Here is a 57,441-nt window from a genome sequence, read left to right as displayed (position 1 = left end):
TCCAGCTCCTGATACTGAAAAGGCGGACTGGAGAAGTGCGCGCTGATCTCCGAACCGCCGGCAATAAGCGCCGACGTGGCGTCCGGGTGCGGCAGGCTGACGGAGATGTTGTCGAACTTCTTGAAATTCTCGTTCCCGAACAGCTTGGCGGTTTCGATCTGCAACGTACGCGACTGGAAACCCACGCCCGCCGCCGGCACCGCGATGCGGTCCTTGTCGGTGAAGTCGTTGAGGGTTTTCACGTTCGGGTTGTTGCTGAGCAGGTAGTTGGGCATCGAGCCCAGCGAGGCGATTGCCTTGACGTTCTGCTTGCCCCTGGTGCGGTCCCAGATGGTCAGCATCGGCGGCACGCCCGCGGACACCACGTCCAGCGCGCCAGCCAAGAGGGCTTCATTCATCGCGGTGGCGCCGGAGATGCTGTTCCAGTCGACCTTGATGTCCAGGTCCTGCTCCTTGCCGTGCTTCTCGATCAGCTTCTGCTGCTGAACGACGTCCAGAATCAGATAACCGATGCCGAACTGCTGGGCGATGCTGATCTTGCCTTCAGCGTGGGCGCCGCTGCTCAGCAACGCGCCAGCCAGTCCCAGGGCGGCGGCGAGCGTGGTCAGTGTCGGGCGCTTGGACGGTGCAGCTGTCTTTAAAAAATCCATACAGTTCTCACGATGAGGGCGAAAGGGAGTAACGACCTCATTGCCCATCCAGCGGCCGCGAGGCGGAGCGTTCGTTTGAAAAAAACAGATCAGCGCTGCATGCCCCACCGCTTCACGGTCAGGCGCTCGACGTTGCTGAACAGCAGGTTTTCCACCAGCAGACCGATGATGATCACCGCCGCCAGGCCCGCGAACACCTTGTCGGTGTACAGCTCGTTGCGATTCTGGAAGATGTACCAGCCCAGACCGCCCTTGCCCGAAGACGCGCCGAACACCAGTTCAGCGGCGATGAGGGTTCGCCAGGCAAAGGCCCAGCCGATTTTCAGGCCCGCGAGAATCGACGGCAGCGCCGCAGGGATCAGGATGTACCAGACGAACCGCAGGCCCTTGAGGCCGTAATTGCGCCCGGCCATGCGCTGGGTTTCAGAGACGCCGAGGAATCCCGCGTAGGTATTCAAGGCCAGCGCCCAGAGCACGGAATGCACCAGTACGAAGATCAGGCTGTTTTCACCCAGGCCGAACCACAACAGCGATAGCGGCAGCAGCGCGATGGCCGGCAACGGGTTGAACATCGCCGTCAGCGTGCCCAGCAGGTCGCGACCCAGCTGGGTCGATACCGCCAGCGTCGTCAGCCCGAACGCCAGGACGATGCCGATCAGGTAGCCCTTGACCAGCACCGTCAGAGAAATCCAGACCTTGGTCAGCAATTCGCCGCTGACGATGCCGTCGATAAACGCCGAAGCGGTTTGCAGAAAGCTCGGCAGCAGCAGGTCGTTGCCCTGAATGCGCGCGGCGATTTCCCAGATGATCGCCAGGGCCACCAGGATGACGGCTTTACGCACCCAGCTGACCTGCCAGATACGTTGCGCGAGGGGAATGTCGCGGGCCAGGTCTTCCTGAGTGAAAGGCTCCAGCACGACTTCGTATTCTTCCCGCAGTGGGGGTGAAAGGCTCATGGGTATGTCTCTCAAAGCGCTGTTAATAGGCAATACGAACATCCTGAAACCGCAGATCCGGCTCGACCGCAGGCGCTTCGCCTTCGTCGAACAGCAGCCGGTGAACGCGCTGCGCAGACGCCTGAAACTCAACGCCGCCGAGGCTTTTCAGGGTGTACTGATGGCTGTTGATCTCGGCGCGCACGCGGCCCGGATGGGGCGACAGCAGCAGAATCCGGTTGCCCACCACCAGTGCTTCCTCGATGGAGTGGGTCACGAACAGCAGCGTGAAGCGCACCTCTTCCCACAACTCCAGCAGCTCTTCCTGCATCTTGCGGCGGGTGAGCGCATCAAGCGCGGCGAAGGGCTCGTCCATCAGCAGGATTTTCGGCTGCATCGCCAGCGCACGGGCAATTGCCACGCGCGCCTTCATGCCGCCGGACAACGTGTGCGGATAGGCATCGGCGAAGGCGCTCAGGCCGACCTTTTCCAGGTAATACCGCGCACGCTCCTCGGCTTCACGACGCTTGAGGGTGCGCGAGGCCAGCAGCGGAAACATGACGTTCTGGATCACCGTCTTCCACGGCGGCAACTGGTCGAACTCCTGAAACACCACAATTCGGTCCGGCCCCGGTTCCGTGACCTGCTGACCGGCCAGTCGAATCTGCCCTTCGCTGGGCTGAATGAACCCGGCCACGGCCTTGAGCAGCGTTGACTTGCCGCAGCCCGACGGGCCGAGCAGGACAAAGCGGTCGCCAGGATCGATTTCAAAACTGACTTGATGGGTGGCCCGCACCACGCGCTCCGGCGTGCGGTATTCAAGGCTGACGCCCTGTACTTGCAGCAGCGCTTCAGCAGTGGGCTGACTGGCCTGTTGCGCGTTCAAGCGATCGCTAGCCGTGTGGCTTTGCAGAGCGGCATTCATGGAGCTCTCCTGATCAGAACGGCGCATCGCCCTGAATGGTGGTGCGGTGCAGGCGACGGCGCAGGTGATCGGGCGTGCCGCCGGCCAGATGAATCAGCGAACGGTTGTCCCAGAACACCATGTCGTTCTCCTGCCACTTGTGGCGGTAAACGCCTTCCGGGCGAACGCTGTGGGCGTACAGCTCGGTCAGAATCGCCTGACTCTCGTCGTCCGGCAGGCCAAGGATATGGGTCGTGAAGCCTTCGCTGACGAACAGCGCCTTGCGCCCGTTTTCCGGGTGGGTACGCACAATCGGGTGGCTGACCACCGCGACCTGGGCCAACTGTTCAGCACTGAGGGTCGGCCGCCAGTTATCGGCGTTATGCCCATGGCTGTAGCGCGAGGTGTAACTGTGCGCGGCGGTGCGCCCTTCGACAGCTTTGCGCAGGTGCTCGGGCAGCGTGTCCCAGGCCAGGTGCATGTCAGCGAACAGGGTGTCGCCGCCTTCGCTTGGCAGCTCCTGGGCATAGAGCATCGAGCCCAGGCTCGGCAGCTCTTTGTAAGAAAGGTCCGAGTGCCAGTATTTGCCGGCATCGCCCAGCCCGACCGGCTGACCGTTCTCGACGATATTGGAGACGATCAAAATTTCGGGGTGATTGGCGAGCAGGAACTGCTTGAGCACGTGAATCTGCAGGACGCCAAAACGGCGGCTGAAATCGATCTGCTGCTGCGGGGTGATGTGCTGATCGCGGAAAACCACCACGTGGTAATCGAGATGCGCTTGATGCACGCGGGCAAAATCGGCGTCGTTTAGCGGGCGGGACAGATCCAGACCGACGATTTCCGCGCCCACCTTTTCGGCGAATGGACGCACATCGAACGGCTGACCGGGCGCTTGCGCGGAAGAAGCGTGGGAGGCTGCTGGCATGAGAACTCCGACTCCAAAAGGTGTGGCTAAGGAGGGAAGACTTTAAAGCTATAAGAACGGAATTTTAAATATCGTTAGAGCATATGCATAGCGCTGAACGACCTAGCGACGGTCTCCGGCAGTTACTGCCATACGCGGGGCGCCGGCTTGCGGACTTATGCACAGGCGCCGCGCTTTAAACGCAAAAACGCGCTTGCCTGTCGCCACCCCCAACCCTCGATGACTGTGCGTCAGCGGAGTAGGAGCGGCGGCGGGCAAGCGCGTTTTGTAAAAATGAACGCGCTGCAATGGCGCGCTCAGGCCTTCATCAGAACGCCGGCAGTACCGCGCCGTCGTACTTCTTGTTGATGAAGTCTTTGACTTGCTGGCTGGTCAGCGCTTTGGACAGCTTCTCGATCGCGTCGGTGTGAGCGTTGTCGGTACGGGTCACCAGGTAGTTCACGTACGGCGAGTCGGCACCTTCCAGAATCAGCGCATCCTTTTTAGGGCTGAGCTTGGCTTCCAGCGCGTAGTTGGTGTTGATCAGATCCAGGTCAACCTGATCCAGCGCGCGCGGCAGCAGCGCCGATTCCAGCTCGCGGAACTTCAGGTGCTTCGGGTTGGTGGCGATGTCTTTCGGCGTCGCCAGGGCGTCGGTCGGGTCTTTCAGGGTGATCAGGCCGTTCTTCTGCAACAACAGCAGAGCGCGACCAGCGTTGCTGCCTTCGTTAGGGATGGCAACGGTTGCGCCGTCAGGCAGCTCGGCGATCGACTTCCACTTCTTCGAGTAACCACCGAACGGTTCGACGTGTACGCCGACGCCGGTCACCAGGGTGGCGCCCTTGCCCTTGTTGAAGCCATCCAGATAAGGCTTGGTCTGGAAGTAGTTGGCGTCCAGACGCTTCTCGTTCAGTTGCACGTTGGGCTGCACGTAATCAGTGAAGACCTTGATCTGCAGGTCCACGCCTTCTTTGGCCAGTTCAGGCTTGATCAGCTCAAGGATCTCGGCGTGCGGAACAGCGGTGGCGCCCACGACGAGCTTCTCGGCAGCTTGTGCAGCGCTGATGCCCAGGGAGAGAGCAGCCGCCAGTGCGGTGAACAGAAACGTCTTCTTCATGCGATGTCCTTAATAGAAATCGGGTCGCCTCGTGGGCGACTTGTCTTCGGTCTGCCGCGGGATCGACCCTCGGCAGGGTGGCGGCTGGTGCCGACAGTACCGAGATTTTTTATTCCGAGACAATACTTTTTAGTCAGGCGGTTATGCTTTTTGGTTCTCAACGGGCATCTTGCCACCCAGCCGCCTGGCGCTGGGCCTAGAGAGCCATCACCGAATCGGCAGATTCAGATGCTCGGGCAGGATTTCCGCGCCGCTGCTGACCAGCAGCGCGAAGTGAATGACGTTCTCCAGCTCCCGCGTGTTGCCCGGCCAGTAATGGGCTTCGAGCACGCGCTGCGCGTCCTCGCTGATCAGCGGCATCTCGAACCCGAAGCGCTGGCTGTAAATCCCCAGGAAGTACTCGGCCAACGGCAGGATATTGCCGGGCTGCTCGCGCAACGCCGGCAGGTCGAGACGCCCTTCGTTCAGGTAGCGATAAAGCCGCTCGTGGAATTTGCCAGCGGCGACCGACAGGCGCAGGTCGATGCTGGTCGCGGCGACCAGCCTGACGTCGACCTGGCTGGGCTGCGTGGCGCCAACGCGGGTGACTTCGTGGTTTTCCAGCGCCGCCAGCAACTTGATTTGAATCGCCATCGGCAGGTCGGCGATCTCATCCAGATATAGGGTGCCGCCCGTTGCCGAGCCGAACCAGCCTGCCCGACTGCTGACAGAGACGCTGTGGGCGCCGGCGGCGTAGCCGAACAGCTCGGCGTCGGCGTAGGTCGAGCTGATGGCGCCACAGTTGACGGATACGAACAACCCGGCCCGGTCGCTGCCACGATGGATATGACGCGCCAGCAATTCCTTGCCGGTGCCGGATTCGCCGCGGATCAGCACCGGCAGGTCCAGTGGCGCCAGCAGCTCCATCTCTTCGCGCAACTGCCGCGATCGTGGATCGATGAACACCAAGGCCTTGGCGCGGATGCTCAGCGGGCTTTTTTCAGCGTCAGGAAAAGTCAACAACGGGTGGCTCGAAATGTCGGAAAGGCTCATGGCAGGCTCCCGCCCGACCATTCATGGACCCGGGCGTTTAAAAAAAAGCCGCAGTGCCTGTCGGTTCACTGCGGCGAAAGTGATGCTGAGAAAAGTTGGCTCGTGCGTACCGACGGTGACGTGTGCTGATGTCATGCGCGGCGGCGGGTAAGTTGCTCGATACGCCCTTGCAGCCGGTACAGGTAAGCGAAACCCTGCTCCCACCGCTGATGGCCGGACTTCACGTTGATATGGCCAGCGCCGCTGAGGATGCCGATTTCGGCGCCCCAGTTGCGGGCCATTTCCATCGCGCGCAATGCGCTGACGGCTGAATCGTTGTCCGAACTGACCACTTGGGTCGGGAACGGCAGCAGGTGTTCGGGGATCGGCGCGAAATTGCGAATCGCTGGTGGGCAATTGGGCCGCTCGACGTCGGCGGGAGCCACCAGCAAGGCTCCGCGCACTTGACGCAAACTCGCCAATGGCGCCAGCTGCGCCCAATGGGCGACGGTGACGCAACCCAGGCTGTGGGCAATGAGAATCACCGGTGTGCTGTCCGAGGCGATAGCGCGTTGCAGTTCACCTACCCAATCTTCGCGGCGCGGTTTGAGCCAGTCGGCCTGCTCCACGCGCACGCTATTGGGCAGGCTGTTCTGCCAGTGAGTTTGCCAATGGTCGTCGGCAGATCCTTGCCAGCCTGGCACGATCAAGTAACGGATCGATTCGTTATGCATGGCCTTCGCCTCCTGCACGGTGCGTTCATGGGGGCGAGTATAGGGATCGGGCATATATTCGAAAAAGAATAAGAAGCTATTTATTAATAGCTCGAAAATATATGCCGCAACTTCGGGGGATAGCGCAAAAAAAGAGGGCCACCCCCTGCCTTAAAGGGGTGACCCTGATAATCACGCTGTCTGCCCCCAGCTCGCCGGGGATGAGAAGAGATTAAGGGGCGGTTGTTACAGAAATCTTTATCCAGAAAAATTTCTGAAGGCCGGCATCACTGGCGCAACAGGCAGGCATCAACCGCGCGCAGGCTTGAGCACCGTGTCGTTTTCAGCAGTGCGCTCAAACCGGTTGGCCCGTCCGAAGGTGCCGAAATCATTGAAGCGCACCCCCATCTCGGCCATCACCTTGTGCGCAACGGGCGCCGTCATCTGGCGTATGTAAAACGGCTCCTTCACCACGAAGTGATGGATCCCGTGGGTGCTGCCGAAGTTGAAGCAGAACGCCTGCAGCGGCCACATCCACCACGGATTGAGCACTTGGGTCTGTTGCATGACATTCCCCAGTTCGACGTCGCCGTAGTAATGCATGTTCGAACTGACGAAGTGCAGGCAAAAGGTACGCAGCACGTTCGGACCGACCAGCACCACGACAGCGACGTCGATGACGTGCATGACCGCCAGCGTATTCGCCGACCATTCAATCGGGCTGCCCATAAGACCGGCAATGCCGTTGGCGCCGTGGAAGCCGAGAAACACGTACCACGCGCCCCAATTGAGCAGCGCCAGCGGCGCATAAACGCGAAGGGTGCGTTTGAGAATGCTGAATTTATGCGCCCGGGTTTTCGCCCGCAGCATGCGGATCAGCGACGACATGACGTTATCGCCCACCATCAGCAACCGCGCCACGCCCCATGGTTCGCCATTGGTGATGGCGCGCTCCTCCATATCGGCCTCGGTGCCGGAGACCTTGTGGTGATTGAGGTGCAAGTGTCGGCGAATCCAGGGATTGATTGTGCTCGGCCGCGCCAGCCAGACCAGCGCCAGCATCAGGTTATGGGGCACGCGCTGCTTGCGGAAGTACATGCTGTGGATCAGGTCGTGTTCAAGCTCGTGGGTCAGCGAGGCGAAGAACGCATTCAGCAGCAGGCACGCCCACCAGGCCAGATAACCCCCGAGATAGAGCGCCGCGCTGCCGATCATGCCGGCCAGTGCGAAGAACAGGATGCCGGCGCCAATGGCGTCTTGATGCCGCAACAGCGGATGGCGCTCACGCAACGCAGCGCCGTGGGCGGAAACCACCGCACGAATATGCGCTGATCGTTGTTGTGCATTCAGTCCGGCAGCACTTGCAGAAGTGTCGTGCATGATTCCATTCTCCGGTTTCAGGATGAAAAAACATGGCACCACTGTGCCGCTTCAGGAGGAAAGCTGCCTGACCGTGAACGCCAATCTGTAGACCGGAGGCGCCAACCTGTATGTCTGAGCCGAGCATCCTCGCCAGCTGGACCCGCGCCCTGCGCAAGCAACTCGATGCCCTCGGCCTCGACAGCCTCGCACTGAGCCAGGCTGCGGGCCTGGATCCGCAACTGATGGATGATCCCAACGCTCGATACCCGGTGACGGTGACCACCCGTTTCTGGGAGCTGGCGGTGCAGGCGAGTGGCGATCCGGCGCTGGGCTTGCGGGTGTCGCGCTTCGTCAGCCCGACGACCTTTCATGCGCTGGGTTACGCCTTGGTCGCCAGCGGTTCGTTGCGTGAGGTGTTCGAGCGCATCGTGCGTTATCACCCGGTGGTGAGCGACGCGCTGGTCATGAGCTTTGAACGTGTGGACGAGTGTTACGAGTTTCGCTTCCGCGTGCCCGACGGTAGTCCGGTGCCAGCCAATGAGGCGATGGACGCCTTCGCCGCAATCTATGTGCGCACGTGCCGCAACCGCCTGGGCCGTCATTACGCGCCGCTGGCCGTGCACCTGATGCGGCCGCCACCGGCAGACCCGCAGCCGTGGCATGACGTCTTCCGTGCGCCGCTGTTCTTCGGCGCGGCGGAGAATCTGCTGAGTTTTGCCAGCGAGGATTTCGACAGGCACCTGGACGACGGTAATCCGGAGCTGGCCGTGCACAACGAGGCGGTGCTCAACCGAACCCTCGAGCAACTCAGTGCACTGACCTGGGAGCGCAAGGTGCGGGGCGCCATCGAGACCCATTTGCCGGAGGGCGAGCCGTCCGCTGAGCACATTGCCCACACGCTGCACCTGAGCCTGCGCAGCCTTCAACGCCATCTGGCCGACGAGGGTTGCCGCTACGACTTGCTGCTCAATCAGTGCCGGCAGAATCTGGCCCTGCAGCACATGCGCGACCCGGCTAGCTCGCTCAGTGAAGTCGCCTACCTGCTCGGTTTCGCCGACACCAGCAGTTTCAGCCGCGCGTTCAAGCGCTGGACCGGCATGACGCCCAGTCAGTATCGCGAAGGTTTAAACCGCTGAGCGGCGACGCCCTTCATCGCTTGCGCCGGTCAGGCGGTGAAGGGCCGCCTCGCGCAGCCATTCTATGTCCTCCACGCCGATAAGATCGTGATCGCGACGCACGATCTGCCGTTCGGCGAACTCCCCTACTACCCGCTCGACCACCTCGGCGCTCAGCCCCAGGCAACGATTCGAGGCCATGTCGGCAAGGGGCACGCTGCGCACGGAGCGATCCATCTCGCCGTAGGCTTCGGCGAGCATCAGCAGCCGAAACGCCACGCGTTCTTCAGTGGGCATCAGCGTGATGTCTTCAATGGCAGGCACGGCAAGACCGAGCTTGCGCCCCAGCAACTCACGAAAATGCCGCCACAAGGCCGGGTGTTCGGCCAGCAGTTGTTTGAGTGGCGCATGGGGCATGTGCAGGAGAATGACCGCGTCCTGGGCGAACACATCGTGGGTCGCGGGCAGGTCGTCGAACAACGAGACTTCGCCGAACCAGAAGGGCCGATAGCCTTCTGCCGGGGGCATGTCCGTTTGCTGCGGCTTGAGGGGATTGATGCGCAACGAGCCCGTGAGCAAGGCGTACAAGCCAGGCGCAGAATCGCCGCGCTGGAAGATCGATTTACCGGGCGTCACCCGACGCTGACGCATGCCGGTCAGCAAGCTATCCTGCAGCAGCGCAGGCAGATCGCGGAACCATCGGTCGTTGATAAACCATGAGCGCCATTGGGTTCCATTCGTCATGTGAATCTCCTTTTGATAGCCGGCGTTTTGTTGCAGGCTGAGCCGTCCAGCGGGCCTGGCCGAAAAAATCAGCGGCATGATCCACGTATCCATAGAGGAATAACAATGAAAAACCTCGTCGATCACCTCAGCCAGTACGCGGCCTACCACCGCGACACCCGCAATATCGTCACCCACTTCGTCGGCATTCCCCTGATCGTGATCGCGGTGGCCGTGCTGTTGTCACGCCCCGGCTGGACCAGCTGGTCCCTCGGCGGGATTTGGGTGTCGCCGGCCTTGCTGGTGAGTCTGGCCTCGACGTTTTTCTACCTGCGGCTGGATGCCTTCTTTGGCGTGTTGATGGGCGTCCTGCTTGCGCTGTGTCTGTGGGTCGGCGCCAACCTGGCGCAACAGACCACCATGGTCTGGCTCAGCGCCGGCGTCGGGTTGTTTGTGCTCGGTTGGGTGATTCAGTTTGTGGGCCATTATTACGAAGGCCGCAAGCCGGCGTTTGTCGACGACCTCACAGGCCTGATCATCGGGCCGTTGTTTGTCGTCGCCGAAGCGGCTTTTTTGCTGGGAATGAGAAAGAAGTTGCAGCACGCCATCGAGGCGCGAGTGGGCAAGACGCACCGGCGGGATTTGAAAAAAGCGACGGTCTAGAACTCGCATTACTGTAGGAGCGACCGGGGTGGCGCTCCACCTTGCTCGCGAATGCATGGGTCAGCCGACGTGGATGTCGCTGACCCAGCGCCTTCGCGACCGTCGTAACCTCCGATTGCTCCTACAGTGGATTTGCGTCCGGCCCGGATTGTGAGTATCCGCACGAACCTGCAGGAGCGTGGCTTGTCCCGCGATCGGCGACGCAGTCGCCGCAAACTGGATAATGCGGTGCATCAGGCAGAACGCATTATCAGGATTGCTGCCGGTCCCCGGCAGATCGCGGGACAAGCCACGCTCCTACAGGGGTACGCTTAGAGGTTGTCGACTTTCTGCCAGACCTTCGGCTTGAAGAACAACGTCTCGCCCCGCGCCAGTCCGGTCAGGCTGTCATGGTCTTTCACCACTTCCGCTTCGATCAGCTCCGGTTGCCCTTCGACTTTCAGGGTCACGCGCGTCGTGGCTCCCAACGGGCGGATGTCCCGCACTTCTGCCGCGTGGTGCCCTTCCACTTCATGCCGTGACAATGACACTTCGTGCGGGCGGAACAGCACGTGGTTGTCATCGCCCAGGTGCAGGCGGTTCGAGTCACCCAGAAAGTGGTAGACGAAATCGCTGGCCGGGTTCTCATAGACGTCGCCCGGCGAGCCGATCTGCTCGATCACACCCTTGTTCATCACCACGATGCGGTCCGCGACTTCCATCGCCTCTTCCTGATCGTGGGTCACGAAGACCGAGGTCAGGTTGATGTCTTCGTGCAGCCGCGCCAGCCAGCGACGCAGTTCCTTGCGCACCTTGGCATCCAGCGCGCCGAACGGCTCGTCCAGCAGCAACACTTTGGGCTCCACCGCCAAGGCCCGGGCCAGGGCAATCCGCTGACGCTGACCGCCCGACAGTTGCTCCGGATAGCGATCCGACAGCCAGTCCAGCTGCACCATGTTCAGCAGTTCATGCACTTTGACAGCGATCTGGCTCTCGTTCGGGCGCTGGTTCTTCGGCTTCATGCGCAGGCCGAAAGCGACGTTGTCGAACACGGTCATGTGGCGAAACAGCGCGTAGTGCTGGAAGACGAACCCTACGTTGCGATCGCGCACGTCGTGGCCGGAGACATCCTCTCCGTGGAACACAATGCTGCCTTTATCCGGCGTTTCCAGCCCGGCGATGATGCGCAGCAGCGTGGTCTTGCCACAACCGGACGGGCCCAACAGCGCCACGAGCTCGCCACTCTGGATATCCAGACTGATCCCGTCGAGGGCCTTGAAGGCGTTGAAATTCTTGCTGACGTTACGGACTTCGATCGACATGAATTATTCCTCCGCCGCGTTTTTGCGCAGACGGCTAATGCGCGCTTCGCTCCACTGCTTGAGCAGCAGGATGAACAGCGCAAGGATCAATAACAGGCTCGCCACGGCAAATGCAGCCACGTGGTTGTACTCGTTGTAGAGAATCTCGACATGCAGCGGCAGGGTGTTGGTCACGCCGCGAATGTGCCCGGACACCACCGACACCGCGCCGAACTCACCCATGGCCCGCGCGGTACACAGCACCACGCCGTAGATCAGGCCCCACTTAATGTTGGGGACGGTCACGTGCCAGAACATCTGCCAGCCATTGGCACCGAGCAAGCGCGCGGCTTCTTCTTCCTGCGTGCCCTGCTCCTGCATCAGCGGGATCAACTCGCGGGCCACAAACGGCACCGTCACGAAGATGGTCGCCAGTACGATGCCCGGCAGGGCAAAGACGATCTGGATGTCGTGGTCCTGCAGCCAGGGGCCGAACACGCCACGGGCGCCGAACATCAGCACGTAAATCAGACCGGCGATGACCGGCGAGACCGAGAACGGCAGGTCGATCAGCGTGACCAGAATCGCCTTGCCACGGAACGAGTATTTGCTCACGCACCAGGCTGCCGCGACGCCGAAGACCACGTTGAGCGGCACCGAAATCAGCACCGCGAACACGGTGAGCTTGAGGGCTGACAGCGCGTCAGGCTCCAGGATGGCCGCGAAGAATCCGCCGAGGCCGTTGCTCAAGCCCTGGCCGATCACCACCACCAACGGCAGCAACAGGAAGAACGCAAAGACCAGCCAGCCAAGGCCGATCAGAATGCGCCGCGACACCGCGCTGCCACGACGGGCAGCATTGGCGGAGGACGCAGCAATGAGCGATGAATCAGACATGGGTGCGCCTCCTCAGTTAGGGGTTTCGATGCGTCGCTGCAACAGATTGATCAGCAGCAACAGCACGAACGACACCAGCAGCATCATCACGCCAATTGCCGTAGCGCCGGTGTAGTCGTACTGGTCGAGCTTGACCATGATCAGCAACGGCAGGATTTCGGTTTTCATCGGCATGTTGCCGGCGATGAAAATGACCGAGCCGTACTCACCCACGCCTCGGGCGAAGGCCAGCGCAAAGCCGGTCAGCCAGGCAGGCAACAAGGCAGGCGCGAGGATGTAACGGAACACTTGCAGCGGTTTGGCGCCAAGGCATGCCGCCGCTTCTTCGACTTCCCGGGGGATGTCCGCCAGCACCGGCTGAACCGTGCGCACCACAAAGGGCAAGGTGACGAAGGTCAGTGCCAGGGTGATGCCGAAGGGGGTGTAGGCGATCTTGATGCCCAGGTCGGCGGCAAACTGGCCGATGAAACCGTTCGGCGCGTACAGCGCGGTCAGCGCGATACCGGCAACGGCGGTGGGCAGTGCGAAGGGCAGATCGATCATCGCGTCGATGATCTTGCGACCGGGAAAGGTGTAACGCACCAGCACCCAGGCCAGCAGCGTGCCGATGATGCCGTTGATGATCGCCGCGCAAAACGCAGTGCCGAAGCTCAGCTTGAGTGCTGCGAGCACGCGAGGGGCCGTAACGATGTTCCAGAACTGAACGGCGCTCAGCTGGGAGGCGTGGATGAACATGACCGCAAGCGGTATCAGCACAATCAGGCTGAGGTACACCAATGTGTAACCCAGCGTCAGCCCGAAGCCGGGTATGACGGGGGATATGCGTCGCGACATAAAAGTCCTTGGTTTACACACGTTACCCGGAACGAGTCCGGGTCCATTTATTCCGCTGGCGCTGCGCGGAAATATCTATCAGAAATCGCACCCGATGCCAGTGATCCACCTGTAGGAGCGCGCTTGCCCGCGATAGCCATCTGCCTGTGCCAAATGCATTAACTGACACGACGCTTTCGCGGGCAAGCGCGCTCCTACACCGTTCAGCGACTACTGCGGGATGTAGATCTGATCGAACACACCGCCATCATCGAAGAACTTGGGCTGAGCCGATTTCCAGCCGCCGAAGTCTTTGTCGATGGTCAGCAAATTCAGTTTGGGAAACTGCTTCTCGTACTTGGCCGCCACTTCCGTGTCCCGAGGACGATAGAAGTTTTTCGCCGCGATTTCCTGACCTTCCTTGCTGTACAGGTGCTTGAGGTATTCGGTGGCGATTTCGGCGGTACCGTGCTTCTCGGCGTTCTTCTCAACGACAGCCACGGGAGGCTCGGCCAGGATCGACAGCGAAGGTACGACGATGTCGAACTTGTCCGCCCCGCCGTTTTCTTTCAGCGCCAGGAACGCTTCGTTTTCCCACGCCAGCAACACATCACCCTGACCGTTGTTGACGAAAGTAATGGTCGAACCCCGTGCACCGGTGTCCAGCACAGGCACATGCTTGAACAGTTTGCCGATGTATTCCTTGGCCTTGGCTTCATCGCCGCCATTGGATTTGAGACCGTAGCCGTAAGCCGCCAGGAAATTCCAGCGCGCGCCGCCCGAGGTTTTCGGGTTCGGCGTGATCACCGACACGCCGTCCTTGATCAGGTCGGCCCAGTCATGGATGCCTTTCGGGTTGCCCTTGCGCACCAGGAACACAATGGTCGAGGTGTACGGGGTGCTGGCGTCCGGCAGCTTGGTCTGCCAATCCGCAGGAATGGTCTTGCCCAGTTTGGCGATTTCGTCGATGTCGCCGGCGAGCGCCAGGGTCACCACGTCGGCAGGCGAGCCGTCGATCACCGAGCGGCCCTGCTTGCCCGAGCCACCGTGGGACTGGTTGATTTTCACGGTGTCGCCCGGGTGGGACTTTTTCCAGTAATTGATGAATTCGGCGTTGTAGTCCTGGTACAGCTCGCGCGTAGGGTCATACGACACGTTCAGCAGGGTGAAGTCCTTGGCGACAGCAGAACCGGCAAACACCGCACTGGCGAGAGCGGCCAGCGCATAACGACGAATGGACATGAATCAGGCTCCTGGACACATTTTGTGCTGTTGGCTTTTTCTAGTTTTAGGTCATGCAGCGTTAGTGATGCGGGAGCGTGGCTCAGCCCTGCTTGTTGCTCGGGTTCTGCAGACGGAATTTTTCCTTGCGCTCGATCTGGACCACCTGCGCGTTGTGCACGGTGATTTCAACCGCACCAAAGCGCAGGTCACGCAGCGCGCTTTGAATTTCACGCAAAATGCTTGCTTCGTCCTGGCCGTCAACGCTACGTAGAGATGCGCTCATGTTCCTGCTCCTTGAAAGATGTGCCGCAGCGTGGGGGGCGGCCGCTGCTTGTGGCGTGAGCGGGATAGTAGAGACGCAGAGATATTCTTAAAAATACTATTTAAGAATGCAGATATAACCAAAAGGCATTTGGGAAGTGAGTACGCAGGCGGTCGGTGTTCAGCCGGGATTTGAGGATCTAACGCCGATCCAATGTAGGAGCCCGCTTGCCCGCGATGCAGACGACGAGGTTCATCAGACTCACCGCGTCATCGTTTATCGCGGGCAAGCGCGCTCCTACAACAGCGTCACGTGTAGGCCGCCGTATCACGCAGAGACAAACACCGGCGCATGCTGCCAGTTGATCTGCTCCGCCGGCATAGGCCGGGCGAACCAGTAGCCCTGGCCCAGTTCGCAGTTGTGCTTCAGCAGAAAACTGGCCTGATTGGCCTGCTCGATGCCTTCTGCCAGCACGCGCATGCCCATGGCCCGTGCCAGGGCGATGATGGCGTTGACGATCGCGATGTCGTCATCGTCGTCCGGCAAGCCGGCGACAAACCCCTGATCGATTTTCAGTTTTTGCACCGGCATACGCTTGAGCCGCAGGAGCGACGAATACCCGGTGCCGAAATCGTCGATGGACAGTTTCAAACCCAGATCCCGCAGCCGGTGCATCTGTTCGATAGCTTGATCGGGGTCGTCCATGATCGCGCTTTCGGTGACCTCAAGCTCCAGAAACTGCGGGGCCAGTCCGGTTTCGTTCAGCACCTTGGCCACCCGCCGATCAAGATCGCCGCGGCCGAACAACCGGCTGGACACGTTGACTGCGACGAACGATACATTCACACCGTCCTCCAGCCACTCACCCATCTGCCGGCAGGCTTCGGTCAGCACCCAGTTGTCGATGTCGGCGATCAGCCCGCTTTGCTCGGCAATCGGGATGAATTCACCCGGCGAAACCATGCCCCGCGACGGATGCTGCCAGCGCACCAGCGCCTCGACGCCTTCGATGCCGCGGCTGTGAAGGTTGTGAATCGGCTGATAAAACACCCTTAGTTCGTTCTCCTCGACAGCCTGTCGCAGCTCGGCCGCCAACTCGACACGGCGCTGGGCGTGGGCAGTCAATTCGGCGGTGTACATCGCGTAGCTCTCACGGCCTTGGTGTTTGGCCTGTGAAAGCGCGGCATCGGCGTTACGCAGCAACTGCTCGGCGGTCAGCGCATCGTGGGGGAAGATGCTGATGCCGACGCTGGCCGTCAGAAACAGCGATTGCCCGCTGACCAGAAAAGGCTCCCGCAGCCCTTCCAGAATGCTCTGCGCCAGTTCGGCGGACTGCGCGACCTGCTGGGAGTTTTCGAGCAGAATCGCGAATTCGTCGCCACCCAGCCGCGCCAGTGTGACGCCCTTCTCCAGATGGGTTTCGAGGCGCTCGGCGGCAGCCTTCAGCACCTCGTCCCCGGCGTTGTGGCCGAGGCTTTCGTTGATGTGCTTGAAGTGGTCCAGGTCGACGAGCAACAACGCCAGGCTGCGTTTGTTGCGACGGGCGTGGGTGTGCGCCTGTTCGGCGCGGTCAGTGAACAGCAGGCGATTGGGCAGACCGGTCAGCGGGTCGTAATGGGCCAGATGCGCCAGCTCGCGCTCGGAATGCTTGATCGAAGAGATGTCGGAAAACACCGCGACGAACTGGGTAATTTCACCGCGCTCGTCTCTGATCGGACGAATGCTTTGCCACTGCGGGTAAATTTCGCCGCTTTTGCGACGGTTCCAGATTTCGCCGCTCCATTGCCCGGCGCTGACAATGGTCTTGAACATGCGCTCGTAGAACTCGGGGCCATGGCGCCCTGATTTGAATTTGCTCGGCCGCAGACCCAGCACTTCATCCTGCTGATACCCGGTGATCTCGCTGAAGGCGCGGTTCACATGCACGATCACGCCCGTGGCATCGGTGACCAGCACGCCTTCCAGGGTGGTGTCGAACACGGCTGCTGCCAGCCGCAGACGCTGCATGTCCTCATCACGGCGCGCCAGCTCGGTGACGCCCATGAATCGGAGCAGTCGCGAGCGAGCCAGATAGATCATCACCGCGCTGAAGGCCAGCCAGAGATAACCGCCGGCCTGTTGCGCCCGCGCCAACACAGTCGCGTTGTCGATCAGCCGCGGCAGCAAATGGTCCATGACCGCCGACCACCCAATCGATACAACCCCGTACAACGTTGCGGTGCTTAGCGCATCCCGGGTAGTGCTCGACATAGATAGAAACAACCTTGCGAAAGTCCGAAATTATAGAACAAGAAACATCTTGCGACGCTTATCTGAAAGAGCGGGTGGTTTTATCTGTGAGCTAAGTGATAATGCGCCCTTCTGTCTCAGGGTCTGCTCAGGCGGATCCGTACATTGCACGCGTTACAACCGAGGGCAACTCAGCCTATGTGGAACAACGGTCTGCTCGACCTTTCCGTCTGGCAATTGGTCGCAGTCACACTGGCGATGACACACGTCACCATCGTCGGCGTCACGGTCTATCTCCATCGCTATTCAGCGCATCGCTCCCTGGAACTCAACGCAGGGCTCAAGCACTTCTTCCGTTTCTGGCTGTGGCTCACCACGGCGCAGAATACCCGCGAGTGGACCGCTATCCACCGCAAGCACCATGCCAAATGCGAAACCGTCGATGACCCGCACAGCCCGGTCATCAAGGGTCTGTCGACCGTGCTGCGCAAAGGCGCCGAGCTGTACCGCGCCGAAGCGGAGAACCCCGAGACCCTGCGCATCTACGGCAAAAACTGCCCCGAGGACTGGATCGAGCGCAACCTGTATTCGCGCTATCCCCTGCTGGGCATCGCGATCATGGGCGTGATCGATCTGGCGCTGTTCGGCGTCATCGGCATCACCGTCTGGGCGATCCAGATGATGTGGATTCCGGTGTGGGCGGCGGGCGTGGTCAATGGCCTGGGCCATGCGGTCGGCTATCGCAACTTCGAATGCCGCGACGCCGCCACCAATCTGGTGCCCTGGGGCATTTTGATCGGCGGCGAAGAGCTGCATAACAACCACCACACCTACCCCAACTCGGCCAAGCTGTCGGTCAAGCGCTGGGAGTTCGACATGGGCTGGGCGTGGATCAAGGTATTCAGCTGGCTGCGCCTGGCGAAGGTGCAACGGGTCGCGCCGATCGCGCACCGTGTTGAAGGCAAGGGTCATCTGGACATGGACACGGCGATGGCCATCCTCAACAACCGTTTCCAGATCATGGCTCAGTACCGCAAGCTGGTCATCGCGCCGTTGGTGACACAGGAACTGGCGAAAGCCGATGCCTCCGTACGTCACCAGTTCCGCCGCGCCAAACGCCTGCTTTCTCGCGAGCCCAGCCTGCTGGAAGACAAGCATCAAGCGCGCATCCAGACCATGCTGGAGCACAGCCAGGCACTGAAAGTGATTTACGAAAAACGCCTGGCGCTGCAGCAGATCTGGGCGAAGACCAGCAGCAATGGTCACGACATGCTGGCAGCCATCAAGGACTGGGTCCACGAGGCGGAAGCCAGCGGCATTCAATCGCTGCGTGACTTCGCTGATCAGCTGAAAACCTACTCACTGCGGCCTCAACACGCTTGATGCCGTTGATCGGTGACCATTCGTCCGGGTGGCACCGATCGGAACTTAGTGCCATTACTCCTATCTCACTAACACCTTCGCACTATGCTGTGTGACATGTTGTGGCATGCGCCGCACCTTATTCTGAGATGCAGTGCTCATGGACAATCAGACTCCCCACGTTGAGACACCCGCCGCAGCAGAAACCCTTCTGGCGCTGATGCATGCCCAGGCGGAAGTGGCCCGCCTCAGCGAGCGCGAGCAGCTGTTCAGTTCTCTGCTGGTCAGCGTCAACGCCGTGTTGTGGGCGTTCGACTGGCAGACGCAACGCATGATCTATGTCAGCCCCGCTTACGAGCGCATTTTCGGCCGTTCCGCCGGTTTGTTGCTCGCGGACTACAGCGAGTGGCGCGACAGCATTTACCCCGATGACCTGGACTACGCCGAGCGCAGCCTGAGCGAAGTGCTCGAAAAGGGCTCCATCGAAGACCGCGAGTACCGCATCATTCGTGCTGACGGCCAGGTCCGCTGGCTGAGCGATAAATGCTTTGTCAGTCATCAGGCCGAGCACAGCCAGCGCCTGATCGTGGTCGGCATCGCCGAAGACATCACCGAGAAGAAGCACCTCGAAGACGAGTTGCAGCGTCTTGCCACCACCGACGTGCTCACCCAGAGCAGCAACCGCCGGCACTTCTTCGAATGCGCTCAACGGGAGTTCGAGCAAGCGCGTCTGCAGGGCACGCCGATGGCGTTCCTGTTGTTGGACGTGGATGATTTCAAGCTGGTCAACGACACCTACGGCCATCAGGAAGGCGATCTGGTGCTGCAACGCATTGCCGAGTGCGGGCGCAAGACGCTGCGTCGTGGTGATCTGTTCGGGCGGATTGGCGGGGAAGAGTTCGCCGCCGTATTCCCGGGCTGTGCGCCGGAAATGGCCCAGCAGATTGCCGAACGGTTGCAGCGTGAGATTCAGCGCCTGAGCTTTCAGTGCAACGACAAAACCTTCGGCATCACCGCCAGCCAGGGACTGACCAACCTCGGCGACCAAGACCAGAGCCTCGAAGCGCTGTACGCACGCTCTGACGCTGCGATGTACCAGGCCAAGCGTCAGGGCAAGAATCAGATCGTGTTGGTGTAAGCCGGCTGTTCTGAAATCTACATCCGGCTACGCCACCGCCTTGCTGCGCACCCTTTCCAGATCTGACTCGCTGACCTTCAGCAGCCGCGCCGATTTGCTCTTCGCCAGCGCCTCCAGCGGGTCTTCAAGCCCGAGCGAGCCCATCTGTCCCGCCACATTCATCGCCAGGATTTCGCGAGTAAAAACCCCGGTGTTGTATTGATACACCGCTGCGATCAATTCACGCAGTTCCAGGGGCAGGCGCCAACGCGTGCGTAATGCCGAGCCGAACGAGGCCGAATACTGCGCCAACGCACGGCGAATGGTTGCCTCATCCAGGGAGCCGCCGGCGATCAGCCAGTCCTGCATACAGCGCAACACGGTCAGTTCACCAAGGCCCCTGAGCAAGCCGGCGCAGTAACAGCGCTCGTGATCGAGATCCAGCTTGCGCGCCAGCGTCCGCGCACATTCGGCGGTGCGTTGCGAGACCTCCCAGATTTCCGTGGCGTGCAGCAACAACGTTGCATCCGTCAGCACCGCCCCGCGCTTGAGGGCCAGACCTTGCACCAGATTGACGCTCTGAGTGGCGCCCAACATGGCGAGCGCCTGCCTCAGCGTCTGCACGGGCTTGCCCTGATGATTCGACGCGCTGTTAGCGGCGGCAATCAACAGTGCGGTGACATGGGGGTCATGGATCAGCGCCTGTTCCAGCAACGTCAGCTCAACACCCGACGCCCCGCGACTGCTGGCCACCGCCGCCCTTACGTCAACGAACAGCGGCCCGCCGTCGGCCACTTCGCGACGATTTTCCAGAAACGCATTCAGCCCGACACCCGGCGCCAACGCGGGCACCGCACAGGCGACCTGCGCGCCGTCCTGCAACAGCAGCGCTTCCAGCCGATGGCGCAGGCCTTCCATGTTCAGGGGTTTGGTGAGGTAGGCGGTGGGCGCCAGTTGCACAGCCTCGCGGACACTGACGCTGTCGCTGCGACTGCTCAGCAGAATGAAACGAACCGGTGGCTGGCGACGCAACTGGCGCAGCCCGCGCAGCAGGCTCAGGCCATCGACGCCGGGCAACTCGCGGGAAGCGATCACCAGGTCGGGGATATACCCGCTCATCCGCTCGGTCGCCTCTCGGCCGTTGGAACAGATGTCCAGCTGCGCGTCGCAACGCACGTCGAGAACCAATTCGTTGAGCATCTCGCGGGCCCAGGGGTCCGATTCAGCGATCAACACGCGGGGAACGGCTAGCGCCTCTACAACGGTCATCATGACTCTCCGGCATCAGTCTCCTTACCTTAGTCAAAGACTGGGCAAGGAGACAGACCGGAGGAAAATTTTCCGACGTCCATAAACGAAAAAACCTGCCGAGGCAGGTTTTTTCTGATGAAGCGATCACGCTCTTATCAAACGTGGCTGCGGCTCATCGGCGTGAAGTCAGGCGATTTCAGCGAAGCATTCTTCGATGATCTTCAGGCCTTTGTCCAACTGCTCGTCCGGCGAGGTCAGCGGGACCAGCACGCGCAACACGTTGCCGTAGGTACCGCAGGACAGCAGGATCAACCCCTTGTCACGGGCCTTGGCGACCACTTGGGCCACGGCAGCCGCGTTCGGCTTGTGGGTGTCGCCATTCTCGAAGCACTCGACGGCGATCATGGCGCCCAGCGCGCGGACTTCACCGATGACCGGGTACTTGGCCTGGATGGCGCGCAGGCCAGTGACCAGACGCTCGCCAACGGCTTTGCAACGATCCAGCAGGTGCTCTTCTTCGAACACTTCCATGACTGCCAGCGCAGCAGCACACGCGATCGGGCTACCGGCGTACGTGCCGCCCAGACCACCCGGCGCGATGGCGTCCATGTATTCGGCCTTGCCGCACACGCCCGCCAGCGGGAAACCACCGGCGATGGATTTGGCGAAGGTGGTCAGGTCGGCGCTCACGCCCATCTGTTCCATGGCGAAGAAGGTGCCAGTACGGCCAGCGCCGGTCTGCACTTCGTCAGCGATCAGCAGAATGCCGTGCTTGTCGCACAGTTCGCGCAGACGCGCCATGAACGCTTTAGGCGCGACGTAGAAACCGCCCTCGCCCTGCACGGGCTCGATGATGATCGCGGCGATGTCTTTAGGCTCGGCGTCGTTCTTGAAGATGCGCTCGATGCTGGCGATGGAATCGTCAATGCTGACGCCGTGCAACTCGTTCGGGTAGATGGCGCGGAAGATACCGCCCGGCATCAGGCCCATGCCGGCCGAGTACGGCACAACTTTGCCGGTCAGGCCCAGGGTCATCATGGTGCGGCCGTGGTAAGCGCCGGTGAAGGCGATGACGCCCGCACGGCCTGTTGCGGCACGGGCGATCTTGACGGCGTTTTCGACCGCTTCGGAACCAGTGGTCACCAACAGGGTTTTCTTGGCGAAATCGCCCGGCACCTTGGCGTTGACCTTCTCGCACAGCTCAACGTAGGGCTCGTACGCCAGCACCTGGAAGCAGGTGTGGGTCAGCTTGGTCAGTTGCTCTTGCACGGCCGCGATGATTTTCGGGTGCAAGTGACCGGTGTTCAGTACCGCAATACCGCCGGCGAAGTCGATGAACTCGTTGCCTTCGACGTCGGTGACAGTGGCGTTCTTCGCGGACTCAGCGAAGATCGGGTGAATTTGACCAACGCCGCGTGGGACAGCAGCTTCGCGGCGTTTCATCAGGGATGCGTTAGTTTTGCTCATCATTTCCTCATTCGCCGCTCATCGGGCGGCGCGGTTCAAGGATCAAGCAGCAAGGGTCAACAGCGACAGCATACGATGATCGACTGTCGCGGCCTCCCGGCCACCAATAGGTTGGTGCCACTGAAACCTGCGACACGGCGCTCTCGCGTCCCGCAGGTTGTCGAACAGTTACTTCACTCTGCCACTCAGCGGGTTCAGATGCTGAGGCAGAGGTATTTGATTTCCAGATAATCTTCGATACCGTACTTGGAGCCTTCACGGCCAAGACCGGATGCCTTGACGCCGCCGAACGGCGCGACTTCATTGGAGATCAGGCCGGTGTTGATGCCCACCATGCCGTACTCCAGGGCTTCAGCCACACGGAACACACGGCTCAGGTTCTGCGCGTAGAAATACGACGCCAGCCCGAACTCGGTGTCGTTGGCCATGGCAATCACTTCGGCTTCGTCTTTGAAGCGGAACAGCGGGGCCAGCGGACCGAAGGTTTCTTCCTTGGCCACAGCTGCGTTTTTCGGCACGTTGACGAGGATAGTCGGTTCGAAGAAGTTGCCTTCCAGGCTGTTGCCGCCGCTCAGCACTTTCGCGCCTTTGCTCAAAGCATCAGCGATGTGTTCCTTGACCTTGGCCACGGCTTTTTCGTCGATCAGCGGACCGGTTGTCACGCCTTCAGCCAGGCCATCGCCGACTTTCAGCTTGGCGACGGCAACCTGCAGCTTCTCGGCGAAGGCGTCGTAGACCGCGTCCTGCACGTAGATGCGGTTAGCGCAGACGCACGTCTGGCCGTTGTTGCGGTACTTGGAAATGATCGCGCCTTCAACGGCCTTATCCAGGTCAGCGTCGTCGAACACGATGAACGGCGCGTTGCCACCCAGCTCCAGCGAGACCTTCTTGATGTCGTGGGCGCACTCAGCCATCAACTGGCGACCGATCTCGGTCGAGCCGGTGAACGACAGCTTGCGCACGATCGGGTTGCTGGTCAGCTCGCTGCCGATATCGCCTGCACTGCCGGTTACCACGCTGAACACGCCAGCCGGGATGCCCGCGCGCTCAGCCAGTTCAGCCAGCGCCAGTGCGGAATATGGGGTTTGCGAAGCAGGCTTGAGCACCATGGTGCAGCCTGCCGCCAGCGCAGGGCCGGCCTTGCGGGTGATCATTGCGGCCGGGAAGTTCCACGGCGTGATCGCCGCGGTGACGCCGATCGGCTGCTTGAGGACGATCAGGCGCTTGTCCGGCTGATGGCCCGGAATCACGTCGCCATAGACGCGCTTGGCTTCTTCAGAGAACCATTCGATAAAGGAGGCGGCGTAAGTGATTTCGCCTTTGGCCTCGGCCAGCGGCTTGCCCTGCTCCAGGGTCATCAGGCGACCGAGGTCGTCCTGGTTTTCAATCATCAGTTCGAACCAGCGACGCAGCTTGGCGCCACGCTCTTTGGCGGTCAGCGCACGCCAGGCCGGCAGCGCCTTGTCAGCGGCCTCGATGGCGCGACGGGTTTCAGCAGCGCCCATCTTCGGCACGGTACCGAGAATCTCGTTGGTCGACGGGTTGTTCACCTTGATGGTCTGGCCACCGTCGGCATCAGCCCAGGCGCCATTGATGTACGCCTGCTGGCGGAACAACTTCGAGTCTTTGAGCTGCATTGCGGCCTCCTGAACAGCACCGCGCGCGGCGGAGCGAATGGTTGTGTGCGGGCGCCTCGACCGAGGCCGCCGCCGGATAAGACTGTCGCCGGCCCTGATTGGAGAATAGAAGAAAGGCCGGGCGGGGCGTTTGAAATCTCAAACGAATCCTAGGGACAACAGGGGTAAAGGACAATAGTGCGTTCGAAAAAAAGAACGGCTGGGCTTGGGGTGAGGATGAATTCGGATCAGCGTAGCTGGGAGCATGCGGATGTGGTTGTCATGTGGGGGTGCCGATACGGCTTGGCTTGGTCTCACTAAATTGTTAACGGCGGGTCATCGGCATGGACGCGTGCAGGCCAGATGAGTATTATGGCGCCCGCGTTGCACCTGTAGCTCAGCTGGATAGAGTACTGCCCTCCGAAGGCAGGGGTCATGGGTTCGAATCCCGTCAGGTGCACCACCAAATTCAAGGCTTCCAGCATTTCTTACCCTTCCGCTGAAACGTCCGTGACAGCAGGGTGACAGCACCATGATATATCCCCTCCGGATCGGATCCGTTGGGGCGTATGGCTGCAGCAACCTACAAACAAAGCAAAAATGTGGCAGGCAAGGCCTTAGGCAAGTCGATCCTCAGTGTCGCTTGGCTGTCTGATCGAGCGATTCACGTGCTTTATCTAGAAAAGGAGTTTCAGGATGCACAGCATAGTCTCAGCTCTGATTGCCGAGCTGGATACCGTTGTCGACGCTATGACCGCCAGCATTCCAAGCGACATCGCCCTAAGTGTCGCTCATGCCAACTGGAGCTACCCGGGTGTAACAAAATTCGACCTGGCGTCAGTTGTGGCTGAAATCCAAGCCGTCCTTCGAGACGAGATTCCTGAAGAGCTAGGGCAGCATGAGGCCGCATTGCAAGATTTCATCCCCCGGATAACCTTTCTCCGCGGTCATACCATCCCTCAAATTTGGGGAAACGCTTCGCAAGCTGTCCCAGCGTTTATACATACGCTGGAAGCATTGAATCGGGTCATCCGTCCGCTGCGGCGGTTGAACGATGGCGAAACACTCGTAAAATCGGTACGCATTAGCGCCCAGAATGTACGGTCTGTTGAGGCTCGTGTGCGAGACTTCAACCACCGCACTCAAGACCTCGACGTAGTAATACAACGCATTAAAGACGTCAACGATGCAGCCTTTCAGTTACCAGAGGATTTAGAGTCGCTGCGGGAAGCTCGTCTTAGAATCAATGAATTGATGAGCGAGTCCGAAAAGGACCGTTTGCATATATTCTCAACAAAAGAAGCAATGGATTCGGTGCAAGAGCAACTCCGCCAGGCTGCACTCGATACTGCCGAGGTAGTCAAAAAAGCAGACGCTGCGTACTCAGCCGCTACAAGCCAAGGCTTGGCTGCCGCCTTCGCAGAGCGATCTAAAGAACTTGGGAATTCTATGCATATATGGGTGGGAGCTCTCTTAGCCTCACTCGTCTGCGCGAGTTTTTTCGGATCGACACAACTGGCGAAACTGGCCGAACTGATCAAAACTCCGGGCGCTTCAGATACCGCAATCGCCGTCAACCTTCTCCTATCTATCCTCTCAGTTGGCGCACCGGTCTGGTTCGCTTGGCTCTCAACTAAACAGGTGGGGCAACGATTCCGCCTTTCTGAGGACTATGCCTTCAAAGCGTCGGTATCCAAAGCGTATGAAGGCTACCGCCGTGAGGCCGCGGCAATAGATCCCGAACTTCAGGTACAGCTGCTAAAGTCAGCATTGGCGCGCCTTGATGAACAGCCTCTTCGCTTTGTTGAGCCCGAAACCCACGGCAGCCCATGGCAGGAAGCGCTTTCCTCCGATCTGATGAAAGAGGCAGCTAAGTCGATACCGAACTTCAGCACTCATTTGACCACATTCGTTAGCGGTCTGCTGACACGCGAAAAAACCAAGCCTGATTAAGCCGGGCGAGGGAGCTGAGGCTATTTTTTCCTCTATGGTGTGATAAAGACGCAGGGCGCAGTTCGAACCCCTCTCCTCGCCATTGACGCCGACCGTAAAACTACGAAGGGAGATGTTGAAATGGGACGTTCGGCAGACTATACAATACAGGGATTCCTTTATCAGTTTAATCAGACGCTTTCCGAAATATTAAAAGCTTCTGACGATGCGATCATCACCATTGAAGGAATTGTTGAAGACATTGAAGTAGAAACCTTTTCAGGGATTAAGGCCATTCAATGTAAGTACCATGAAACTCAAGTCAAGTATGCTCCTAGCATTCTTTACGACCCTCTATTACAAATGATGAAACACTTCAAGTCAAACTCGCTGGCAAACATCAAATACCATCTATTCGCACACTTCCCCAACACCCCATTAGTGACAATATCTTCTGTCGAGCTTAAAGGCGCGTTAAACTCTAAAGACAAGAAGCTAGCAAAGTTAGTTATTGAAGCAGCAGGCGTAGATATTGACGGTTTTTTGAAAGTGCTTACGGTCACAATCACGCCCAAATATACTGACCTTATGGAGAATAATATAGCGCAGCTTGAAGCTCTTGGATTCCATAAGACAGAAGTAGAAACATTATTTTACCCAAATGCAGTTCAGATAATTGCAGACCTAAGCATCAAACATGATGAAAAGCTAAGAACAATAACGAAACTTGATTTTTTAGATACACTTCGACGGATCCGATCTACCGCAATCTCTCAGTGGACGTTAGCTCTTCGGAACCGAGCAAAGATTATCGAAGCACGACGCAAGCAGCTCAAAGAGTGCTTAAGTTCAAACGTCAGGTTACGACACATTGTGATATTTCCTAGGTTTATAGATCAATTCGATGAACAGATCGTACTTTTTATAAAGTCGTTTATTGATAAATATCACTTCAAAATATCGCATACCCAGACACCCCTATTTGCGTTGGACGTATCCCATGAGTTACTCGACGAAATTGCCGAGCGTCTAATTGGCAAGGACGTAATCCCAAACTTGGGGCGACCAGTAAAAAACTTTTCAGAAGCCATTTTCTTTCGTGACCCCATGGTGCTAAAGGACAAAAAAGAATTTGTACTGAGACTTATCCGCTGGGACGATTATCTAGGACTGACTCCGACGATTAAGGCAGATGACCTTTTCATAATCGGTGACGGTGATATACAGCAACTAGATATAAAGGACGTCAACCTTGAAGCGCTTTCTGCCGAAAAGTTTGATGAAATCAAGTACATGATGGGGTTAAGTAATGGCTATTAAAATCGGAGCTGTACTTTCATGTGCACCGGAGGCTGTCATCGTAGCAGTTGACAACCTAGAAATTTTTGAAAAAAACAAGGAAGGGCTGCAAGTCGGCCGTTTCTTAAAGATTGCACAAGGCAATCATGACTTCACAATCGCTACAATCCGTAACATTAAAGGTACAAATACAACGGGTCCTGATGGTAAGCCCGTATGGACCTTTCAAATCGAATGCCAAGCAATCGGCACATTAGTAGACGACCACACCTTCGACCGCGGAAGCTTGCTTCTTCCAGTGCCTACAGAACATGCCTTCGTCGCAGAAAAAGACACTCTCGACAAGATCTTCGCTGCTGATAGTGATCACGACTTCCCACTTGGCAGGCTGTCATTAAACAAAGCGACCGCTTTAATGATCAACGGGAATAGGTTTTTCAGCAAACATATTGCAGTCGTGGGTTCTACCGGGTCGGGCAAGTCGTGCACGGTGGCGAGTGTACTGCAGGGCATCGTTGGGATTTCCCAGCACAAGAACACTAATAAAGAAAGGCAAAACAACTCACATGTTGTGATCTTTGACATTCATGATGAATACACCGCTGCGTTCACTTTGGAAAAGGAGGAATCCTTTACACTTAGCCGACTGGACATCGATACTCTTCAGCTTCCGTATTGGCTGATGAACTCTGAAGAGCTTGAGAGCATGTTTATCGAGAGCAACGAGGCGAACTCTCACAACCAAGTCAGCCAGTTCAAACATGCAGTAGTTCTAAATAAAGAAAAACACAACCCTAAAGTCCCGGAGGTAACGTACGACACGCCCGTTTACTTTTCGATTCAAGAAGTTTTTTTCTTCATCGAGAACCTAAATCGCGAAGTAATCGGAAGGCTGCCTGGAGAAGATAAGCCCAAGCTGTCCGACGGACAGCTAGTTAATGACAGGATTATATATTTCGACAAAATTCACGATTTTATTGCTAACTCTAGCGCTGGAGCTACCAAAGCCACAAACGGGCCCTTCAACGGTGAGTTCAACAGGTTTGTTTCAAGATTGGAAGCAAAACTTACAGATAAACGTCTTAGGTTTTTGTTAACTGCAAAGAAGTTCGATGGAAAGGCTCATGCTACGGAAGACTTCGAGGCATTAATGAGGCAATTCATTGGTTACCTTGATAAGGCGAACGTTACTGTTGTGGACTTGAGCGGAGTACCATTTGAGGTTCTTAGTATTACCGTGAGCCTCATCTCACGACTGATCTTCGATTTCTGCTTCCACTACTCCAAGCTACAGCATGCGCAAGGTTTACTTAACGACATTCCAGTCATGCTGGTATGTGAGGAGGCGCATAATTACGTTCCACGAAGCGATCAGGCGGCCTATCGTGCGTCACGCAAGTCTATTGAGCGTATCGCCAAAGAGGGAAGGAAGTACGGTTTGAGCCTGATGGTGGTCAGCCAGCGACCATCTGAAGTGTCAGAGACCATCTTCGCGCAATGTAGTAATTTTATATCGCTGCGCTTGACGAACGACGCAGATCAGACATATGTGCGGCGTCTATTTCCGGACAACGCGAACGCGATCACCGAGATACTACCTAATCTCGCTCCTGGCGAATGCGTTGTAGTAGGCGACGCGGTGCTGTTACCGGCTGTTATTAAGATGCCGTTACCGGTACCGGAACCGCATTCGCAAAGCGTCAAGGTTCATAATGAATGGAAAACAGAATGGCGTGATGTCGTCTTCACGCAAGTGATTGATCGTTGGAGAAAATAGCCGCCAGGCTACTCCGGAAGTTGAAGTCGCCCCACCAAATAAGGCACGCGCCCGCTGGTGGGGTGCGTTACTTATACGTTGTCTTCTGCATAGATTGAGGCCGATATAATCGCGCCGCCCCAGCGCCGATGGCCAATGCAGATCGGCACCGGGTTGCCGCTGGCCGTAGTGTTCTTGGCGCTCCCGAACGCATAGCTCGGCAAGTTATCGGGGGAACCGCTCTGCCGCAGGCCTGAAGCCTGTGGGCTTAGCATTTGAATAACGCCGCCGGCGGTCATTGCAACGCCTGCAGCGATAACGTTCGGACTTCTGGCAAAGGCCCCCACGACGATCAGCACAATGCCGAGCACCGTTTGGAGCACTCCGGCACGCTTGCCCAGCAGCAAGGCCGCCCCGTGAATGGTCATGACGTCGCCGGTAACGGGAATTATCAAGGCCGTTGTTGCACCCGTTGCCTTCGTTGGACTGTCGGTTAATCAACTTCCAGACACTCTTCAAGGACGACTGAATAAAGACATGAGTAATCCTTCCAACCCCTACACCTACCTGATAAGAAGCCTGATCTTTGGCCTGGCCGGTATGGTCCTGCTTGCCATTGCCGGTTCTATGGCTTACTGGCGTTACGAATTTTTGCCTCAGGCGCAGCATGCGCCTGGCGTAGTGACCAAGCTAAACGCTGGCGGTTCGCACCCCGAAATCGAATTCACCAGTGCTGACAACCAAGTCATCTCGTACCCACAGGGTGGGATGATTTCTGGTTATGAAGTCGGGCAACCGGTTCAGGTGCTCTACCTTGCCGAAGATCCCGAGATGACGGCTGTCATTGAAGACCGAGGCGCGTTATGGGGCACTCCGGTGATGCTGGGGATCATGGGCCTGGCGTTTATCTGGGGCTGTAGGTCTGAGTTTTCCAGTGGCAGGAAGCAACCTGCCGTACCGCCGTTAAAAGGACGTTGAAACGATGACTCCATCGATCATTCCCCTGCCGGTCAATGTCAGCACTTGGAGGTACCTTACAGGGAGTAGCGGCGAGCTCAGTGTTGGCTTGGTATCCGGTGGGCTGTCAATCACCGTTAAGACACCCGATGGCAAAAAGGAGAGCTTTGGCTACGGAGGCGCAGGCATCGGCTTCGGTTTCGCAACGACGCGACTATGAACATACGGGCATCCAGCGATTTGATTTGCGATCATCTGACGCAATCGTCTTTTCAGAAAGAAGCCGATGAAGTCAGCCAACTGACCGATGTCGTGCTCAACGAGACCGCATCAATGGGCGAGCGACAGGACGCTGCCAAGCAGTTGATCAGCCGATGCCATGTGAAATGGCTGGGCGATTACTTCATTGTGGGCGTCTCATACGATCAGTGGCTGCAACTGCTGACTCAGCTCAGCAAGCTGTTGAGTAAGGTGTAACGCGTGCTGGCGTTACTTTATGGGGCACATGGCACGAAGACGCCCCGCAGCGTGTTTTCATGAGCGTAGTGAATGTCTGACGCACTCTGGGCCGCTCGGGTAGGCGATGCGTTGTCGCACACCTCAATGATGCCGACATTCTCGGGGGCGTGCTGGAAGTGGCCGCCAATTGCCATCGGCGCACTGGCTACCGCTGCGGTGGGCGCGGCGACAGGAATTACGGTGGCCACTGGCGGCATCGGCGGTCGGACTGGTTGTCGGCGTGGTGATGAGCAACCTGCTGAATCAGCTGACTGAAGTCGCGTTTGCCGATGAGCTTGGTCCAGATCAATCTCGATGGGCAGGTCACCAGCGACTTCAAGCGTATCTCGATTCCGGACCGTTTAGAGAAGTCAAAAAAGGAGGCAGACATGGATCGCCGTGAGTTGGCTGAACAGCTGAAAACAATCCAGGCGCCCGCCGACAGCTACGCCATCGGCGAAATCAACGACGAGGCGCTCTGCCTTGTCGAGGAAAACGGGGGCTGGTCGGTCTTCTACAGTGAGCGCGGATTGCGCACCGAAGAGCAGCGCTTCAGTGACGAAAACAGCGCTTGCAGAGCCTTTCTGCAGCGCCTGAAACACGTGCTAGGCATCCGCTGAGTCAGCGAAGATCGGACCGAGGCTACGCGACGGCCCTACACCTGCCTCCCCTGGTTGTTACACAACAAACTTGCTCACCAACCCCTGCAGATGCACACCCAAACGCGCCAGCTCAACACTGGACGCTGCTGTCTGTTCACTCGCGGAGGCAGTCTGTTCGGAGATGTCCCTCACACTGAGAACACTGCGATTAATTTCCTCAGCCACGGCACTTTGCTCTTCAGCAGAGGCGGCGATTTGCTGGTTCATTGATTCGATGGTCGAAATTGATCGACTGATGTTGCCGATCGAAGCCCCCGCATCCCGCGCCAGCTCCACGCTGTTGTCAGTCAGTAGGCGACTGTTTTCCAGTGTGGCCGCAACCTGGGCGGTTCGGGTGTGCAAACCACCAATCAATGTCGCAATTTCTTCGGTCGACGCCTGGGTGCGCTGCGCCAGGCTTCTCACCTCATCTGCGACAACCGCAAAACCTCGTCCGGCTTCGCCAGCGCGTGCGGCTTCGATGGCAGCGTTGAGCGCCAGCAAGTTGGTTTGCTCGGCAACGGCCTTGATCACATCAAGCACGCCGCCGATCTTGTTGCTCTCTTGCTTGAGCTCATCCATCGCGGTCTTCGAATAGCCGACTTCTGTCGCGAGTTTTTCGATCTGGAGCACTGCCTTGGCGACAACTGCATCGCCATCGCGGGCCTCTTTGGAGGCGCTGACCGCCGCATCTGACGCCTGCTCTGCGTTTCTCGCCACTTCCTGAACAGTGGCGGCCATTTGGTTCATGGCTGTTGCAACTTGGTCGGTTTCGGTCCGCTGACTGTTGACCCCTGCGCTGGTCTGCTCGGTGACTGCCGCCAACTGTTCGGCAGCGCTCGCGATCTGAGTGACGCTGTCACGCAAGCCACCCATCAATTGCCGCAGGTTTGAGGTCATTCTTTGCATGCTGGTTTGCAGCAGACCAAGCTCATCTCGCCTTGTCGTGACTTCGCTGTAGGTCAGATCACCGTTTGCTACCCGATCAGCCAACTGCAGTGCCTCGCGAAGCGGCCCGACGATGACGCGGGTGATGATCCATGCAGCCAATGCGCTGATGATGAGCGCAATGCTCAGCCAGATAATCAGCATCTTGTTGGCTTGACCGACGTCCTCGATACGCAGCGAAACCTGGTTTTGCGCCAACTGATCGGCGGAACTCAGCAGGATTTCGATGTTTTTCGTGATGCCCCCCTGCCCTTTATCAATCGCGGCCTGTGACTCTGAAAACTGAGCAATGGCAGCCTGGTATTTACTCAGGGAAGCCTGCAGGCCTTTGATGACGTCAGGTTGAAATCCAGCGGCTTGCAGGGATTGGGTGTTGCTCAAGGCCGCGGCGATTGAGGCCACCGCCACCTGCTGCGCGTCAGGCTTCAGCGTGAACGTGTACCCACGCACGTCAAATCGCATTTTCTGAAAAAGTGTCAGCGCTTGCCTGATTGCATCTCGCTGCTCGGACGTACCCTCAGGCGAGCTGGCGAAGGCGTCAAGGCGTTGCAGCGCCGCCGCTGCATCGTCGCCGTTGCTGCCAAATACGACTCGACTGGCTTCGCGAGCGTGGGTCGCATTGATGATGTCGTTGTAAAAACCTTTGTAGGCGGTCATCGCGGCGGATGCGGTTTTTACATGGGGAATATTGAGCTCGGAATCCAGTATTTCGCGAAGATACGCCAAATGACCGTCGAGATTGTCGTAGGCTTTCAGCCAGGTGGCAGCATTGGCGTCATCAGAATTCTGGGCGTAGACCAGCCGCGCGATTCGCATGTCCCGCGTCAGTGTGGTGAGCTTCGCGATGTCAGACACGCGCTCGCTTCGCTCGCTGAGTGAGGAGATTCCTGTCCAACCCGTCAGGGCGATAAGGACAGTAAAAATGATCACCAGGGTGAAGCCGAGTACTAGCTTCGACCTGACGGTCATGTTGATTAATATGTTCTTTAGCATGGCGCCCTCTGAGAGTTTTTAGGTGTCGACATAGGAGAGGGCCACTCCATGCCATTCCTACAGCTTTAAACTTCGGCCACGCAAAAAGAAACTTTAGTGAAAAATCACTTTTCCATGCACTATCGACTTAATAATTCATTTTTATCGGCGAAACTATCCAGGATAAAAAGTTCAACATGCCTTGCCTATTTTTTTGTGCGGTCGATGGTCGGGCGCGTTGGCCGGGCACTGGAGATCGATTCGGGCTTTAGGGGCTCGGACGGGTGCCTGGCCCGAGCCAGAAGCGCAAAGGGCGGTTATTCCAAGGCAGGATAGCGCGGGAGAGTTCCCATTGGTGGATGGGACAGATTAAGCCAAACACGAAAGACAGCTACTCTTCTTATTAAGTGAGAGTGCCGGTAATCACGTGACAACTTCGAACTTAAATATTAATGCATTGAGAGTTGAACCAACCAGCCCTCACATGAGTCGCGTTTAACTGATATCCCTTTCCTACTTGCGAGAGTTACTGCCATTCAGATCCATTGCCTGGCAAGCCGTTAGAACTCAAGACACTCACTTCAGTAAACCGGCGGCTTGAACCAACTTCAGACCCCATTCCACTCGCTCGGGAATGGCTTGGATCATCGGCTCTCGATCTCCACCCAGCAGCGCTCCAAGCCGACGGGGCGCGAACACCAAAATCGATAAAGTGAAGGGCCGGTGCATCAGGATCCGAGGGTTGGCAGGCCTGAGCGGAGGCACAGGCATCAAATCGTCGAATCTGTAACAAAAACGAGAAAAAATTCCGCTTGTAGGAGCTTTCCTACTATAAAAGGCTGCCAGCGACGTGCCGGGGACTTAAGCGTCAAAATCGTAATCGCCGCAAGCCGGGCAGTCAGCAACGCATAACAACAAGCAAGACCCAGGACATCCGGGAAGAAAAACACCACTCAAGGACCTCAAGGAAAACCAACATGAACACGACCGATCAAGTACAAAGCCGCGACGGCTACAGCGAGAAATGGCAGCAACGTTTCGCATTTTTTGACGAGCATGGCGGGCCGAACTCCCCAACGTTCAAGCCCGCATGGCTGAAACTGCCTCTCCGGCAGAGGATCAAGATCAACGCGAATATCATCGCGTTTTTCTTCGGCCCGATTTACCTGTTCGTCCTGGGCTTGTGGAAAAAAAACCTGACGCTGATCGGCCTTTTGCTGGCCGTCAGCGTGGTGGCGGAAATCTTCTATTCCGCAACCGGCTTTGCCTACGCCAAACAGTTGGATCTTGCTATCGGTATTGCCATAAACGCCTTCTATGCAAGGACCACGAACTTCGCCTACTACCTCAAGGAAGTTAAAGGCGAACAAGGCTGGAACCCGTTTAAAGGCTGCTAACGCCAAGACGGACCACAGAGCGTCGTCACTTTCATTGCCTCGTTGTGTGAAAGGCGAAGCGCTCTGCCATGGTGTTGCGCCGGCAATGCCATGGCCATTCAAAACCCCCGCAGCCAGTCCTGCGGGGAGAGCCACGCCAACACCACTGGTAAAGCGTTCGATCTCCACCTTCGCGACTAACGCAATGCCAGCAGCGCATCCCGACGAACCCCCTCCAACGCAGAAAGCGCAGCACCCTTGACCTAAAGCCGCGCAGCCTTTCGCCGATACTTTTTACCTACAGCGTCATTTTCATTTAATCGGACAGTCACACAGCAGTCCCGCAAGGAGCACGTTCGGCATGATCGTCGGTATAGATCTCGGCACCACCAACAGCCTGGTCGCCGTCTGGCGCGATGGCGGCACGCAATTGGTCAGCAACGCGCTGGGTGAGCTGTTGACGCCCAGCGTCGTCGGGCTGGACGACTACGGACAGGTGTTAGTGGGCAAGGCCGCGCAAGAGCGGCTTCAAACTCATCCGGGCACAACCACGGCGCTGTTCAAGCGGCACATGGGCAGCGCGCATGAAGTGAAGCTCGGCGCGCGCAAATATCGTCCGGAAGAGCTGTCCGCGCTGGTGCTGAAAAGCCTGAAGGCTGACGTCGAGCGGGCGTTCGGCGAGCCGGTGACGGAAGCGGTGATCAGCGTGCCTGCGTATTTCAGCGATGCGCAGCGCAAGGCGACCAAGGTGGCCGGCGAACTGGCGGGCTTGAAGGTCGAGAAACTCATCAATGAACCGACTGCCGCAGCGCTGGCCTACGGGCTGCATCAGAAAGAAGGCGAGACCTCGTTTCTGGTGTTTGACCTGGGCGGAGGCACCTTCGATGTGTCGATCCTTGAACTGTTCGACGGCGTGATGGAAGTGCGCGCCAGCGCCGGGGATAACTTCCTCGGCGGCGAGGACTTCGACAACGTGCTGCTTGAACACTTCGTGGCGCTGCACAAACAGGAGGTCGAATTTCCAGCCGCATTGACGGTGAGGCAATCCCTTCGTCGTGAAGCCGAGCGCGTGCGTAAAGCGCTGGGGCAGGAAGCGAGTGTTGATTTCGTGCTGCGTCATGCCGATCGCGAGTGGCGCAAGCCGGTGACCCAAGAGCAACTGGTCGAGCTGTACGCGCCCCTGCTGGACCGTCTGCGCGCGCCGATCGAACGAGCGCTGCGTGACGCGCGCATCCGTGTCGCCGATCTGGATGAAATCCTGCTGGTGGGCGGCACCACGCGCATGCCGCTGATCCGCAAGCTGACCGCCAGCCTGTTCGGGCGCTTCCCTTCCATCACGCTCAACCCTGACGAAGTGGTCGCTCAAGGCGCGGCGATTCAGGCTGCGCTCAAGGCGCGCGACTCGGCGCTGGAAGAAGTGGTGCTGACGGATGTGTGTCCTTACACGCTGGGCATCGAAACCACCCAGCGCCTCGGCGAGCATTTCGAGAGCGGCCATTACCTGCCGATTATCGAGCGCAACACGGTCGTGCCGGTAAGCCGGGTCAGGACCGTCAGCACCCTCAGCGATCATCAGCAATTCGTCATTGTGAAGATCTTTCAGGGCGAGAGCCGCAAGGTTAAGGACAACGTGGCCTTGGGCGAACTTGAGATCAAGGTGCCGCGGCGGCCCGCCGGTGAAGTCGACCTGGACGTGCGGTTTACTTACGACAACAACGGCATTCTCGAAGCCGACGTGCGCATTCCGATGACAGGGGAAGCGCACACGCTGGTGATCGAAAACAACCCAGGGGTGCTGACGCCTGCCGAGATTCAAGAGCGCCTCAAAGCGCTCGAGTCGTTGAAGACTCACCCCCGCGAGCAGCAGGTCAACACGCACATGACGGCAAAGCTCGAGCGCCTGTATCAGGAGTACCTGGGTGAAGCGCGCGAGATGGTCGGGGCATGGGCCAGCCAGTTTCAGCACGTGCTCGAAACCCAGGATGAGCGGCAGATCAGCGAGGTGCGCAAGCGGCTGACCGAGCAGGTCGAACGCTTCGAGCGAGGGGAATGGTAAGCGACATGAACCCTTGGACTTTGCTGGGCCTGAGCGACGATGCCGATGAGCGGACCGTCAAACGTCACTATGCAAAACTGCTGAAGGTCACTCGGCCGGACGAAGACCCGAAGGCCTTTCAGCGGTTACGAGAAGCCTACGAGCGCGCGATTGAGTTGGCGCGAAACCGTGCTGAAGAAGATGATGACCACTCGCCTACGATGACTTTGAGTCGTGCGTCGGAGCTTTCGGCGCAGCCCGTGACGTCTGCGCACAATTCCGGTGATCTCGTGCATCCGGCACAGGATGCCGAAGCCTTGGCGCGGCAGGCTGCACGCCTGCTGGTTGAAGAAACCACCGCACAAAATCTGCCGCATATGCATCAGCGCGCGGTGGAACAAGGCTGCGATTTGCCCTTCCAGCAACGCTTGCTCGATCGGTGCCTGGAAGCAGAGTCGTCCGACTGCGATCTGCTCAAAGCCGCCGTCGACCAGTTGCAATGGCTAACCCCGTGGCAGTCGTTGCGCATCAGCGCAGACCGGGAAATCCAGCTGACACAGCGATTGCTGGACAGCGAAGGCGCGCGGCTCGAACACGCGTTGGCCGAAGGCAAAGAGCGCCAGTTTCTTGCGGGCTTGCAGGAGCTCGCTCAGCAACCCTGGCTGGCCTCTCTGGAACGCCGCGATCAATTGCAGCGCTGGGCGATGTTCTTCCTGCACAACCACAAAGGCTGGACGGCTGCGCTGTTCGACAGGGTATGCGAACTTTTTGCGTGGGATGACCGCAAGGCCGTGTTTCCCGAGCCGGAGTTCATCTGGCGAAATTTGATCGAGCGATGCGAGAAGTACGCCTACATCGAACATTGGCAGCGCCTGCTGGCGGGCGGCAAGACTGACAGCGTTGAAGAGAAGGCCGCGCGGCTGGTGCTCCAGCCGGGGCGCAAGGTTGATCGGCTGCGACTGGCAAGATTCTGCAGCGCGGATGTGTGGATCGCCTGCGAGCGGCTGTGCTCGACGATCAACAATCGCTATCCCGAAATGCTAGAGGTTTTCCCCGAAGCGGATCTGCAGGGCTGGAGAACCTTACGGGTTGATCCGATGAACCCGGCTGTCTGGACGTGGATCGGCTGGGTGCTGTTCACGGCTCTCTTCATGATCCCGAACGAGATGATGAAGGGCGAGCTGGACGGGGTAAAGGCGGCGGTGATGTTGCTGATGTATCCGCTTTTCATGACCGGCCTGTGCCGAATCGCCATGCGCGCCTGGCGCCCGGTGTGTCTGGCCATCGAAGAAGCTGATGAATGGATCAGCGACCTGCTGCTTCCGGAGTGGCTGCATTGGCCCGCGTCGCAGGCACTCGTCGTTCGGCACGGGGTACCGCTGGTGTTGATTGGGGTGCTGCTCTACTCCCAAGGGATTGGCGCGTTGCTGTGCTACTCGCTCCTGATGCTGGCGTGGATCTTTCTGTCGCCCTATCGCCACCCGCAGATTTACGCACCAATCCGGGAGGCGGTGAGAGGGTTCCTGCACGTGAACACGCGCAAGATCTTCCTGTCGATCATCGTCATCGCTGCATCTGCGATCTATTTCAGTCTCTACCCGCTGGCACCGAAGCCGGTGCCAACCTCAAACTCCGGACAGACGACCGCGAGAGCACTCCCCGGCCAGCTCGATTGCAGCAGCGAGCAGGCAATGGAGCTGATGGATAAGGAGTGCAGAAACGCGGTGCTGCCAGAGCGCTGCGCGAGCTATTCGCGAGAGCAGAAGATCAGCCAGTGCTGGCGGCTTCGGACCCGGTTGCAGCGTGAGCTGGACATTCAGGCGTCGCCGGGCCGTTAGCCCGGACTGGCCAGACCATTCGACTTGTAGTAAACGTGTCGGATGCTCTGGCTCGCTGATTCCAGCCCGTCACGATTTCAGCGGCGGCGGGTTGATCAGGGAACATTGAGCACCGAGGGAGCTCACACCTCTTGCCTTTGAACCGTCCTGTTGGTGACCCCCTCTATGGAACACGTACTCCCGGAAGCCTGGCTGAACGCGCTGCCGTTGCCCTGGCTCAACACCCTCCTGGCTGCCGCCATCGCGATTGGCATCGCACTGTTGGGACGCTGGATTGCGCTGATCTTGCTCCGCCGCGTCGCCAAGTCGTTCGTCTTCGCTCAACAGCTCATTCATCGCGCCGAGCCGCCGACCTTGTGGCTGATCCCGCTGCTGGCCCTGCAAACCGTGTGGACGTCTGCGCCTGATGATCTGATGTTGATCAAGGGTGTTCGGCATCTGAACGGCATGCTGGTGGTGGCCGGGTTCACCTGGCTGGCGCTGAGCTGCGTGAAGGCCATTGGCGAAGCGGTGGCGATCCGCAACCCGCTGGACATCGAAGACAACCTGCAAGCCCGCCGGATTCAGACGCAAGTGCGGGTGCTGGTGCGCTGCCTGAATGTGCTGGTTCTGTTGTTCGGCACCGGGCTTATTCTGATGAGCTTCCCGCCAGTGCGTCAGATCGGTACCAGCCTGCTGGCGTCGGCAGGGCTCGCGGGACTGGCCGCCGGTTTCGCCGCCAAGCCGGTACTGGGTAACTTGATCGCCGGCCTGCAAATCGCGATCTCTCAGCCGATTCGCCTGGATGACGTGGTGATCGTTGAGGGCGAGTGGGGTCGGATCGAGGAGATCAGCGGCACGTATGTGGTGCTGAAGATCTGGGATGAACGGCGGATGGTGATTCCGTTGCAGTACTTCATCGAGAAACCCTTTCAGAACTGGACGCGCAGCACGTCGAGCCTGATTGGCTCGGTGTTTCTCTGGGTGGATTACGCGTTGCCGCTGGAGGAGCTGCGCGAGGAAGCGGAGCGTATCTGCAAGGAGATTCCGCACCTCTGGGATGGCCGCGTCTGCGTGCTGCAGGTCACGGACACCACCGACAAGGCGATGCAGTTGCGGGTGTTGTTGAGCTCTGCCGACTCATCGCGCAGTTGGGATGCGCGATGCCACATGCGCGAGCGGCTGATCAGTTTCGTTGCCCGGCAATACCCGCAGTGCCTGCCGCAACTGCGCGCGGAGATGTCTTCCCGCACCGTTCAGCCGGAACGCGAAGGCCACGAAGCGCCCACGGAAATCGCGCGCCAGCCGCCAGTCTGAAGACAGGTCAAAGCAAGCTGCCCGGCCACCTCAGCGGTGGCCGGGCAAGACTTATTGACCGCCGCTGAGCATCACAAACTTGCCCATCATCGCTGCGGCAAACTGTTGCGCCGGCATCTTCACGCCGTTGAAGTCCACCACGTCATTGGCGTAATGCAGGCTGGACAGGATGTTGTCGCCCTCGACCTTGCCCATTTGCAACATGACTGCCATGCCGCCCACCGACTCTGCTGCTGCCTGCGCCTGTTGCGCGATGGCGGCGGGGTCGGTAAGACCGGCAGACTTGGCGCGCAGTGCGGCCAGATCCTTGATCATCGGCTTGGAGAGCACCAGCTTGGCGTCCAGCTGGGTCAGCAACTGCTTGAGCAATTCCGCGCCCGGCTGATCGAGTGCCGAAGGATTGGCCAAGTCCATCGACAGGCTAAACTGGCTTTCGCCGCTGGCGGTCTTGAGCGAAAGCTTTTCCAGTTCGATGTGCGGCTTGGCGCTCAGCAGCTTGCTGACTTCGGCCTGGACCAGTGCCTGATCAGCCGGGCTCAAATGCGGCGTGTAGGTTTCACCCATCGCCGCGGCGGCCTGGGCTTGAGGCTGCACTTTCTCCTGATAGATCTTCATCAGTGCCTGGGTTGAGGCGATGTCGAAATTGCCGAACTTCCAGAGCATCTGCATGGCGCCGATGTCGCTGCCATTGAAACTGATGTTGCCGACGTCGTAGGTCACCTGCGCATTCAGGTTGCCCTCCACCTCCTGCAACAGGCTGGTGTTGACGAAGTCCTTGAACTGAATGGCCGGCTGGCCTGCTGCCTGGAACGTGGCCGAGGCGATTTTCGCGTCGGTGTGGCCCAGGTAGAAACCCGATTTGCCCTTGGTGCCACCGGTGTTGAAGGTGAAATCCTTAAGCGTCAGATGCACCGGGCCTTCTTCGGAGGTGGCGGTGACGTCGACGCTGCCCAGCACACCGTTAGCCTCAAGCTTCTGGCCATCGCCCGAGCCGGAGGCATTCACGGTGAAACCGGAAAACTTGAACGCGCCGGTCTGATCGGTGAACTCAAACGGCAGCAACTCTACACGGCCCAATGCGGCACGGTCGTAGCCCATGCTGAAGTGCCCGGTCAGGGGCGGCTGGCCGTTGGTCATGGCAAACCATTTTTCGGAGAAGGCGTTCTTCTCGATCTGCACGTTGCTGGCGGCCATTACCGGCAGCAGTTGCAGCGATTTGACGCGGCTCCACGGCAATGGGCCGTGCTCGATGTTGTCGACAAACAGCAGCTCGACCGGCTTGCCCTCATTGAATTGGGGGTCCTGGATATTCAGCTTGTAGTGGGCAGTGCTGGTGAAGAAGTGGCGGTCCAGGGAAAGGAGCTCAACACTCGCCTTGCCTTCATGCCCGACGAACGCGGCTTGAAGCTGCTGATTGCCTTGCTGGATGGCGTCGTTGAGCGCGCCCTCCAGCCGTTTTCCGGTGTACCAGGCGCCAGCGGTGATGAGGACGCCGGCAACTACAATGACGCCTACGGCGATGTTGACTGATTTTTTCATGTGTCGACTCGAAGATGTCCGTTCTTGAAGAGAGGTCTTGCCTTCCTTGACCCCGGAGGGTTTCGGCGCCACACAGAGCGGCCGTGCAGCACCTTGCGCTGCCGAGAGCCCGGCGAGATTAGCACTTGGCGAGAACGTTTTGCAGCCGTTGCGCCTAGCCACGACGTTCGCCGAGGCGTTAGGCTGGACGCCAATTTGCTAATGGGATCGATGAGATGAGCGAAGTGCAAAAGCCCAAGGGTCCGGTCAAGGCGGTAATTTTCGACATGGACGGCCTGCTGCTGGACACCGAAGGCATCTACACCGAAGTGACCGACATCATCGCCAAGTGGCACGGCAAGACGTTCGATTGGGCGGTGAAGCAGCATTCCATTGGCCGCGGCTCTCAGGATTTCGCCGAGTATGTGATCAGCGCGCTCGAGCTACCGATGTCTCCCGAGGAGTTCCTGACCGTTCGCCAGCCGATGCTGGACGAGCGCTTCCCGCACGCCGTGCCGATGCGTGGCGCCGAGGCACTGGTGCGTCACCTTGCCGAGCACAACATTCCGATTGCGGTGGGCACCAGTTCTTCCCTTCACTATTTCCACGTGAAAACGAGCAGTCACCGCGCCTGGTTCGAGCTGTTTAAAGACGTGGTGACGGCGGATCACGCCGAGGTCACGGCGGCCAAGCCTGCGCCGGACATCTTCCTCGCTGCAGCGCGCCACCTGGGCGTGGACCCGAAGGACTGCCTGGTGTTTGAAGACTCGCCATTCGGTGTCACTGCGGCCAAGACCGCTGGTATGTACGCAGTGGCCGTGCCGGACTCGCACATGCCGGTCGAGCAGTACGCCCACGCCGATCTGGTATTGGGTTCGCTGACCGAGTTTCCGCTGGAAGATTGGGGTTTGCCGGGGTTTGGCAACTGATTATCTGCGCATGCGTAGGCGCGCTTGGCCTAGATTCTTGCGGGGGGAAAATCGAGGCCATGCGTTCGCGCTGAAAATTCCTACCGGTCACATCCGTTCAGACGGGCATATTGATCAATTGCATCAACGCTATCGTTCGCCCCATGAATCAGGTCAGACATTACCTCAGCGCAAACGGCGACGATCTTTATCAGCAATGGCTTGATGAGCTCAAAGATCGATCCGCGAAAGCCAGAATCACCACGCGCATCAACCGGGTCGCTGCAGGCGCATTGGGCGACTGCAAGCCTAGTGGAAGTGGCGTGTGGGAATTGCGGGTCGATCACGGACCGGGTTATAGGGTTTACTACGCCCAGGCAGGTAAGCAGCTAATCTTGCTGCTTCTGGGAGGCGATAAGCGCCACCAGCGATCTGACATTGTTAAAGCCATTGATTGCTGGCACGACTATCAGCGGAGAAGGCCATGACGAGCTCACGTGATCACGACGAAACAGTCATTGCGATGATTCGGGACGACCCCGCATTCGCAGCGGAGTATTTGCGAATAGCATTTGAAGAATTGGACGAAGAAGGCGGCGATGCTGGCTTTCTTGCGGCGTTGAGACATGTTGTTGAAGCTCGAGGCGGGATAGCATTCATAGCAGAGAAAGCCGGAATACCTCATGAGAGCCTTCGTCGAGCGCTATCCCCCAAAGGAAATCCCACGTTGAAAACCATGCGCCAAGTGGTACATGCCACCGGGCTCACGTTCGCGGCAATCGCGTGATATTCACGCTACACGCCAACCCTCAAATCCACCCCCAACGCCCGAGCGAACGCCTTGACCAGCGGGCTCCGGGGGGCGTTGTGTCTCAGGATGAGGTTGACGGGTGTGCGCAGAAAGATCAGATCAGGGCGCAGCGCGCGGAGTTGGCCGTCGCGGATCAGATTGCGCGTGTAGTGCTCGGGGAGAAAGCCGATGAAGCGGCCGGTCAGGATCATCATGGCGACCGCTTCGACCTGGGAGGCGGAGGCGCACTGGCTGTCGGAATTGACGAAGCTCGCCTTGTCGCGATGGATCGCGTACCGATGATTCACGATGTCGAATGCGCGCAGGCTGTCGATGCTCAGGGCACTGTCGTCCGCCTCGAACAGCGGATGCCCCACTGCGCAATACGCGTGGGAGGTCTCTTCGTACAACTCGAAATAATCAAACTCTTCGCGCCGCTGATACACCGGCACGATGCCAAGACTCACCCGTCCTTCGACCATAGCACGCTCGACTTCATCCAGTTGAGACGCTTGCAGGCGCAGTCTTACTTTGGGCGCTTCATCGTGCATTAGTCTGAGTGCTGCAATGAGCGGCGAACTTTTATCGGTCAGGGTGTTATCAATTACGCCGACACTCAAATCACCAATCAACTCATTCTGCGCAGAACTAATCCGGTCGCGAAAACTGTCCACCGACGCGAACAATTCGATAGCCGCCTGATAGACCAGCTTGCCTTCTTCGGTCAGATGAAATCCTTCCCGGCCACGTGTACAGAGGCGCATACCGATACGGATTTCAAGGTCAGAAATCTGCTTGCTGATGGCGGCGAGGCCCACATTCAGCTCGTTCTGGGCAGCGCTGAAGCCACCCGCCTCCACCACGGCCTGAAACACCCGCAACAGCTTGAAGTCCATTCCGCTGAGAGTAAGAGGCGGACGTATTCCCGGTTTAGGCGGCACGTTTCCAGAATTGGAAAGTGGAGTTTCCATAATGCTTATTGACCTCGCCTATTGGATTCAACAGGCTCTGACTCACAACAAAAACGTGCCCGGTTGATAATAATGAACACAGAAAAACCTGATTGGCAACCGCGCACGCAGTACTCCGCCTCATGGTTCGGAAGCGGATCCAATGTTAATTAACCTGACACTTTGATCAGGACTTTCAATTCGTAACTGCCACCCGTCCAGGACGTTTCCATGTTGCAACGGTGGGCCTACGTCGTGGCAGGAGGGCTGGGTACGGTTGCCTAGATCAGGCAGGCGCGGTCTGCACAGAGCTTCGGAGAGACACATGAATCAGAATCAGGCGGAGCAGCTGCAAGCCGAGCGCAGGAAGACCGAAAACGCGTTCGACATCACTCAGTACGAACACGTCCCACGCCGCTATTACGGGCGCATTTTCTTCGCGACCCTCATCATCGTTGCCCTCGCCGGCCTGGCCCGCGCGTTTGCCAACGGGCAGATCGAGTGGGGTTATATCGGCCAGTTCCTGACCTCCGAAGCCATTCTGTGGGGGCTGCTCAATACGATCATCATGTCGATTCTGGCGATGCTCCTCGGCGTGGTGATTGGCGTGATCACGGCCATCATGCGCATGTCGGCGAACCCCATTTTGCGTTACGTCGCGATCACCTACACCTGGCTGTTTCGCGGTACGCCGCTGATTTTGCAGTTGCTGCTGTGGTTTAACCTGGCGCTTATCTTCCCGGTTATCGGCATTCCCGGCGTGTTCGAGATCGACACGGTCAGCCTGATGACGCCCTTTGTTGCCGCGCTGCTGGGCCTGAGCATCAATCAGGGCGCGTACACCGCTGAGGTCGTGCGCGCAGGCTTGTTGTCCGTGGACACCGGTCAGTACGAAGCCGCCAAGTCCATCGGCATGCCGCGCCTGCAGGCGCTGCGTCGGGTGATTCTGCCCCAGGCCATGCGCGTGATCATCCCGCCGGTCGGCAACGAATTCATCAGCATGGTGAAGATGACCAGCCTTGCCAGCGTCATCCAGTATTCCGAATTGCTGCACAACGCGCAGAACATCTACTACGCCAACGCCCGGGTCATGGAGCTGCTGATCGTCGCGGGGATCTGGTACCTGGCGGTGGTAACGGTCCTGTCGTTCGGCCAAAGCCGGCTGGAGCTGCGTTTCGCCCGCGGCGCCGGCAAGCGTTCGTAAGTCAGGCCCAGGAGAATCAGCATGAGAAACATCGTCAAAGCCGTCGGCCTGAACAAATACTACGACCAGTTCCACGCCCTCAAAGACGTCAGCATTGAAGTCGAACAAGGCGAAGTCCTGTGCATCATCGGGCCCTCGGGCTCGGGCAAGAGCACACTGCTGCGGTGCGTCAATCAGCTCGAAAAAATCGACAAGGGCGGTTTGTGGGTCGACGGCGAACTGGTGGGCTACCGCATCGTCGGCAACAAGCTGCACGAACTGACGGACGCTCAGATCGCCCGTCAGCGTTTGAGCACCGGCATGGTGTTTCAGCGCTTCAATCTCTTCCCGCACATGACCGCCTTGCAGAACGTGATTGAAGGCCCGATCCAGGTGCTCAAGCGCTCGCCCAGAGAGGCGACCGAAGAAGCCACCGAGTTGCTGGCCCGCGTCGGACTGGCGGACAAGCGCCATTCCTATCCCGTCGAGCTCTCCGGCGGCCAGCAACAGCGTGTCGCGATCGCTCGCGCATTGGCGATGCGGCCCAAGCTGATGCTTTTTGACGAACCCACTTCCGCCCTCGATCCGGAGTTGGTGGGCGAGGTGTTGTCGGTCATGCGTGACCTGGCGCACAGCGGTATGACCATGATCGTCGTGACGCACGAACTGGGCTTTGCCCGCGAAGTTTCCAACCGGATGGTGTTCATGGACGGCGGCCAGATTGTGGAGGCCGGCACCCCGGAAGACATTCTAATAAGCCCACAAAACCCAAGAACCCAAAGCTTCATTTCTGCCGTTCGCACTTAAACCAGAACAAACGAGAACGACCATGAAAAAGATCTTCATCCCCAGTTTGCTCGCCGGCCTGATGGCGTCCGCGTCGGTGTTCGCCGCGCTGCCTGCCAGCCTCAAGGAAAAGGGCGAAATTACCGCCGCCATCGTGCCGAACTATCCGCCGATGGATTTCAAAGACACCAGCACCAACACGCTGACCGGCCTGGATGTGGACCTCGGCAACGCCCTGGCCGAGCGACTTGGCGTCAAGATCAAATGGCAGGAGACCGCTTTCGAGCAAATGGTCAGCGGCCTGGTGACCAAACGCTTCGATATCATTCTGTCGGGCATGACCGACACGGCCGAGCGGCAGAAGTCGGTGACGTTCATCGACTACTTCGCCAGCGGGCCGCAGCTGTACACGCTGACCAAAAACGCTGACCTGAATGAGCCAGCCGATCTGTGCGGCAAGAAAGTTGGCACCAGTCGTCGCACCACCTGGCCTGCGGAAATTGCTGGCTGGAGCAAGGAAAACTGCGAGGCGAAAGGCAAGCCGGCGATCATCGTCAGCGGTTCCGAAGGCTCGGCTGACGCTCGCGCTCAGCTGCGTCAGGGCCGGCTCGACGCCGCGATGCAAGGCAGTGAAACCATTCCGTACTTGATGTCTCAGGAGAAAGACACGTACAAGCCCCTCGGCCTGGCGATCTCGAAACAGTTCACCGGCCTGGGCGTCAGCAAGTCCAACCCTGAACTGGCGGCGGCCATTGCCGAAGCGATGCAGGCCATGGTCGACGACGGCACCTATGGCAAGATCCTCAAGAAGTGGGAGCTGGAGCAGGGAGCGGTGACCAAGGTCGGTATGAATCAGGGGAAGTAAACGGCTGCGCGACGAATCACGGACGAACACCAAGCACGGATTTCTGTAGGGGCGCTTGCCCGCGATTGAGATGTATCAGTCCCTGACTCGATATCAGGCATGACGCATTCGCGGGCAAGTGCGCTCCTACAGAAGGAAGCGCTGACATAAAGGAAACCAAGAGTGCCCACCTACTCCCTCGTCATCCGCCGCTTGATGATCTGTTCACTGACCATTGTCATGAGCCGGGCGATGACCAGCCCGTTGCTTTCGCTGTTCCTGAGCACACGATTGGGACTCAACCAGCAAGACGTCGGACTGCTGATGGGCATCGCGGTCTTCATCGCCACACTGCTGGGGCTGTACGGTGGCTACGTCATTGACCGGCTGGAAAAGCGCAAATTGCTGATCCTGGCCATGCTGTCCAGCGCCATCGGCTTCGCGCTGCTGACCTTCGCCCACAACGTCTATCTGACGACCCTTACGCTGGTGATCACTGAGACGGCCTCGGCGCTGTTTCTGATCGGCTCCAAAGCAATCATCAGCGAAAACCTGCCCATCGGGCAGCGTGCGAAGGTTTTTTCGCTGCGCTATACACTCACCAACATTGGCTACGCCACAGGCCCGATGCTGGGCGTGGTCATTGCCGGGCACTTGCCACTGGCGCCGTTTTTCATCGCCAGCGCCATCGCATTCTGCAGTCTTTTTCTGATGCTCGGCATTCCGCCCACAGTCGCAGACACCGAACACCCGCCGCGCAGTTTTCTGGACACCCTGATCACGCTGAAAAACGACCGCACGCTGATTCTGTTCACGGGCGGCAGCTTGCTCAGCACCATCGTGCATGGCCGGTATACGTTGTACCTGTCGCAGTTTCTGCTGGTCACGCACTCGGCGGAACAGGCGCTGAAAATCCTCTCAGCGGTACTGGCGTGCAATGCGGTAACGGTCATTTTGATGCAGTACCAGATCGGCCGCTTTCTCAAGCGCGAGCAGTTGCCTTACTGGATTTGCCTCGGCACTGCATTGTTCGCGATCGGCCTTGTCGGTTTCAGTTTTGCTGAAACGACCCTGGCCTGGTGCGCCGCCATGTTCGTCTTCACGCTGGGCGAGATGATCATCTACCCCGCCGAATACCTGTTCGTCGACACCATTGCACCCGATCACCTTCGCGGGAGTTACCTGGGTGCGCAAAATCTGGCGGCCTTCGGCGGAGCGTTGAGCCCGGTGATCTGTGGCTACTTATTGATCAATAGCCCCGCGCCGACCATGTTTTATGTCTTGGCGTGTTTGACCGGCATGGGCGGCACACTTTGCTTTCTGGCGGGGCGACACGCGAAGCTCACTCACGCTGACATCTCCCTCTGACCCCTGCGCGGCCACACGTGGCTCCGTCAATTTGTCACTTTTCAAAACCCGACCAAACAGGTGAGTATGTCCGGCCTAGAGCTGTCGGTCTGACCGGTCTTTACGAGACCCCCGCAAGCCTGCCCCAGACTGTCCTGATTTCCACTTTCCTGACGAAAAGGATATCGAGCAATGAAATACCGCACCCTTGGCCAATCCGGCCTGCAGGTCTCAACGCTGACACTGGGCTCCATGATGTTCGGCGTGCAGACGGGCATCGAAGAATCCCTGCGCATCATCGACAAGGCCTGGGATGAAGGCGTCAACTTCATCGACACGGCCAACGTCTACAACGCCGGTCGGTCTGAAGAAATCGTTGGCGAGGCCATCGCCAAACGGCGCAGCGAGTGGGTCCTCGCCACCAAAGTCGGCAGCAGCTCGGGCAATACCGCGCCGAACGCCAGCGGCCTGAATCGCAAGCACATCTTCAATGAAATCGAATCCAGCCTGCGTCGTCTCGACACCGATTACATCGACATCCATTACCTGCACAAGGAAGATCACAACACGCCGCTTGAAGTGACCGTGTCTGCCATTGGCGATCTGATTCGCGAGGGCAAGATCCGGTACTGGGGCGTGTCCAACTTCCGCGGCTGGCGTATCGCCGAGGTGGTCAATGTCGCTCAGCGTCTGGGCGTCGACAAACCGGTCATCAGCCAGCCGCTGTACAACATCGTCAACCGCCAGGCCGAGCTGGAGCAGATCACTGCAGCGAAATTCTACGGTTTGGGTGTCGTGCCCTACAGCCCGCTGGCGCGCGGCGTCTTGAGCGGCAAGTACGCCCCCGATGTAACGCCGGACAGCAGCACCCGCGCCGGCCGTCAGGACAAGCGCATTCTGGAAACCGAATGGCGCAGCGAGTCCTTGCAAATCGCCCAGAAGCTCCAGGCGTACACCCAGGCCAAAGGCGTAGGTCTGGTGGAATTTGCCATCGCCTGGGTGCTGAACAACCAGGCCGTGACCTCTGCCATTGTCGGGCCACGCACCGAGGAGCAATGGGACAGCTACACCAAAGCGCTCAGCGTGAACATCACTGCCGAGGACGAAGCGTTCATCGACTCCCTCGTGACACCCGGGCATGCGTCCACGCCCGGTTTCAATGATGTGCAGCATTTCGTGACGGGCCGCTATATCTGACACCGATCGTCTGTGAAACCAGCCTTGAGTGCCGCACGACTTGCGTAACCGAGGCTGGGCATCCCGCTCCCAATCCCCGATTGATGGCAATACCTCTGCGCTCATTCCCTTGTAGAATGCCGCGCCGAGGCAGCCCGCTAAACTTGTGTCAAAGTTTGACAAGGGCAGCAGCGCTCTCTAGTGTTCCATTAGTGTTCCATTGGATCCAATAACTGGTTAGCCGAAGAAGATCAAGCATGCGCAGGACTGAGAAAGAGCAATTTCTGCGGGAAACCCTGGGCGATGAGCAGCCGCCTGCGCATCAGGCGCGTGCCATCATCGAAGAGAAGCTGCGCAGCGCCATCCTTGAAGGCCGCCTCCCGGCAGGTATCGCCTTGCGCCAGCAAGAGCTGGCGACGCTTTTCGGTGTCAGCCGCATGCCTGTCCGCGAGGCGCTGCGTCAGCTGGAAGCTCAGTCGTTGCTGCGCGTCGAGACCCACAAGGGTGCGGTGGTTGCCCCGCTGATCAACGAGGACGCAACGGATGCGTACGCGTTGCGCATCCTGCTGGAGTGCGAGGCGCTGCGGCAGTCGATACCGCTGCTGACCGCCGAAGACATCAGCATGGCGCGTGGCTACATCGAACAGCTTGAAGTCGAAACCGACTACAGCATCATGGGCACACTCAACCGCCAGTTCCATATGTCGCTGTACTGCAAGGCGCACAACAAGCGCCTGCTCAAACTGGTCGAGGACGGCTTGAACGAGGAAGAGCGCTTCTTGCGTTTTAATCTCAAGCAAATGAATCTGGGCAAGGTGTCCCAAAACGACCACCTCGAATTGCTGGAAATGGCCGGCGCCGGTAATGTGGACGCCACAATCGAGGCGCTGACTAACCACTTGAATCGTGGTGTCGAAGCCATCAATGCCTACTTGAGCGCCCGCAAGGCGGAAGAGGCAAAACCTGCGGCGGCCTCAAGAAAGCGCGTCGTCACCGAGTAACATTCACTGCTCTATTCAACCTTGACCTTGCTCGTCTCTGGCTAATCGGCCAAGAAGCACAAGGCATCAACGAACGCCGTTAATGACGGCGTATGCGCCGAAGGACCCGGCTCCACGGTTATGACGCCTTTATCAAGGCTCGGGAAGCTGAGTGCAAGCCGAAAAGAACAAATGGCTGATGGTGGTCAATTCCGGACAACCCGTCAGGACACGCCTGATTTGCTTTCCTCACGTAGGAGGCGATCCGGAGCACTTTCGTGACTGGTCCGAAGGCCTTGCCGATCACATCGAACTGGTCACACTGCGCCTGCCCGGCCACGGCAGCCGGCTCAAGGAAACGCCCTACGATCAGTGGGCGCCCTTGCTGCAAGACACCTTCCTCGCGTTGCAGCCCTATCTGAGCGAGCCCCATGCGTTTTACGGCCACAGCTTCGGGGGTCGTGTCGCTTATGAAATGGCCAGGCTGGCGCAGCATCATTACCCGAATCTGACGCGTCATCTTGTCGTCTCCGGCTGCCGCAGCCCTGACAGCCGACAGCCCTGGCCTTATTTGCACACCCTGCCGCAGGACGATTTCATTCAAGCGCTGATCACGCTGGGCGTGCTTCCGAACACGTTCGCGCAGGATAAGAAACGCCTGAAGCTGCTGGAGCCTGTCGTGCGCAGCGACGTGAAGCTGTCTGAGATCTGGTCACACTGCGCGGACGAGGGCCTGGACATCCCGTTGACCGGTCTGTACGGCAGCGATGATCCGGTCGCTACCGCGGCCAGCATGATGAAATGGCGAGAGTTCACGCGTCGCGAGTTCGAACTGATCGAAGTCCGCGGCACTCATGACTTCCTCTGCTCGCAGCGCGATCGCCTGCTGCACATCATCAACACGCACCTCGGCTTGCTGGGCGGCTGAACACACACCGCCGCCCTCTCCTTCTGCATCGACTTCTCGCGCCCTCCCTTCTGAAGCCTCCCAAGACTAAAAACCGGACCGCCCATGCTCGGGCCGCCGCTCATGCACCTATCGTGAAACCTGGCAGTCGTGACGCGGTATACCGCCGTGTTCAGGCAAACTCGGACGACGAATCGGTCCGCAGCCGGTTCAGGGAAGGCAGTTCTCATGGAGCGGCAAAAGGAGCATTGCCCTGGGCGGAGACATTGAAGTGAAAGCCTGAATGTCGCCCACACCAAAAATTCTAAAAAACTGTATTAGCCCGATAACGCGCAACGCTGAACGAGGTATTCGTTCATTCATTTCAATTCTGGCTCTAATGAGCCGGAAGGGTTGCGCTCGCCCATATAAAACTTTATTCAGAAGTTTTATTGCCACTTCTCGCGCCCGATTTATATAAGTTGTTAATTATATTAAAAAGTATTTGCGGAACCATTTGAAACTGTTTTAACGTTTTCTGGCGACCAACGTTTCAGGGCTATTCGCCCACCGACGCTGATCAGCGTAGGCGTTAGCTAAACGAGCACGCCTCGTTCCTGCCTACACGATTATTGACCACTCACACAGTAAGGTCGCGACTTCTTATTGCCTGACATTAATGGAAGTCATGTTATCCGTTGTTTACACAGCAACTTAAAACGACTTTCGGTTTTGGCAATCATCACAGTTCGTGACGCACTCAATCTATCAAGGATGTAAAAATGGATAGTCTCAAACAGCAACTTATCGCGAAGAAATCAGCACTCAGCGCGCACCCTGTTTTTTCCGAAATCGATTCACTCCACGTCCTTCAGCGGTTCATGGAGGTGCATGTGTTTGCGGTCTGGGATTTCATGTCACTCACCAAGCGGCTGCAGCAGGAGCTGACGTGCACCCGACTGCCCTGGCTGCCGCCGCAAGACCCGAAGGCGGCGCGGCTCATTAACGAAATCGTACTGGGTGAGGAGTCGGATGATCGGCCAGGACGCCACGATCATTACAGCCACTTCGAACTGTATCTGGACGCCATGCGGGAGATCGGCGCAAGCACAGCTCGCATCGAGCATTTCGTCGAACTGTTGCGCGAAGGCATTCACTACAAAACCGCGCTCGACAGCGTCGGCGCAGGCCGAGCAGCCACGCACTTCGTTCTAGACACGCTGGACATTGCCTTGGATGCGCCGGCGCACTGCGTGGCTGCTGCGTTCCTGCACGGTCGCGAGAGTGTTATCCCGCAGATGTTCCAGAGGATTCTCGACGACTGGGGCATCACTGCCGACAAGGCACCGACCTTTCGCTACTACCTGGAGCGCCACATCGAGGTGGACTCCGAGGATCACGGCCCGGCTGCGGAATCGTTGTTGGCCAGGCTAGTCGCGGGCAATGAACAACACCAGCGCGAGGTATATGCCGCTGCCATCGCCGCCGTCGAAAGCCGCATCGCGCTATGGGACGCCTTGCAACTGACCCTGCGTGAAACCGCGCGGGAGGTCAGCGCATGAGTCCATCACGCCTCCGCACTCGACCAGCCCTCCACACAAGGACGCCATCATGAAAGCCGAAGACTACTTGTCGTTCGTCGATGCCTGGGAAGGCCGCGCGACGATTCGCACACGCCCGCGCCGTATCGTCGAAAACGACGAAAAACTGATCTACCCGCTCAGCCGTCAGCCACTGGTACTAAGCGAGACATTCACCCGCGAATGCGCCCATCTGCGCGATCTGGCGCTGGTGCAGAGCCTGTACAAGTTCATCAACGACGTGGTGATTTTCGAGACCGAAATCGTCGACAAGACCGCGCGAAGCATCGCCAAAGACAACTTCGCAATCCGCTTTCCCTTTGCTTGCCGATATGACGCCATGACGGTGGTCGTCGATGAGGATTACCACGCTCTGGTCGCGATGGACTTCATGCAGCAAACCATCGCCCTCACCGGCATCCAGCCAATCCCGTTGCCACAGGAAATCGAACTCAGCCGGGCCATTCCCGCTGCGCTGGCCCTGGCGCCGGACCATTTGCGCAGCGCGGTCGAGCTCATCTGCGTGGCGATTGCCGAGAACACTGTGACCAACGACGTGGCGGCGTTTGCCAAGGACGACACGGTGAAGCAGTCCGTCAAAGGCCTCATGGCGGACCACCTGCTTGATGAGGGACGGCACTCGGGTTTCTGGGCGCGTCTGGTCAGGATCTACTGGCACGCAGCGTCCGAACAGGACAAGCAACTCATCGCGCAGATCCTGCCGGTATTCATTGCTCAGTATTTGACCAATGACATCCAGAAGTCTTTTGACTTCCTACTGATCGACAGCTTGCCCGTCGCAGAACCGATCAGACAGGCACTGAGGGAAGAGACGCAGGCGATGTGCTTCCCGATCAATCGCCACCATCCGCTGGTGGGCAACATTATGCGTTTCTTTACCTCCAGCTCGATGCTCGATTCCTCCTGGGTCAAGCACGCCCTTGCGGACTATCTACCAGCCGGAGGCCTGCAATGAAGCGCCTGGAGATTGTGCTCATCGGTCAGAGCCGGGCGATGAGTGAGCTAAGTGCTGAACTGAACGCCCACGGGCATCTGATTCACCACCTGCGTAATGAGGCCACGCTTGAGCCGATAGCGCTGAAGGACGCGTCGATCATCATTGAGGACGGCACGCTGGAACTGCCCCATGCAGAACGGGGCGCGTTCAAGGCAGCCGTGCATCTTGGGCTCCGGGTAGGACTGACACCGGTGAGCGAGCGGGCACTGCCTGAGCTGGAAATATTTTGCTGGCTCGGGACGGCTACGTCACAGCGCTTGATCGCGCGCCATGCGGTGGCTACCACGCTTTCCGGCAACGGACGCGTGCTAAGGGACACTGCGGTCGCAACGCTGGTCGACAACGTCGCGATGCTGATCAGCCGGTTCTCGCGTGATACCCAGTATTTCGCGCGCGCCGAGCGCGTCGACCCGCCGCGCAGTGAGCGCCAGGAAAGCCTGCTGCGATTGGACCGACTGGCCTTCGAGCACTGCTTCAACTTCACCGCCGCGCCAGAGTTGCTGCGTGTCGCCGAGCAGACGCTTGTCGCACGCCTGGATCACAGCTTCAGCCAATTCGCCGGGCGCATTGCGCTGAGTATCGACGGCGAGCGCATCAGCTATGACCTACTGCGCACGCACAGCGTCGCCATCCAGACGCAGATACAGGCCATGCTGCCGCACGTATCGGCTGGACCTATGGTGATCGGTATCTGTATGCCGAAATCTGCGGCGCTGTTCGCCGGGATCCTTGCCATCCTGGGCAACGGAGCGGTGTACCTGCCTTTGGACCCCAGCCAGCCTGTTCAGCGGCAGCAATACATCCTCGAAGACGCCCACGCTACGTTACTGCTGCATGATGGCAGCCACCCGCTGGCAGGCGTTGTTGTGCCGGGGCTGGATATCAGCAACATCGAGATCGTGCCGACGGCGCAGTCGCTGATGGGATGTTGCCCGGAGACTGACGCGCCATGCATGGCGCTGTACACCTCGGGCACAACCGGACACCCGAAAGGCGTGATGCTAAGTCAGGGTAACCTGAGCCATTTCACGGCCTGGTATGCACACTACGTCGAACTCTCCGAAGAAAGCCGGGTGCTGCAGTTCTCGACGCTGAGTTTTGATTCATCGGTCATCGACATATTCCCCACACTGCTCAGCGGCGCTGAACTGATCGTGGCGAGCGATGACCAGCGTCGTGATCCGCTGCAACTGTCCGAGCTGCTGGATCAGAATCTCAGCCACGCGTTTCTGCCGCCTGCCTTGTTGAGCATCCTGCCGATTGACCGACCGCTGAAGCTCAAGCACTTGTGCACCGGCGGTGATGTCTGCGAGCCCTACGTGATTGAACGCCTGGCAGCGCAATGTCACTTCCATAACCTGTACGGCCCGACTGAGGCCACGGTGCTGATCACAGCCGGTCGATTTCAACCCGGCGCCAGCAACCGTAACCTGGGTCGCCCGATCCCCAACAGCCAAGTCCTGATTCTCGACGAGGATATGCAGCCTGTCGCGGACCAGACGCCCGGCGAGCTCTACATCATCGGTCCGGGCGTGTGCGTGGGTTACATCAACAACCCTGTGCTCACCGATGAGCGCTATGTGCATGTCGCCCTGGGTGATCGCCAAAGCGTTCGCGCCTACAGAACCGGGGACATCGGCAAGTGGACGAGCGATGGCATCGAGCTGTCCGGGCGACGTGACAACCAGGTGAAGATACGCGGATTCAGGGTTGAGCCTGAAGAGATCGAGCACTGCCTGCGCGACAGCCAGCTGTACCGCCAGGTCGCGGTGGTGATCGATGGCCAGCGGCGCATCCTGGCTTTTCTCGCGCAACCGCACGACGTAGAACCGGACGCCGCTCGGCGTTTGCTCAAGGACCATGTCGCCGCTTTGTTGCCCGACTATATGCGGCCGACCGCCTACACGGAGTTGGTGAGCATGCCGTTTGCCAGCAACGGCAAGGTTGATCGCAAGGCGCTGTTGCAGTTGCCCGTGAACATGCTGGAGCAGGTGCCACGTCGTTTGCCCGATACCGAAAGCGAGAGGCAGCTCCTGACGTTGTGGGCGGATCTGCTGGAGCTTCCGCCTGGTGAAATCTCAACAGACGAGAGCTTCTTCAATTTGGGTGGCCACTCGATTCTGCTGTCGCAGATGCTGCTGGGCATTCGCGAACGGTTTGACCGCAGCATACCTATCAATCGCTTCATCGAGGCGCCGACGCTGACCAATCTGGCGTCACTGCTCGACAGCGATGGCACCACCTCATGGAGCGTCAGCCCGCAAGCATTCCTGGATGCTTCGGCACCCTTCGAGTTGCCGATAGTGCCTGTGGAGCGCATGGGCGACGTACACAAAGTCATCGTTACCGGCGCCAATGGTTTTCTCGGCGTTCACATCGTCCAAGCGCTGTTGGCGTGGGGCGCAACCGAGGTTGCCTGTCTGGTGCGTGAAAGCGCAGGGATGACGGCCCAAGACCGCTTTATCCAGGCACTGCGAGAAAACCGTCTTGAGCATCTGGATCTGGCGCGAGTACGGGTTTACGCCGCAGACGTCACGCAGCCCCAGCTAGGGTTGAACAACGAGGTGTACGAGCGGCTTGATCGCGAGTTTGGCGCGTTGGTGCATAACGCCGCCAACGTTAACCACGTCCAGGATTACGAAACCCTGGCCAAGGATAACGTTGAGCCAATCTACGAATGCCTGAAGCTGTGCGAAGGGCGCAGCAAGAAAGTGTTCAACTTCGTCTCCACACTTTCTGCTTCTAGCGCCGTTGGGGCTGACGGGAGCGTCCTCGAAGCGCCTGCTGCCGCTACACCGCCGATCTATATCAAGAACGGCTACAACCTCTCCAAGTGGGTCGCCGAGCGCATCCTGCAGCAAGCTCGGGAGCGAGGCGCGTGGGTAAACATCTACCGCCCAGGCAATATCGCATTCAACAGCACAAGCGGTGTCTGCCAGCCGCACAAGAATCGCCTGATGCTAATGCTCAAGGGATCGATGCAGCTGGGCCAGGTCCCGGACTTCTCCATGACCTTCGACTTGATGCCTGTCGACTTCCTCGCCCGATTCATCAGCTTTCACGCCAGTCGCTACCAGCCAGCCCACGCAGTCTTCAACCTCCACAACCCGGAGCCGTTGAGCTGGAGCAATTACGTCAGTGCGTTCCGTGAAGCGGGCAGTGATTTCGAGATGGTCAGCGTCAGTGAGTGGCAAACCCAGTTGAATCGCGTGGACAGCGAGAACGCTCTATTCGGCGTGCTCGGCTTTTACCTAGGCGGGTTTGAGGAAGACATCGGAGACATTTCAAAGATCGCCTACCAGAACGCCTATGCGGGTGTTCAGCGAATGGGCGAGTGCTATCCCTCGAAAACCCCGGCGCTGCTGCGCAAGGGCTGCGAGTACCTGAAAGAAATTGCCTTCATCTGATACACCCCAACGCAACATCCCCTTAAGTTATGGAGAACACCATGAACGCTATTCAGCCGCTCAACACCCTTCGCTCCCTTTCGCCCGATACGCTAATTACCAATCCTCGCGGGGAGCCGGTGGTGTCTGCTATCTCGATAAACGCTCCGGCGCGTGAGGTCTGGAAGGTCGTAGGCGATTTCGGTGGTTTCACGCAATTCATTCCGGAGCTTGCGAGCATTGAAGTGATTGGTAACGGGCCTGGCTCAGTCCGTTACAAGAAATTCAAGGAGGGTGATCTTGTGGTGGTCGAGCAACTCAACTCCCATGACGACAACACGATGTCAATGACATGGACAACCATCTACAACAACCTTGGCGTCAGCAAGCTCTGGGCTTCGATGACGGTTGTCCCCGACGGCAGTGCGAGCTGCGTTGCTACTTGGACCATCGTTGCCGAGCCTACAGATGACAACTCGATGAGCACAGGGGGCTTCAGAGAGTTCTTACAGGGCTTTGCTGATGGTGCAATGAAGAACGTGCCCGGCGCTGTGCTGCGCTCATAGCACAAGCCTGCGGCGGCTTAAACGACAAAACCCCAGTCTGCTCACGCAGACTGGGGTTTCGGAATTCAATCTTGACGATGACCTACTCTCACATGGGGAAACCCCACACTACCATCGGCGATGCACCGTTTCACTGCTGAGTTCGGGATGGGATCAGGTGGTTCCAGCACTCTATGGTCGTCAAGAAATTCTGTAGCCGACCCGTTACTAACGTAACGTTCCAGCGAAAATGTATGACCTTCACTTAAAACAAAACCCCATCTGCTTTCGCAGATGGGGTTTTGGAATTTAATCTTGACGATGACCTACTCTCACATGGGGAAACCCCACACTACCATCGGCGATGCATCGTTTCAC

49 protein-coding genes, 1 tRNA gene, 1 rRNA gene and 3 pseudogenes (1 of these 54 only partly in view) are annotated in these 57,441 nt (G+C 58.6%); 30 read left to right on the top strand and 24 right to left on the bottom strand.

The genetic code is table 11. The features are described 5' to 3' along the window. The 8 genes and pseudogenes from ACYAR8_RS07265 to ACYAR8_RS07230 all read right to left on the bottom strand — a co-directional run. Positions 1-650 carry the 5' portion of an ABC transporter substrate-binding protein gene (locus ACYAR8_RS07265; RefSeq protein ID WP_463579494.1) on the bottom strand. 385 nt of this gene lie to the left of the window's left edge, so 650 of the gene's 1,035 nt are visible here — the first part of the coding sequence; it begins with the start codon at positions 648-650; the stop codon falls past the left edge of the window. An 89-nt stretch (positions 651-739) separates the two neighbouring features. Continuing rightward, positions 740-1,606 carry an ABC transporter permease gene (locus tag ACYAR8_RS07260; protein WP_463579493.1) on the bottom strand — a complete coding sequence of 289 codons (867 nt, stop codon included), beginning with the start codon at positions 1,604-1,606 and terminating at the stop codon, positions 740-742. Positions 1,607-1,628: 22 nt separating this feature from the next. Then, a complete protein-coding gene (locus tag ACYAR8_RS07255; RefSeq protein WP_463579492.1) occupies positions 1,629-2,510 on the bottom strand; it encodes an ABC transporter ATP-binding protein in 882 nt (293 codons plus the stop codon). Between the two features lie 13 nt (positions 2,511-2,523). Continuing rightward, positions 2,524-3,417, bottom strand: coding sequence for a TauD/TfdA dioxygenase family protein (locus ACYAR8_RS07250; protein ID WP_463579491.1), 894 nt, complete (start codon positions 3,415-3,417; stop codon positions 2,524-2,526). A 307-nt stretch (positions 3,418-3,724) separates the two neighbouring features. Next, positions 3,725-4,513, bottom strand: coding sequence for a MetQ/NlpA family ABC transporter substrate-binding protein (locus ACYAR8_RS07245; protein WP_074890104.1), 789 nt, complete (start codon positions 4,511-4,513; stop codon positions 3,725-3,727). A gap of 216 nt (positions 4,514-4,729) precedes the next feature. Beyond that, positions 4,730-5,545, bottom strand: a pseudogene (locus ACYAR8_RS07240) (sigma 54-interacting transcriptional regulator); the annotation flags it as partial. A gap of 131 nt (positions 5,546-5,676) precedes the next feature. Then, positions 5,677-6,258: an alpha/beta hydrolase gene (locus ACYAR8_RS07235; protein ID WP_108120992.1), complete on the bottom strand. Its 582-nt coding sequence runs from the start codon at positions 6,256-6,258 to the stop codon at positions 5,677-5,679. Positions 6,259-6,546: 288 nt separating this feature from the next. Next, positions 6,547-7,617, bottom strand: coding sequence for a fatty acid desaturase (locus tag ACYAR8_RS07230; protein WP_074890098.1), 1,071 nt, complete (start codon positions 7,615-7,617; stop codon positions 6,547-6,549). 110 nt (positions 7,618-7,727) lie between these two features. Here ACYAR8_RS07230 and ACYAR8_RS07225 point away from each other — a divergent pair, with 110 nt between their 5' ends. Continuing rightward, on the top strand, positions 7,728-8,735 hold the full coding sequence (locus ACYAR8_RS07225; RefSeq protein WP_463579490.1) for an AraC family transcriptional regulator: 1,008 nt from the start codon (positions 7,728-7,730) through the stop codon (positions 8,733-8,735). On the opposite strand, the gene ACYAR8_RS07220 is transcribed toward ACYAR8_RS07225, so the two are convergent. After that, the gene (locus ACYAR8_RS07220; protein WP_463579489.1) at positions 8,724-9,458 is read right to left on the bottom strand and encodes a Crp/Fnr family transcriptional regulator; all 735 of its coding nucleotides are present in this window, start codon (positions 9,456-9,458) and stop codon (positions 8,724-8,726) included. The genes ACYAR8_RS07225 and ACYAR8_RS07220 overlap by 12 nt on opposite strands. A gap of 105 nt (positions 9,459-9,563) precedes the next feature. Between ACYAR8_RS07220 and ACYAR8_RS07215 the strand changes: the two genes are divergently transcribed. Beyond that, positions 9,564-10,100: an Mpo1 family 2-hydroxy fatty acid dioxygenase gene (locus tag ACYAR8_RS07215; protein ID WP_463579488.1), complete on the top strand. Its 537-nt coding sequence runs from the start codon at positions 9,564-9,566 to the stop codon at positions 10,098-10,100. 311 nt (positions 10,101-10,411) lie between these two features. Here the strand turns inward: ACYAR8_RS07215 and ACYAR8_RS07210 are convergent, their stop codons facing one another. The 6 genes from ACYAR8_RS07210 to dibA all read right to left on the bottom strand — a co-directional run bounded on the left by ACYAR8_RS07210 (position 10,412) and on the right by dibA (position 16,826). Continuing rightward, a complete protein-coding gene (locus tag ACYAR8_RS07210) occupies positions 10,412-11,401 on the bottom strand; it encodes a sulfate/molybdate ABC transporter ATP-binding protein (protein ID WP_065990983.1) in 990 nt (329 codons plus the stop codon). A gap of 3 nt (positions 11,402-11,404) precedes the next feature. Beyond that, a complete protein-coding gene (gene cysW, locus ACYAR8_RS07205; RefSeq protein ID WP_074890084.1) occupies positions 11,405-12,277 on the bottom strand; it encodes a sulfate ABC transporter permease subunit CysW in 873 nt (290 codons plus the stop codon). Positions 12,278-12,289: 12 nt separating this feature from the next. Then, a complete protein-coding gene (gene cysT, locus ACYAR8_RS07200; protein ID WP_074890082.1) occupies positions 12,290-13,111 on the bottom strand; it encodes a sulfate ABC transporter permease subunit CysT in 822 nt (273 codons plus the stop codon). A gap of 210 nt (positions 13,112-13,321) precedes the next feature. Continuing rightward, positions 13,322-14,332 (bottom strand): sulfate ABC transporter substrate-binding protein, encoded by a 1,011-nt coding sequence (locus tag ACYAR8_RS07195; protein WP_074890081.1) that lies wholly within the window; start codon positions 14,330-14,332, stop codon positions 13,322-13,324. 82 nt (positions 14,333-14,414) lie between these two features. Beyond that, a complete protein-coding gene (gene oscA / locus ACYAR8_RS07190; RefSeq protein WP_065990977.1) occupies positions 14,415-14,597 on the bottom strand; it encodes a sulfur starvation response protein OscA in 183 nt (60 codons plus the stop codon). 306 nt (positions 14,598-14,903) lie between these two features. Continuing rightward, positions 14,904-16,826, bottom strand: a complete 1,923-nt coding sequence (dibA, locus tag ACYAR8_RS07185) for a phosphodiesterase DibA (RefSeq protein WP_463579487.1) — start codon at positions 16,824-16,826, stop codon at positions 14,904-14,906. 177 nt (positions 16,827-17,003) lie between these two features. Here dibA and desA point away from each other — a divergent pair, with 177 nt between their 5' ends. Continuing rightward, positions 17,004-18,188 carry a delta-9 fatty acid desaturase DesA gene (desA, locus tag ACYAR8_RS07180; RefSeq protein WP_074890076.1) on the top strand — a complete coding sequence of 395 codons (1,185 nt, stop codon included), beginning with the start codon at positions 17,004-17,006 and terminating at the stop codon, positions 18,186-18,188. A 139-nt stretch (positions 18,189-18,327) separates the two neighbouring features. Beyond that, positions 18,328-19,305, top strand: coding sequence for a GGDEF domain-containing protein (locus ACYAR8_RS07175; RefSeq protein ID WP_065990974.1), 978 nt, complete (start codon positions 18,328-18,330; stop codon positions 19,303-19,305). 27 nt (positions 19,306-19,332) lie between these two features. Here ACYAR8_RS07175 and ACYAR8_RS07170 read toward each other — a convergent pair whose 3' ends face one another. From ACYAR8_RS07170 to gabD, 3 genes are all read right to left on the bottom strand, one after another. Continuing rightward, on the bottom strand, positions 19,333-20,556 hold the full coding sequence (locus ACYAR8_RS07170; RefSeq protein ID WP_463579486.1) for an HDOD domain-containing protein: 1,224 nt from the start codon (positions 20,554-20,556) through the stop codon (positions 19,333-19,335). Positions 20,557-20,721: 165 nt separating this feature from the next. Further along, on the bottom strand, positions 20,722-22,002 hold the full coding sequence (gene gabT, locus ACYAR8_RS07165) for a 4-aminobutyrate--2-oxoglutarate transaminase (protein WP_074890070.1): 1,281 nt from the start codon (positions 22,000-22,002) through the stop codon (positions 20,722-20,724). 194 nt (positions 22,003-22,196) lie between these two features. After that, positions 22,197-23,639 (bottom strand): NADP-dependent succinate-semialdehyde dehydrogenase, encoded by a 1,443-nt coding sequence (gene gabD / locus ACYAR8_RS07160; protein WP_108120984.1) that lies wholly within the window; start codon positions 23,637-23,639, stop codon positions 22,197-22,199. A gap of 365 nt (positions 23,640-24,004) precedes the next feature. Between gabD and ACYAR8_RS07155 the strand changes: the two genes are divergently transcribed. From ACYAR8_RS07155 to ACYAR8_RS07140, 4 genes are all read left to right on the top strand, one after another. Beyond that, positions 24,005-24,081, top strand: a tRNA-Arg gene (locus ACYAR8_RS07155). A 233-nt stretch (positions 24,082-24,314) separates the two neighbouring features. After that, entirely contained in the window at positions 24,315-25,571 is a 1,257-nt protein-coding gene (locus tag ACYAR8_RS07150; RefSeq protein ID WP_463579485.1) for a hypothetical protein, read from the top strand. Positions 25,572-25,691: 120 nt separating this feature from the next. Further along, positions 25,692-26,870 (top strand): hypothetical protein, encoded by a 1,179-nt coding sequence (locus tag ACYAR8_RS07145; protein WP_463579484.1) that lies wholly within the window; start codon positions 25,692-25,694, stop codon positions 26,868-26,870. Beyond that, a complete protein-coding gene (locus ACYAR8_RS07140; protein ID WP_463579483.1) occupies positions 26,860-28,626 on the top strand; it encodes an ATP-binding protein in 1,767 nt (588 codons plus the stop codon). The genes ACYAR8_RS07145 and ACYAR8_RS07140 overlap by 11 nt, the downstream gene beginning before the upstream one ends. 71 nt (positions 28,627-28,697) lie before the next feature. On the opposite strand, the pseudogene ACYAR8_RS07135 reads toward ACYAR8_RS07140, so the two are convergent. Beyond that, positions 28,698-29,075 (bottom strand): annotated as a pseudogene (locus ACYAR8_RS07135) (tail assembly protein); the annotation flags it as partial. Here ACYAR8_RS07135 and ACYAR8_RS07130 point away from each other — a divergent pair. The 4 genes from ACYAR8_RS07130 (at position 29,032) to ACYAR8_RS07115 (ending at position 30,680) form a co-directional block, all read left to right on the top strand. Beyond that, positions 29,032-29,583: a DUF3592 domain-containing protein gene (locus ACYAR8_RS07130; RefSeq protein ID WP_463579482.1), complete on the top strand. Its 552-nt coding sequence runs from the start codon at positions 29,032-29,034 to the stop codon at positions 29,581-29,583. The pseudogene ACYAR8_RS07135 and the gene ACYAR8_RS07130 sit on opposite strands and share 44 nt — an antisense overlap. Positions 29,584-29,778: 195 nt before the next feature. After that, a complete protein-coding gene (locus tag ACYAR8_RS07125; RefSeq protein ID WP_463579481.1) occupies positions 29,779-30,039 on the top strand; it encodes a hypothetical protein in 261 nt (86 codons plus the stop codon). Positions 30,040-30,111: 72 nt separating this feature from the next. After that, a complete protein-coding gene (locus tag ACYAR8_RS07120) occupies positions 30,112-30,336 on the top strand; it encodes a hypothetical protein (RefSeq protein WP_463579514.1) in 225 nt (74 codons plus the stop codon). Between the two features lie 14 nt (positions 30,337-30,350). After that, positions 30,351-30,680, top strand: a complete 330-nt coding sequence (locus ACYAR8_RS07115) for a hypothetical protein (RefSeq protein WP_463579480.1) — start codon at positions 30,351-30,353, stop codon at positions 30,678-30,680. A 57-nt stretch (positions 30,681-30,737) separates the two neighbouring features. On the opposite strand, the gene ACYAR8_RS07110 is transcribed toward ACYAR8_RS07115, so the two are convergent. Next, on the bottom strand, positions 30,738-31,451 hold the full coding sequence (locus ACYAR8_RS07110; protein WP_425438875.1) for a methyl-accepting chemotaxis protein: 714 nt from the start codon (positions 31,449-31,451) through the stop codon (positions 30,738-30,740). A gap of 141 nt (positions 31,452-31,592) precedes the next feature. Then, positions 31,593-32,618, bottom strand: a pseudogene (locus tag ACYAR8_RS07105) (methyl-accepting chemotaxis protein); the annotation flags it as partial. Between the two features lie 980 nt (positions 32,619-33,598). On the opposite strand from ACYAR8_RS07105, the gene ACYAR8_RS07100 reads away from it, so the two are divergent. The 4 genes from ACYAR8_RS07100 to ACYAR8_RS07085 all read left to right on the top strand — a co-directional run bounded on the left by ACYAR8_RS07100 (position 33,599) and on the right by ACYAR8_RS07085 (position 39,166). Continuing rightward, positions 33,599-34,018 carry a DUF2628 domain-containing protein gene (locus tag ACYAR8_RS07100; RefSeq protein WP_463579479.1) on the top strand — a complete coding sequence of 140 codons (420 nt, stop codon included), beginning with the start codon at positions 33,599-33,601 and terminating at the stop codon, positions 34,016-34,018. Between the two features lie 340 nt (positions 34,019-34,358). After that, a complete protein-coding gene (locus ACYAR8_RS07095) occupies positions 34,359-36,053 on the top strand; it encodes a molecular chaperone HscC (RefSeq protein ID WP_463579478.1) in 1,695 nt (564 codons plus the stop codon). Positions 36,054-36,058: 5 nt separating this feature from the next. After that, complete coding sequence (locus tag ACYAR8_RS07090) at positions 36,059-37,870, top strand: J domain-containing protein (protein WP_463579477.1); 1,812 nt, start codon at positions 36,059-36,061, stop codon at positions 37,868-37,870. Between the two features lie 165 nt (positions 37,871-38,035). After that, positions 38,036-39,166 carry a mechanosensitive ion channel family protein gene (locus tag ACYAR8_RS07085; RefSeq protein ID WP_074890044.1) on the top strand — a complete coding sequence of 377 codons (1,131 nt, stop codon included), beginning with the start codon at positions 38,036-38,038 and terminating at the stop codon, positions 39,164-39,166. A 51-nt stretch (positions 39,167-39,217) separates the two neighbouring features. Here the strand turns inward: ACYAR8_RS07085 and ACYAR8_RS07080 are convergent, their stop codons facing one another. Continuing rightward, the gene (locus tag ACYAR8_RS07080; RefSeq protein ID WP_463579476.1) at positions 39,218-40,705 is read right to left on the bottom strand and encodes a YdgA family protein; all 1,488 of its coding nucleotides are present in this window, start codon (positions 40,703-40,705) and stop codon (positions 39,218-39,220) included. Between the two features lie 215 nt (positions 40,706-40,920). Between ACYAR8_RS07080 and ACYAR8_RS07075 the strand changes: the two genes are divergently transcribed. The 3 genes from ACYAR8_RS07075 (at position 40,921) to ACYAR8_RS07065 (ending at position 42,379) form a co-directional block, all read left to right on the top strand. Next, entirely contained in the window at positions 40,921-41,613 is a 693-nt protein-coding gene (locus ACYAR8_RS07075; protein WP_463579475.1) for an HAD-IA family hydrolase, read from the top strand. A gap of 143 nt (positions 41,614-41,756) precedes the next feature. Continuing rightward, the gene (locus ACYAR8_RS07070) at positions 41,757-42,080 is read left to right on the top strand and encodes a type II toxin-antitoxin system RelE/ParE family toxin (protein WP_463579474.1); all 324 of its coding nucleotides are present in this window, start codon (positions 41,757-41,759) and stop codon (positions 42,078-42,080) included. Continuing rightward, positions 42,077-42,379 carry a helix-turn-helix domain-containing transcriptional regulator gene (locus tag ACYAR8_RS07065; protein ID WP_065990926.1) on the top strand — a complete coding sequence of 101 codons (303 nt, stop codon included), beginning with the start codon at positions 42,077-42,079 and terminating at the stop codon, positions 42,377-42,379. Before ACYAR8_RS07070 ends, ACYAR8_RS07065 begins: the two co-directional genes overlap by 4 nt. 8 nt (positions 42,380-42,387) lie before the next feature. Here ACYAR8_RS07065 and ACYAR8_RS07060 read toward each other — a convergent pair whose 3' ends face one another. Continuing rightward, entirely contained in the window at positions 42,388-43,353 is a 966-nt protein-coding gene (locus tag ACYAR8_RS07060) for a LysR family transcriptional regulator (protein WP_463579473.1), read from the bottom strand. 304 nt (positions 43,354-43,657) lie between these two features. Here ACYAR8_RS07060 and ACYAR8_RS07055 point away from each other — a divergent pair, with 304 nt between their 5' ends. From ACYAR8_RS07055 to ACYAR8_RS07005, 11 genes are all read left to right on the top strand, one after another. After that, a complete protein-coding gene (locus tag ACYAR8_RS07055) occupies positions 43,658-44,536 on the top strand; it encodes an amino acid ABC transporter permease (protein ID WP_074890031.1) in 879 nt (292 codons plus the stop codon). A 21-nt stretch (positions 44,537-44,557) separates the two neighbouring features. Next, positions 44,558-45,322 (top strand): amino acid ABC transporter ATP-binding protein, encoded by a 765-nt coding sequence (locus tag ACYAR8_RS07050; RefSeq protein WP_074890028.1) that lies wholly within the window; start codon positions 44,558-44,560, stop codon positions 45,320-45,322. A 22-nt stretch (positions 45,323-45,344) separates the two neighbouring features. Beyond that, positions 45,345-46,166 (top strand): ABC transporter substrate-binding protein, encoded by an 822-nt coding sequence (locus tag ACYAR8_RS07045; RefSeq protein WP_074890025.1) that lies wholly within the window; start codon positions 45,345-45,347, stop codon positions 46,164-46,166. A 162-nt stretch (positions 46,167-46,328) separates the two neighbouring features. Beyond that, positions 46,329-47,513, top strand: coding sequence for an MFS transporter (locus ACYAR8_RS07040; protein WP_463579472.1), 1,185 nt, complete (start codon positions 46,329-46,331; stop codon positions 47,511-47,513). A 171-nt stretch (positions 47,514-47,684) separates the two neighbouring features. Further along, positions 47,685-48,689, top strand: coding sequence for an aldo/keto reductase (locus ACYAR8_RS07035; RefSeq protein ID WP_463579471.1), 1,005 nt, complete (start codon positions 47,685-47,687; stop codon positions 48,687-48,689). A 236-nt stretch (positions 48,690-48,925) separates the two neighbouring features. Beyond that, a complete protein-coding gene (locus ACYAR8_RS07030) occupies positions 48,926-49,669 on the top strand; it encodes a GntR family transcriptional regulator (protein ID WP_463579470.1) in 744 nt (247 codons plus the stop codon). 151 nt (positions 49,670-49,820) lie between these two features. Next, entirely contained in the window at positions 49,821-50,576 is a 756-nt protein-coding gene (locus tag ACYAR8_RS07025; protein ID WP_108120971.1) for an alpha/beta fold hydrolase, read from the top strand. A 740-nt stretch (positions 50,577-51,316) separates the two neighbouring features. Beyond that, entirely contained in the window at positions 51,317-52,096 is a 780-nt protein-coding gene (locus tag ACYAR8_RS07020; protein WP_074890011.1) for a DUF3050 domain-containing protein, read from the top strand. A 49-nt stretch (positions 52,097-52,145) separates the two neighbouring features. Further along, positions 52,146-53,090 carry a diiron oxygenase gene (locus ACYAR8_RS07015; RefSeq protein ID WP_108120970.1) on the top strand — a complete coding sequence of 315 codons (945 nt, stop codon included), beginning with the start codon at positions 52,146-52,148 and terminating at the stop codon, positions 53,088-53,090. Further along, the gene (locus tag ACYAR8_RS07010) at positions 53,087-56,539 is read left to right on the top strand and encodes a thioester reductase domain-containing protein (RefSeq protein WP_463579469.1); all 3,453 of its coding nucleotides are present in this window, start codon (positions 53,087-53,089) and stop codon (positions 56,537-56,539) included. Before ACYAR8_RS07015 ends, ACYAR8_RS07010 begins: the two co-directional genes overlap by 4 nt. A 41-nt stretch (positions 56,540-56,580) precedes the next feature. Next, positions 56,581-57,084: an SRPBCC family protein gene (locus ACYAR8_RS07005; protein WP_463579468.1), complete on the top strand. Its 504-nt coding sequence runs from the start codon at positions 56,581-56,583 to the stop codon at positions 57,082-57,084. Between the two features lie 69 nt (positions 57,085-57,153). Here ACYAR8_RS07005 and rrf read toward each other — a convergent pair. After that, positions 57,154-57,269: ribosomal RNA gene (gene rrf / locus ACYAR8_RS07000) — 5S ribosomal RNA — on the bottom strand. Positions 57,270-57,441: the final 172 nt, after the last annotated feature.

This window comes from Pseudomonas sp. HP_01, assembly GCF_055284355.1.
Note: the sequence above shows the minus strand (reverse complement) of the source record. Positions and strands in the feature narration are given on the sequence as shown.

Bases quoted from the DNA above. Each gene is read 5' to 3' on its own strand.
- ACYAR8_RS07260 (WP_463579493.1), bottom strand. From the start codon at position 1,606: ATGAGCCTTTCACCCCCACTGCGGGAAGAATACGAAGTCGTGCTGGAG.
- ACYAR8_RS07255 (WP_463579492.1), bottom strand. From the start codon at position 2,510: ATGAATGCCGCTCTGCAAAGCCACACGGCTAGCGATCGCTTGAACGCG.
- ACYAR8_RS07250 (WP_463579491.1), bottom strand. From the start codon at position 3,417: ATGCCAGCAGCCTCCCACGCTTCTTCCGCGCAAGCGCCCGGTCAGCCG.
- ACYAR8_RS07245 (WP_074890104.1), bottom strand. From the start codon at position 4,513: ATGAAGAAGACGTTTCTGTTCACCGCACTGGCGGCTGCTCTCTCCCTG.
- ACYAR8_RS07235 (WP_108120992.1), bottom strand. From the start codon at position 6,258: ATGCATAACGAATCGATCCGTTACTTGATCGTGCCAGGCTGGCAAGGA.
- ACYAR8_RS07230 (WP_074890098.1), bottom strand. From the start codon at position 7,617: ATGCACGACACTTCTGCAAGTGCTGCCGGACTGAATGCACAACAACGA.
- ACYAR8_RS07225 (WP_463579490.1), top strand. From the start codon at position 7,728: ATGTCTGAGCCGAGCATCCTCGCCAGCTGGACCCGCGCCCTGCGCAAG.
- ACYAR8_RS07220 (WP_463579489.1), bottom strand. From the start codon at position 9,458: ATGACGAATGGAACCCAATGGCGCTCATGGTTTATCAACGACCGATGG.
- ACYAR8_RS07215 (WP_463579488.1), top strand. From the start codon at position 9,564: ATGAAAAACCTCGTCGATCACCTCAGCCAGTACGCGGCCTACCACCGC.
- ACYAR8_RS07210 (WP_065990983.1), bottom strand. From the start codon at position 11,401: ATGTCGATCGAAGTCCGTAACGTCAGCAAGAATTTCAACGCCTTCAAG.
- cysW (WP_074890084.1), bottom strand. From the start codon at position 12,277: ATGTCTGATTCATCGCTCATTGCTGCGTCCTCCGCCAATGCTGCCCGT.
- cysT (WP_074890082.1), bottom strand. From the start codon at position 13,111: ATGTCGCGACGCATATCCCCCGTCATACCCGGCTTCGGGCTGACGCTG.
- ACYAR8_RS07195 (WP_074890081.1), bottom strand. From the start codon at position 14,332: ATGTCCATTCGTCGTTATGCGCTGGCCGCTCTCGCCAGTGCGGTGTTT.
- oscA (WP_065990977.1), bottom strand. From the start codon at position 14,597: ATGAGCGCATCTCTACGTAGCGTTGACGGCCAGGACGAAGCAAGCATT.
- dibA (WP_463579487.1), bottom strand. From the start codon at position 16,826: ATGTCGAGCACTACCCGGGATGCGCTAAGCACCGCAACGTTGTACGGG.
- desA (WP_074890076.1), top strand. From the start codon at position 17,004: ATGTGGAACAACGGTCTGCTCGACCTTTCCGTCTGGCAATTGGTCGCA.
- ACYAR8_RS07175 (WP_065990974.1), top strand. From the start codon at position 18,328: ATGGACAATCAGACTCCCCACGTTGAGACACCCGCCGCAGCAGAAACC.
- ACYAR8_RS07170 (WP_463579486.1), bottom strand. From the start codon at position 20,556: ATGATGACCGTTGTAGAGGCGCTAGCCGTTCCCCGCGTGTTGATCGCT.
- gabT (WP_074890070.1), bottom strand. From the start codon at position 22,002: ATGAGCAAAACTAACGCATCCCTGATGAAACGCCGCGAAGCTGCTGTC.
- gabD (WP_108120984.1), bottom strand. From the start codon at position 23,639: ATGCAGCTCAAAGACTCGAAGTTGTTCCGCCAGCAGGCGTACATCAAT.
- ACYAR8_RS07150 (WP_463579485.1), top strand. From the start codon at position 24,315: ATGCACAGCATAGTCTCAGCTCTGATTGCCGAGCTGGATACCGTTGTC.
- ACYAR8_RS07145 (WP_463579484.1), top strand. From the start codon at position 25,692: ATGGGACGTTCGGCAGACTATACAATACAGGGATTCCTTTATCAGTTT.
- ACYAR8_RS07140 (WP_463579483.1), top strand. From the start codon at position 26,860: ATGGCTATTAAAATCGGAGCTGTACTTTCATGTGCACCGGAGGCTGTC.
- ACYAR8_RS07130 (WP_463579482.1), top strand. From the start codon at position 29,032: ATGACGTCGCCGGTAACGGGAATTATCAAGGCCGTTGTTGCACCCGTT.
- ACYAR8_RS07125 (WP_463579481.1), top strand. From the start codon at position 29,779: ATGAACATACGGGCATCCAGCGATTTGATTTGCGATCATCTGACGCAA.
- ACYAR8_RS07120 (WP_463579514.1), top strand. From the start codon at position 30,112: ATGTCTGACGCACTCTGGGCCGCTCGGGTAGGCGATGCGTTGTCGCAC.
- ACYAR8_RS07115 (WP_463579480.1), top strand. From the start codon at position 30,351: ATGAGCTTGGTCCAGATCAATCTCGATGGGCAGGTCACCAGCGACTTC.
- ACYAR8_RS07110 (WP_425438875.1), bottom strand. From the start codon at position 31,451: ATGAACCAAATGGCCGCCACTGTTCAGGAAGTGGCGAGAAACGCAGAG.
- ACYAR8_RS07100 (WP_463579479.1), top strand. From the start codon at position 33,599: ATGAACACGACCGATCAAGTACAAAGCCGCGACGGCTACAGCGAGAAA.
- ACYAR8_RS07095 (WP_463579478.1), top strand. From the start codon at position 34,359: ATGATCGTCGGTATAGATCTCGGCACCACCAACAGCCTGGTCGCCGTC.
- ACYAR8_RS07090 (WP_463579477.1), top strand. From the start codon at position 36,059: ATGAACCCTTGGACTTTGCTGGGCCTGAGCGACGATGCCGATGAGCGG.
- ACYAR8_RS07085 (WP_074890044.1), top strand. From the start codon at position 38,036: ATGGAACACGTACTCCCGGAAGCCTGGCTGAACGCGCTGCCGTTGCCC.
- ACYAR8_RS07080 (WP_463579476.1), bottom strand. From the start codon at position 40,705: ATGAAAAAATCAGTCAACATCGCCGTAGGCGTCATTGTAGTTGCCGGC.
- ACYAR8_RS07075 (WP_463579475.1), top strand. From the start codon at position 40,921: ATGAGCGAAGTGCAAAAGCCCAAGGGTCCGGTCAAGGCGGTAATTTTC.
- ACYAR8_RS07070 (WP_463579474.1), top strand. From the start codon at position 41,757: ATGAATCAGGTCAGACATTACCTCAGCGCAAACGGCGACGATCTTTAT.
- ACYAR8_RS07065 (WP_065990926.1), top strand. From the start codon at position 42,077: ATGACGAGCTCACGTGATCACGACGAAACAGTCATTGCGATGATTCGG.
- ACYAR8_RS07060 (WP_463579473.1), bottom strand. From the start codon at position 43,353: ATGGAAACTCCACTTTCCAATTCTGGAAACGTGCCGCCTAAACCGGGA.
- ACYAR8_RS07055 (WP_074890031.1), top strand. From the start codon at position 43,658: ATGAATCAGAATCAGGCGGAGCAGCTGCAAGCCGAGCGCAGGAAGACC.
- ACYAR8_RS07050 (WP_074890028.1), top strand. From the start codon at position 44,558: ATGAGAAACATCGTCAAAGCCGTCGGCCTGAACAAATACTACGACCAG.
- ACYAR8_RS07045 (WP_074890025.1), top strand. From the start codon at position 45,345: ATGAAAAAGATCTTCATCCCCAGTTTGCTCGCCGGCCTGATGGCGTCC.
- ACYAR8_RS07035 (WP_463579471.1), top strand. From the start codon at position 47,685: ATGAAATACCGCACCCTTGGCCAATCCGGCCTGCAGGTCTCAACGCTG.
- ACYAR8_RS07030 (WP_463579470.1), top strand. From the start codon at position 48,926: ATGCGCAGGACTGAGAAAGAGCAATTTCTGCGGGAAACCCTGGGCGAT.
- ACYAR8_RS07020 (WP_074890011.1), top strand. From the start codon at position 51,317: ATGGATAGTCTCAAACAGCAACTTATCGCGAAGAAATCAGCACTCAGC.
- ACYAR8_RS07015 (WP_108120970.1), top strand. From the start codon at position 52,146: ATGAAAGCCGAAGACTACTTGTCGTTCGTCGATGCCTGGGAAGGCCGC.
- ACYAR8_RS07010 (WP_463579469.1), top strand. From the start codon at position 53,087: ATGAAGCGCCTGGAGATTGTGCTCATCGGTCAGAGCCGGGCGATGAGT.
- ACYAR8_RS07005 (WP_463579468.1), top strand. From the start codon at position 56,581: ATGAACGCTATTCAGCCGCTCAACACCCTTCGCTCCCTTTCGCCCGAT.